This is a genomic window from Ruminococcus sp. (assembly GCF_016287535.1).
Lineage (GTDB): Bacteria > Bacillota > Clostridia > Oscillospirales > Ruminococcaceae > Ruminococcus.
Map to the genome: position 1 here is coordinate 1 of NZ_JAEFAJ010000022.1, position 51,637 is coordinate 51,637.

The following is a 51,637-nucleotide window of genomic DNA, read 5'->3' on the forward strand; positions in this document are numbered from 1 at the left end:
GAGAAGCTGGAGAGCTAATCAGAACGGCGGTTCACCGCTTCCGTTCAGCAACTACCAGCCTAAGTCGTTCTACAACAATATTCTTGCTCTTGCTAACAAGATCGATCCTCCTGCAGCTGCGACAACAACAACTACTACAACTACTACCACTACAACAACTACTACAACTACAACCACAACCACTACTACAACACAGCCTACAACTACAACAACTACGACCACAGCTCCTCCGGCTGGTCCTTCAATGCAGCTCTGGGGCGACGCTAACGGTGACGGTTCACTTGATATGGGCGACGCAGTTCTCATCATGCAGGCACTTGCTAACCCCAACAAGTACGGCGTAGGCGGTACTGATTCACGTGCTCTCACAGAACAGGGCAAGGCAAATGCAGATGTTGACGGCGACGGTCTTACAACAAACGATGCAGTTGCAATTCAGGAGAAGCTTCTTGGTCTCAGGAAGTAATTGAAATATAAGTTATTTATTTCGCATTTATAATATAAAAAAACCGGCAGAGGAGAGGGACACTCTCCTTCGCCGGGATTTTTTCAAAAAAATCCCGATACCGAAGAACACTGAAAACTCCGGTACCGGTTCAATGAGGATGATTTTCAAAAGCCTTCGCAGGCTAAGCGGAAAGCACTAAAAAGCTTTCAACTACTTGAAGAATGGAACCTATATTACCATTCTCTGTGATATATGATATCACTTTCAGCAGCTGTTATCAACTCACTTTTTGCAGATTAAGTGGATAAATTGCAGATGTTATAGCATTTCGATGAAAAAGGCGGACTTTAGTCCGCCTTTTGTTATGCTCTTTTGGCTGAAATTTCTTTTTCCAGCGCTTCAGCTCTGAGAAGTGCCGTATCAATGTGGTCACAGAAATTCTCCCTGCCTACCTTTTCGATGAAGCCGGCTTTGGTCATGACCTTCATAGGCTGCTCGTTTACGTGAGAGAATACCACCTTTACGTTGTGGCGCTCACAGCGCTTGACTATGCGCATGAGGGCTTCGACGCCAGTAGCGTCCATAGCAGGTACGTTTCTCATTCTTATGCAGAGGACGTCGATGTTCCTGTCGCTGAGGACGTATTTGTACTTATCGGACGCTGCGAAGAACATAGGACCGTTTATCTCGAAAACCCTTGTATTCTTCGGTATCTTCTTGAGGAGGATATTATCGGGGTCAGTGTCTTCGTCGTCAACGTCCACCCATGCGTGAGCCTCTGTAACGTCAGCCATACGCTTCATGAAGAGGAGAGCAGCCATTACCATGCCTACGCCGATAGCAACAACGAGGTCGAATACTACTGTAAGTATGAGAGTTACGAAAAGTACGGCGATATCGCTCTTCGGAGCGGTCTTTACTGTGTTTCTTATATTTCTCCAGCCGCACATATTATAAGCTACTATAAAGAGTATAGCCGCGATAGTAGGCATAGGGATAAATGCAGCATAAGCCATGAGACGTACCAGTATGATAACGAGTACCACAGAGTGTACCATGCCGGCGATAGGAGTACGTCCGCCGTTCTTTACGTTTGCGGCAGTACGTGCGATAGCTCCTGTAGCGGGGATACCGCCGAAGAAGGCGGAGCCGATATTAGCTGTACCCTGAGCGATGAGCTCCATATTGGAGCGGTGCTTTGAACCTACCATACCGTCTGCGACAACGCATGAGAGAAGAGACTCAACAGCTGCGAGGACCGCGATAGTGAAAGCATTGGGGATAAGAGCCCTTACTCTTGCGAAGGTGACCTCCGGCACGGTCAGCTTTGGGAGAGAATTTGATATGGTATAGAGGTCTCCGATAGTGTTTACCTTGATACCGCTGAGCTTTACTATAGCCGAACAGACTATGACGGCAATGAGGGAAGCGGGGATCTTCTCCAGCTTTTTCGGCCAGAGTACAAGAATCGCAAGTGAGATAACACCGATAAGGAGGGCCTGCCAGTTGATAGTGCCGATACAGGTGAATATCTCCTTTACCTTGTCAACGGTCTCGATAGGCTTGTTTCTGAAGGTGAGCCCCAGGAAGTCCTTGACCTGTCCGATGAGAATGGTCACGGCGATACCGAAGGTAAAGCCGGTGGTTATAGTGCCGGGTATGTATTTTATGAGAGCGCCGAAGCGGCAGAAGCCCATTACAATAAGTATGATACCTGCCATAATTGCCGATATTGCAAGACCGTCCATGCCCTCGACCGCAACTATGCCTGCAACTGTAGTTGCAAAGGCAGCCGTAGGACCTGCTATCTGCACACGGCTTCCGCCAAGGAATGAAACGATAAAGCCTGCGATTATAGCTGTGTAAAGACCCTGCTCAGGACCCACTCCCGAAGCGAGAGCAAGCGCGATAGAAAGGGGCAGAGCGATGATAGCGACGATTATACCGGAGATAATGTCCTTGATGAACTGCTCCTTGGTATAGGTCTTCATAACCGAGAAAAGCTTTGGTTTGAGCTTTTCCTCCGTTGGTTTCAATGCTTTTTCAGCCATTTTACTAACCTCTTTTACATTATATTTCCAAAAAAAGACACGCAACGCTACTATTATACTACTTATAATAGCGGTTTTCAAGAGATTTTTGACAGGGAGCAAAATTTTGTCGGATTATATATATTCATGTCGGCTGAGGAGAAAAGGATTGAGCAGAATGAGAAATTAGTAATATATTCACAAAAATCAAAGTACCATTTTGTGCATTGCTACAAAGCTGAAAATTGATATTTCACTCTCAACTCTCCACTCTGAACTAAAAAACAAGGCGGCTTCCCTTTACGGAAAGCCGCCTGAACTATATCATGAAAAGCTTACTTTTGTTCTCTTGTTATCGCCTTGCTTCCGAGGAAGGTGAGCAGGAAGTATCCGCCGTATATCGCTATGAGTACGATCGCGGTGAAGATAACGGGTTTTACATAATTCTCCGTTACGAGCAGATCAAGTCCAATCTTGGCAAATCTCATGCCCGCATAGGAGTGGAGACAAGCCAGCAGCAGCGGCAGCAGGAAGAATATTCCCGACTGACGGAATATGGACTTGGATATCTCCTTTTCCTCTACGCCAAGCTTGCGGAGCATGGTATATCTCGCCATACTGTCGGCGCTTTCAGAGAGCTCCTTCAGTGCCAGTATAGCGCCGCAGGATACAAGGAATATGAAGCCGATATAAAGTCCGAGGAAGGTAACCACAGCGCCTATGCCTATGGCATTATTGGCAGCTTCGATCTTTGTTTCTAATCCCTGCATCGAGCCGTAATTTGTGTTGCTCTGAAACCAGTGCATAACATAAGTCCAGTGGTCCCTTGCTGTTTGTTCTGCGGCTTCTCTGCCTTTTTTGTCTGTGGCATTGTAGTTTCCGACGAAATAATCAATTCCGCGGTATTTCTCGGATACAGCATCGTCGGGAACTATTATCGTACCTGTATTTGAAGCCTGCATATCGGGATAGAACGAGCTCAGTATACATTTTTTTGAGCCCGGCTTGAAAGTATTTCCGAAAACGGTTATTTCGGTGCCGTCCTCAAGGAGCTTATCGTACATCTCCGGCATTCCCGCGGCATTTGCGCTTACAGCGTATTCGCCGTCGCCGAGCTCTATCTGCTTTTGTCCGTAGAGCTCCATAATTGCGTTGTAATCACTGAGCTTCAGGAATGAGATATCAAAATTCATCATTGAATATATGCTCACTGAACCGCTTGTCAGTTCGTCTTTTCTGTCACCGGCAAAGGTGTCAAAGGTGAAGTTGCTTTCTATGTAGTCATGGAAGTGGTGATACTCTCCGAAATCGTCGTAAATGCTCATATTCTGCTGAGCATATACATCGTCGATATCGCCTGTTCTGTATGAGGAATCATCTGAGGAATCATGAATATGAAGAGAAAAGCGTCCGTAAAAATCAACAGGGAAATTGTCCTCAACGCCCTTGTTCAGTGAGTTCCTGATAGTGAACGCGGTTGATAGCGTGCATATTGTCACAAAGAGCATAAGGCAGATGACCGTCATGGAAGCGATAGTGGTATTTATCTTGCTGCTTATCTGACGGAAGGTGAAGCTGTTCAGACCGCGGTGATATACCCCCTTTGCGGACATGATAACTCTCAGGAGCATTCCCGATACCGACCAGAAGATAAAGAATGTGGAAACGATTCCTGCAAGTATTGCAAGACCTATCCTTTTTTCATTGAGGTGTTCAAAGTCCCAGCCCACTGTATGATATGCCCATACGAGAACTGCTGCGGAGATAAGGAATACAACAACGCAGAGCCACGGGTTCTTCATGGTTATCTTTTCCGAGCGCTTGCCGGAGTTCATAAGTGTGATGAGTCTGCACTTGCTGATAACGAAGCCGCTCCTGAGCATTACGACCAGGTACATAATGCCGAAGTAAAGGATAGTTTTGGTTATCGCGGAAGCCGAAACAGTGAACCTGTAGTTGTTCATGTCGGCTTCAAAGAGGTTAGCCACGACTGCGCTCATTACCTGCGAAAGTCCCACTCCAATGAGCAGTCCCACAATGAGGGAGCCTATGCCGATGATAACGGTTTCGCAGAGCAGGAGAGCGGATATCTTCCACTTGCTCATGCCCATCATCATATACAGGGCGAACTCCTTGTTGCGGCGCTTCATCAGGAAGCGGCTGGCATACACGATAAGAAGTCCGAGGACTACGGCAACGAATACGCTTACGCCGGAAATAGCCGTTGTGAGTATCTTTATTATCTCACGCTGTGTTTCGTTGACTCTGATGAAAGCGGTCTGTGTCTCTATGGCGTTGAAAACGTAGAATACCGCGACACCGAGGACAAGGGTGAAGAAGTATACTGCGTAATCCTTTATGCTTTTGCGGATATTGCTGAGAGATATCTTAAAGAGCATCGCTCATGTCACCTCCCAGCAGGGTAACTACATTTATTATCTTGTCGAAGAACTGCCTGCGGCTGTCGCTGCCGCGGATTATCTCGTTGAAGAGCTTGCCGTCCTTGATGAAGAGAACTCTTGAAGCATAGCTTGCGGTGAATGAATCGTGAGTTACCATTATTATAGTGGCGTTATGCTCCCTGTTGAGATAATTGAAGCGCTCAAGCAGCATTTTTGCGGACTTTGAGTCGAGAGCGCCTGTGGGCTCGTCTGCGAGTACGAGCTTAGGCTCGGTAACTATGGCTCTTGCCGAGGCAACTCTCTGCTTCTGACCGCCCGACATCTGGTAGGGATACTTGCTGAGAACGTCTGTGATACCGAGCTGTTCTGCCACATTCTTTACAGCCTTGTCGATATCCTTTGCGGAGCGTTTCTGTATTGAAAGGGCAAGGGCGATATTCTCGTAGGCAGTAAGGGTATCCATAAGGTTGAAGTCCTGAAAGATAAAGCCGAGCTTATCACGGCGGAACTTATTCAGTTCCTTTCCCTTGATGGCGGTTATATCCGCGTCCTCAAGGAAGATATGACCGGCGGTGACCCTGTCGATAGTTGATATGCAGTTCAGGAGAGTGGTCTTTCCGCTTCCTGAAGCGCCCATAATGGCGGTAAATTCACCCTTTTCGACGCTGAAGGAGATATCGTCCACAGCCTTTGTGAGACTTGATCTGCTTCCGTAGTATTTTTCTACATTTTCCAATCTGAGTAATGACATGGCTGTATCTCCTTTTATGCTTCGAGTCTGTTTTCGTGTTTTCTGATGCACCAGCTGCAAAGGAAGTTGACTGTAAATAAGCTCCAGAAAATTCCGTCCATAAGGTTTCTGAGGTGAGGATCAACAGCTGCTCTGCCGCTTATTATTTCGTAGATCTCTATACACGAAACCGGTATAACGAAGATGCTGCTGACGATGCAGAGGATCCTGATAATGTTTGATGTAAGCTTTTTCATAAGATCAATTCCTTTCGGTATCTTTATTTCCGGGAGCTGTTCTCCCTTTCCATGATCTTATTATACATCATGCAGTACCTTTGGTCGTGTTTTTAATATTACGCAACATTACAGTTCTGTAATGTAGATCATAATTTTGCGGAGCCAAATTATGATCTGAGCCGTTAGCCAATTGTAAGGGCGCACACTGTGCGCCCGACAGTAAAGCGGCGAAGCCGCTTCATAATGGCTAAAAGCTAAAGGCTAACGGCTGTTTATAAGGTAATGCTCATTCTTTGCAAAAGCAATGGTGAATTCCGTAAAGCTGCCGCGCTCCGAGGTCACGGAGATACTGTGTCCGAGACGGTCGCAGAGGCTTTTCACTATAAAAAGTCCCATACCAGTGGACTTTGCGTAGGTGTGACCGTTTTCGCCGGTAAAGCTCTTGTCGAATATGCGCGGAAGGTCGCTTTCGGGAATTCCCGCGCCGTTGTCGCGGAAATGCAGCAGCACTCTGTCCTGAAGCTCTTCTGCGGAAATATGTATCACGGGCTCGCGGTCCTTTACCGTATATTTAAGGCTGTTTGCCATGAACTGTCCGAGTATGAACTCCAGCCATTTCCCGTCAGTCATGACAGATATGTCCAGTCCCCCGGTCTCTATAGATGCATCTGCAAGCTGTACTGATTCGCGGTTTTTCAGAGCAACATTGGCTACAGTGCGCTTCAGGGGCGTTTCTTTAATAATGTAGTCTTTTTCGGCATTTTCCGAGCGGGCGTAGTAGAGCACCTGATCGGTGTATGCGTCTATCCTGCGGAGCTGTTCGAGTGATTTTTCGCCGAATTCTCCGTTGTGATTGTGAGCCATCAGCTGTAGACTTGCCACAGGCAGCTTTACCTCATGCACCCACATTTCTATGAATTCACGGAAATCAGCGGAGCTTCGCTTGTATTCCGCCACGTATTCGCACATAGCCTTGTTTGCTTCATAAAGAGCGTCGTAAGTTATACCGCCCTCAAGGAAGGTGGGTCTGCTTATCATTTCATGTATCAGGTATTTCTTGTCCAGTCCGTCGAGCTTTGAGCGCAGGTTGTCGTAGAATCGGTGTTTGCGCATATAGCCTGTGATCTCGGCGGATATGATGAAAAGCAGGAACAGCGATTCAATAAAGGCAGCGAGCTGTCCGCTGACCCTGTAGGCAGTCAGAAAGAGCAGTATCATTCCCGCGAATAATGCGGCTATGATGTAGAACCAAAACCGGTCCTTTAAATAACTTCTCAGTTTCATTTCAGTATATACCCCTGCTTCTTTCTTGTTTCGATAGCGTCTTCGCAGCCAAGCTCCGCAAGCTTTGAGCGCAGACGGCTGATATTGACGGTGAGGGCGTTGTCGTTGACGAATTCCTCGTTGTCCCACAGAGCGGTCATGAGGTCGTCACGGGTGACGATAGAGCCCTGTCTGTCAAGCATGAAACGGAAAATTATCATTTCGTTCTTTGTCAGAGTCATTTCGCGGCTGCCGTCTGTAAGGCTGCCCTTTGCGTCGTTGACCTGAAGACCGTTATAGGTCTGCACTGCCGCAGTACCTGCCGCGCGTTTAAGTACGGCAGATATGCGCAGGAGAAGTATGGTCGGGTTATACGGCTTTGTTATGTAGTCGTCCGCGCCGTAGCTCATAGAAAGAACCTCGTCCGTTTCGGAGGTCCTGCTCGTGACCATTATCACGGGGGTATCGCATTCTCTGCGTATCTCCTTCAGGAGCTCCTCACCGTTGAGGTTAGGGATATTTATATCCATAAGAATAAGGTCCGCGCGGGCGGAAAGAATCTCAGCCTTTGAGTTTGAGAAGTCCGTCAGGTATTCGGCTTCGTAGCCGGAATTGCGGAGGAGCTCCGCAAGCTCCTCACGGATAGACCTGTCGTCTTCAACAATATATATCCTGCTCATAAGTCACCTCATAATAAATGCTCTATAATGAATGCTTTGCATTCATTATAGCATAATATGGAGAATAAAACAAGGGAAGCTTTCGAAGCTCCGGCTGAGAAGTGCAATGTTTTTCTTTACAATCCGTGTAGGATGTGGTATAATGGAACTTGTTGTGCGGCAAATCATAATTTAACGCCGCAGGCGTTAAATTCAATTCGGAAGGAGTAAATATGATAACAGTAAGTAATGTGAGCGTGCAGTTCGGCGGCTCGACACTTTTCAAAAATGTAGACCTTAAATTCACAAACGGTAACTGCTATGGCGTTATCGGCGCAAACGGAGCAGGAAAATCCACATTTCTCCGTGTTCTCTGCGGTGAGCTGGAGCCTGCCTCCGGTGAGGTCATCATGCCGAAGGAAGAGCGTCTCAGCGTTCTCAAACAGGATCACTTCGCTTATGATGAGTACACTGTGCTGGATACCGTAATAATGGGAAATGCCAGGCTTTATGAGATAATGCAGGAAAAGGATGCCCTTTATGCAAAGGAGGACTTCTCCGAGGAGGACGGTGTAAAGGCTTCCGAGCTTGAAGGCGAGTTTGCAGAGCTCAACGGCTGGGAGGCTGAGTCCGACGCTTCAAAGCTCATACAGGGTCTTGGGCTTTCAGAGGATATACTTTACTCTCAGATGTCCTCCCTTTCGGGTAACGAAAAGGTAAAGGTCCTGCTTGCTCAGGCGCTTTTCGGCAATCCGGACATAATACTCCTCGACGAGCCCACCAACCACCTTGATATCGACGCAGTGCGCTGGCTGGAGGAGTTCCTCTCCGAATACTTCGGTACGGTCATCGTCGTATCCCATGACCGTCATTTCCTTAATAACGTATGCACTCATATCGTTGATATCGACTACAACAAGATAAAGATGTACGTTGGCAACTATGAGTTCTGGTATGAGTCCAGCCAGCTTATACAGCGCATGATAAAGCAGCAGAACAAGAAGAACGAGGAGAAGATAAAGGAACTCAAGGACTTTATCGCCCGTTTCTCGGCTAATAAGTCGAAGTCCAACCAGGCGACCTCCCGCCGTAAGCTTATTGAGAAGCTCACTGTTGAGGAGCTGCCGGCTTCAAGCAGAAGATATCCGTTCATAGGCTTCGATATGGACAGGGAGCTGGGCAAGGATATACTTCAGGTGGACGGACTTACCAAGACAGTTGACGGTGTAAAGCTCCTTGATAATGTCAGCTTTACTCTCGGCAGGACTGACAAGGTAGCTTTTGTCGGCGAGAGCGAGCAGGCGATAACTATGCTGTTCAAGATACTCATGGAGGAGGAGCAGCCGGATTCAGGCAGCTTCAAGTGGGGCGTTTCGGTGACTACTTCGTATATGCCTGTGGACAACTCTGAATACTTCAACGGCTGTGAACTCTCTATACTCGACTGGATACGCCAGTACTCCGTAAAGGACGAAACGGAGACTTACCTCCGCGGATTCCTCGGACGTATGCTCTTCTCCGGTGACGATGTATACAAGCCTGTAAATGTACTTTCCGGAGGCGAAAAGGTGAGATGTATGTTTTCGCGCATGATGCTTTTCGGCTCCAATGTACTGGTGCTTGACCGTCCTACGAACCACCTTGACCTTGAGAGCATAACCGCTGTAAACAACAGCCTTATAAATTTCAAGGGAGTTGTGCTCCTTGCGTCACACGACCATGAGATAATGCAGACTACCGCGAACCGCATAATCGAGATACTGCCTCAGGGCTGTCTTGACAGACAGGGTACGTATGAAGAATTCATCGACTTCAAAAAGGAAAACGGACTAATGTAAGAAAAGCCTTACAGCGCTGTATGCGCTGTAAGGCTTTTAAGTTTTTTCAGATACGTGAGAATACTTCTCCTATCCTGTCGCACACGAGAAGGTCGGCATTTTTGTCCATCTGTGTGGGAGACATATTGATTATGACGAGATTATTCCCCTTGAAATAGCGGATAAGACCTGCGGCGGGGTATACGTTCAGCGAAGTTCCGCCGATTATGAGAGTGTCCGCGGACGCGATAGCCTGTACTGCGCCGTTGACAGTGTCATTGTTGAGAGCCTCTTCATAAAGGACCACATCGGGCTTTATAATGCCGCCGCAATCGCATTTCGGCACACCCTCTGAGTTGATTATATATTGAACATCGTGGAATTTTCCGCATTTTGTGCAGTAATTGCGCAGAACGCTGCCGTGGAGCTCATACACTGTTTTACTTCCGGCTGCCTGATGGAGTCCGTCTATATTCTGAGTAACTACAGCTGACAGCTTTCCCTGCTTTTCAAGCTCTGCAAGCTTCAGATGAGCCGCATTGGGCTTTGCGTCGAGGCAGAGCATTTTCGCACGGTAAAAGCGGTAAAACTCTTCTGTCTTATTTACAAAGAAAGTATGGCTCAGGATAGTTTCGGGGGGATAGTCCCACTGCTGACTGTAAAGACCGTCAACGCTGCGGAAGTCGGGTATGCCGCTTTCCGTGGAAACACCTGCGCCGCCGAAAAAAACGATACTGTGAGAATCCTGTACTATTTCCGAAAGCTTTTCGATATTATCCATAATTATTCTCCCATTACCTTAACGTAGAATTTTCTTGTTCTCGGTCCGTCGAACTCGCAGAAGTAAATGTCCTGCCATGTTCCGAGGAGCAGCTTGCCGCCTGTGATAATAATAGTTTCGCTTGCGCCTATTGCCGAGGACTTGATATGAGCGTCGGAGTTCCCCTCAGCGTGGCGGAATGACTGGAGTTCCGGAAAGAATTTGTCAAGCCCCTTTATAACGTCGGTCTGTACGTCGGGGTCAGCGTTTTCGTTTATGGTGATCGCTGCGGTGGTATGCGGACAGAATACGATACATATACCCTCAAGGACACCGCTTTCCTTTACTGCTTCGGTTACTTCATGTGTGATATCGACGAGTCCCTCTGAGGGAGTGCTGAGTTTAAAGTTGAATAGCATGATGATCTCCTTTCGTAAATCAAAATTTAACGCAATAACTTACTGAGCGTATTAACGGGATTCCAAAGGGACTGTGTTCCTTTGGCGGAGTCCAGAGGCAGCGCCTCTGGTCGCTGTTCACAGCTTTTAAAGAACAGCGAAATAATACGAAGGCGCTCCGCAAGGGTGAATTCCGAAAACAATCCAGTGAATTGTTTTCGGAAGAGGGACGCCCTGCAAGAGAGGGCGTCCCTTAATAGGACGTCGAGTGACTCCCTGCTGTGCAGGGAGATGTCCGTAGGACAGAGGGTACGTGCATCTGTTGGCTGCGCCGTCCCCTGCATTTCTGGCAGATAATATCCACCCCTACACTAAAGGCTAAGGGCTTCAAAATATTTGCAGAAATAACTGAGCGGACATTTTTCGCATTTAGGCTTTCTTGCATTGCATATATCACGTCCGAATTCCACCGTCCTGTGGCAGAAATCGGAAGAAATATCAGGAGGTATGAGCTTTACGAGGTCCTTTTCCACCTTTGCCGGCTCCTTGTTTTTGGTAAGTCCGAGACGCCCCGTGATACGTATACAGTGGGTATCAGTTACCATTGCGGGTTTGCCGAAGACGTCGCCGAGCATCAGGTTTGCGGTCTTTCTGCCTATCCCCGAAAGCGTTAGCAGCTCCTCCATAGTATCGGGGACCTCTCCGCCAAAGTCGTTTATAAGCTGTGACGCCATTTCCTTCAGGCTCTTTGCCTTGTTGTGATAGAAGCCGCAGGGCTTCACGTCCTGTTCGAGCTCTGCTATATCAGCATTTGCAAATGCTTCGAGGGTAGGGTACTTCTTGAACAGGGTTTCCGTTACCACATTCACCCGCGCGTCAGTACACTGTGCGGCGAGCCTTGCCGCAAACATCAGTTCATAGGGCTTTGTATAATTCAGCGTGCAGGAGGCGTCCGGATAGAGCTTTTCAAGCTCCTGCACGGCAAGCCTTGCGATCTCTTTTTTTGTCATCAGGAGTTCTCCTTGGATTTTCTCTGTTTTTCGAGGATACTGTCATATACCCTGTACATTTTCTGCACTGTATTTTCGAGAAAGTAATAATGCTTTATGTAGAATATCAGCAGTACGAGTATCATTGTAACGAGTATCAGCACGGGGATATTAGGCGTAAAAACAAGCACTGCAATGAATACAGCAAGGATGATCGAGAAGAGCATAGTCACAAGAAAATGGACTATTCTTTCATGCTGCATAAAGGCTATTTTGTCGAGATGCTCGGACATTATATCATCGAGCTCTGAATCGCTGCAATTATCAAGCTTTTTCTGAATGTATTTCATGTAACTGGTAAGATATTCAGTCATTCTTTTCACTCTCCCATGCACAAAGTAAACGAATCTTATATAAAATTATACACCTTTTTAGCGATAATGTCAACGCTTTTCGGCTTAAAGATAGTATATTAACTGCTATATTTAACAAGAAGTAATTTAAGTATGATTTAATCCGGCGGTTGGAGCTTGTGCTTAAAAAAACGGCTCCCGATTGTGCGTGTATACGAATTTTTTTAAAGATATGAAAACAATCTTCACCTGTTCTTGATTTTTAGTGAAATATTAAGTATAATTAAATCAATAGATCTTTCAAACTGATTTTTCCACTACTTTCAGGAGGATATTAAAATATGGGAACAATAGTGTTCAGAAAAGCAGGAGCTGCTGCAATGGCAGCAGCTGTCATGCTGAACTGTGCCGTTTACAGTACAGCGGCTGTAACGGCGGCAGGCGAACCGCTGAAGTTCGAGTTCGAGGACGCTGAGATAACCGGTGACGTTACAGTGGAGAAGGACTCGAATGCAAGCGGCGGTTCCGCGCTGAAAATGACAGACAGCGGAACCATAACGCTGAATGTGACTGTAGAGGAGGGCGGTCCTTACAAGCTGACCTTCTATGCTTTCGGAATAGGTACCGACAAACAGCAGAACCTGACCGTGAACGGCTCCTCACAGGGAGCTGTAGGAATACCTCAGGGTGACGATTATCAGGCTGTGGAGCTCACTGCCATACCTCTCAAGGCAGGCAGCAATTCTATAGTTATCGAAAAGTCATGGGGCTGGTCACAGTTTGACTATCTCACGGCTGAGCCTATGTCGGGAGCCAAGATCGAAGCAAAGCAGACAACGCTCTGCGATCAGCTCGCTACAGTCGAGACCCAGAGCCTTATGGCTTATCTTGCCGAGAATTACGGCAAGCACATAATCTCCGGTCAGCAGGAGATCTACAGCGGCGGCCCTCACGGACTTGAAACGGAATTTGAGTACCTGAAGGACACCACAGGTCACTATCCCGCTATACGCGGCTTTGATTACGGCAATTTCTGCTGTCCTCTCTATGGCAGTGACGACGGTTCCACCGACCGTATCATCGACTGGGTAAAGAACAAGGGTGGTATCGCTACCGCTTCCTATCATATCAACGTGCCGAAGGATTTCGCAAACTATACCATAGGCACGAAAATGGACTGGTCTTTATCGACCTATACCGCAAAGGACACAGATTTTTCACCCTCAAAGGCTGCAACGGCAGGTACAAAGGAAAACGAGTATTACCTCTCTACCCTTAAAACTCTCGCAAAGGAGTTCAACAAGCTGGAGGCTGAGGGTATTCCCGTTATATGGAGACCTCTCCACGAAGCCGAAGGCGGCGGCGGTGAGAACGGTTCATGGTTCTGGTGGGGCAGGGAAGGCTCCGCAGCTTACAAAAAGCTTTGGATATACACCTACGAAACTCTCACCAGCGAGCTGAACTGCCACAACCTTATCTGGGAGTGGAACAGCTATAACTTCGCGACCTCAAAGGACTGGTATCCCGGCGACGCTTATGTTGATATCATAGGCTACGACAAGTACAGCTGCACGGACTGGTCAACAGGAAGCGCAAGGTACTACCACAATGACAGTCCCTTCTCCTCAGTATTCTATGGTATAATGGAGAAGTACGACAGTGCAAAGATGATATCCCTCGCCGAGAACGACTGCTTCTCGACGCCGGATAAAATGCAGGAGGAAAAAGCAGGCTGGCTCTACTTCTGTACATGGTACGACGGCGGAAGTGACAATAACAACTTCCTGTCCGATCCTACCTTCAATACAAAGGAAGACACTATCGCTATGTATCAGAGCGATTACTGCATAACACTTGACGAGCTCCCGAAGGATCTCTACAAGAAGGACGGCGTTACTCCCCCCGACCCGTCCAAAACCACGACCAGCACCACAACGACTACGGTCACTACTACTTCCGATCCGAACGCAACTACGACTACAACAGCGTACAAGTTTAAGATACAGAAGAAGTCGGTGACTATTCCGGACAAGCCGCAGCTTGCTGTCGGCAAGGAAATGCAGATAGAAATCACAGGCGCTCCGGACGCTTCTATCGGCGGTGCTGTCGGCTTCGGAACGACTGCTGACGACTGGAAGAACATCGAGTGGAAGGGAAATGCAGACAAGGACGGCAAGCTCACCGTTCATGTTTCTCTCAATGAAATGTCCGATACCTTCAAGACCTGCGAGGTGCAGGTATGGTGGTCGAACGTATGGAACGCCGCAACTGAAAAGGCAGTGGATCAGCCCTATACCATCGACAGCTGTGAAGTGCATTACCTCATGGGCGGAGCTCTTGAGCCTCCGAAGTACGGCGACGCGAACTGCGACGATACAATAGATATGAGTGACGCGGTGCTTATAATGCAGGCGCTTGCAAATCCGAACAAGTACGGCATCAACGGCACGGACGAGCGCCATATCACAGAGGATGGCGTGGAACTTGCAGACGTTGACAGGACAACCGAGGGACTGACCGTCAATGACGCTCTCATGATACAGGAGTTTCTGCTCAATAAGATAACAACACTTAATCCTAATGTATAAAAGGAAAGCTGCACTTTTTAAGTGCAGCTTTTTATTTGCAATGACGTTTATTCTCCGGATATCCTTGCCTTTACATAGCTTTCGAGCATATCCACAGTCCTGTTTATACCGAGACGGGAGCTGTTGATACTGAGGTCGTACAGTCTGGAATCGCCCCAGTGTCCCTCACAGTGATAGTTGTGGTAGCGCTTTCTCTTGCGGTCCTTCTTGTCTATGAGTGCCTTAGCCTTGTCTTCAGTGAGGTCATAGACGTTCATGACACGCTTTACCTTTTCACTCATGTCGCCCAGTATGAACAGCGAAACAAGGCACTTGAAATCGCGGAGCTTTGTTTCCGAGCAGCGTCCCACAACGACGAAGGACTCGCCGCTTGCAGCCTTTTCTCTCAGAAAATTGAACTGCATCTCAGCGATATTGTCTTCGATTGAGTTGCTGAAGCCGTTGACTCTGCGCGAGAGAAGGTGGTTCTTGGGTTTTTCGTTGTACTTTTCAATCTCTTCCGGAGTAAGACCGGTCTTTGCGGCGATCTCCGTAATGAGGTGACGGTCGTATAACGGGATGTTGAACCGCTTGGCGAGCTCCTCGGCGATAAATCTTCCGCCGCTTCCGAATTCACGGCCTACTGAAATGATGAACTGTGACATGAGTATTCCTCCTTTTTATAATATCCTGTTGATTATTTGGGTAAATAACTTTTTTGGCGGTCGGGAATTGCGGGGCGTTTGCGTAATTGTCCGGAACCACAAATACAAATTCTGTCAAGACCGCCATATATGGCGCTTGTCTTGGTCTTGACCGGATTTGGATTTGTGGTATAATAAGCAATTGCGAACGCTTCATGCACAATAAACCATCAAAAAATTATATATCCGTTTATTTTATCAAAGATATCTTACGAAAAGATATACCGTTGATATACCGAGAACTATAACTGTTGCGGGAGCAAGGCGTCTGCAGTATCTGCCCCAGCCGATAGGATAGCCGTTTTTCTGAGCTACAGATGTACCTACGACATTAGCGGAAGCTCCTATAGGAGTAGCGCTGCCGCCGATATCCGTACCCATAGCCAGCGCCCATGCGAGAGTTGAGATAGGAACTCCCGAAGTCTCCGCAAGGCTCTGTATGATAGGCACCATTGTCGCGGCAAATGGGATATTGTCCACGAAAGCGCTGGCGATAGCTGATACCCAGAGTATGATAGCAATCATGAGCATTACGTTTCCGCCGCTGATATTGCCGATGAAGTCTGCGATCTTTTTAAGTATGCCTGTTTCTTCAAGTCCGCTGACAACGATGAAAAGACCGATGAAGAACAGGAGGGTCTTGTAGTCGACCTTTTTAATTAGCTCCTTTGCGTGCTTTCCAAAGGCGATAAGGGTTATCGCAGCTATGAAAAGACCGATAGAAGCTACAGTCAGATGAGTTGTGGAATGAGTTACAAGGAGAATTACAGCAAGTCCGAAAATAATACAGCTTATAATGAAGTCTCTCTTGTTTGTGATAGCCTCTGAAGGCTCCGGGAACTTGCTCATATCCACCGGCTCGTTCTTTCCGTTTGTTATTTCCTTGCGGAATGCGAAATACAGGAAGATAACTGACACAAGCAGTGATATTCCCGCACATAGACCTGTGTTTGAGAGGAAATCGAAGAATGAGAAGCCCAGTGACGTACCGATTATGATGTTCGGGGGGTCTCCGCACATTGTTGCCGAACCGCCTAAGTTCGCGCAGAATATCTCAGAGAGTATCATAGGTACGGGATTGAATTTGAGAAGAGATGCGAGCTCGATCGTAACGGCTGCAAGGAACATGATAACGGTGATACTGTCAATGAACATTGAGAGTACAGCCGCCATTATCATGAAAGTGATGAATATGGGAACTGTCTTACACTTTACAAGGTAAGCGATCTTCATGCAGAGCCAGCGGAAAAAGCCTGCCTTAGCCATTCCCTCTACCATGACCATCATGCCTGCGATGAATAATATCGTCGCCCAGTTTATGCCCTTGCTCTCGCTTTCCGTGACCTGATACCAGAACTCTTTGGTAGCAAAGCCCTTCAGTGCGAGGGTATCCATTATTGCGGTACCGCTGTGCATACAAATACCGAATACGACAACGAGAGTGAGCAGTCCGCTGCCGAGTGTGACGTAGTGCCGTTCGATCTTGTCGAGAACTATCATAATGAACATTCCGACAAAGATGACAACGGCAAAGATCTGTGCTGCTGACATATTTACCTCCGGAAAAACGGCGGTGCCTGCCGCCGTGATAAGATCCCTGCATATGCAGGAAGATAAGCACGCATCAGCGTGCGGTTGAACGTGTCCTGCGTTAAATCAATCAACAGGAATTATAGCATAATTGAAACGCTAATTCAAGACAATTTTTGTTTTTTTTGGTATAAAGTTGAATTTTGGGAAAAACAGCTCTCATTTGTCAAATATGCCGGGTATTTTTGGTGAGAGTGTCGAGAGGTCTTGCAAAGCGTCATAATATGTGGTATAATAATATAAGCGGTTGCGGAGCAGAAGAGCCTGTTTCACGTTCTTTTGAACCGCACATTTGAGACCGCTGTTAGGAGAAGGATAATGCTGAAATATATACTGCTTGTGGGCGGATTTGTACTGCTCATAAAGGGAGCCGACTTCTTTGTTGACGGAAGCTCGGCTGTCGCAAAGAGACTTAAAGTCCCTTCACTTATTATAGGCATGACGATAGTTGCCATGGGGACAAGCCTTCCTGAGACATCAGTCAGCGTAAGTGCTTCGGTGCTCGGAAAGAACGACCTTGCAATAAGCAATGCCGTGGGGTCGAATATATTCAACCTCATGGTGGTCTGCGGAGTCTGTGCGGTGCTGTGTCCTATGGTGATAGGAAAGGAAACTCTTAAAAAGGATCTGCCTTTTTCGGTGATAGTTGCAGGAGTTCTTCTCGCTCTCGGTTCGTTCACGGGAGTTGTGGAAAGGTGGGGCGGTATCGTACTGCTGATGCTTTTTGCTTTTTTCCTGTACATGATGATAAGCTCGGCAAAAAAAGCCCGTGACGCCGGAAACAGTACCGACGAGGACGAGTATAAGATAATGCCGGTATGGCAGTGCTTGCTCTTTATAACCGGCGGCGGAGCTGCGATAGCAGCCGGCGGAAAAATGGTAGTCGAGGGAGCTTCGGATATTGCCCGTGCATTCGGAATGTCCGACAACCTTATCGGAATGACGATAGTCGCTCTCGGAACAAGTCTCCCGGAGCTCGTGACATCGATTGTTGCAGCACGTAAGGGAGAGGTGGATATGGCGCTGGGAAATGTCGTCGGCTCGAATATATTCAATATACTTTTCGTGCTCGGTATCGCAGCTACTATATCGCCTGTCGCTTTCACCATGAAGAATACTGTGGATACGCTGGCCCTTATAGCCATGAGTCTTCTCGTCCTTATGCTCTGCGCTCCGAAAAAGAAGCTGGTGCGCTGGCACGGAGCTCTCATGCTGGCGATATATGCGGGGTATACGACTTACTTGTTCATGAGATAAAGGAGGAAGAGCTATGCAGTGTACACAATGCGGTTCACAGGTAGGAGAAGGGGAGCGCTTCTGTCCTATCTGCCACGCTCCTGTTCCTAAGCTGTACAGGAATTCCCAGTTCCACGGACTTGTACCTCCGCAGAGCGGCGGTCAGGGCGAGCCCCCCGCAGATAACAGACCTGCCGAGGACGGCCTTGTCATACTCTCGGTGCTGATACCGTTTTTAGGACTTATAATCGGCGCAATCTGTCTCGGCGGCACTGAAAAAAGAGCCGGCAGGACCTATATACTGCTTTCAGTGGTAAATCTCGCTTTGTGCGCAGGACTCATTATTCTGTTCGTTGTTCTTCCGCTGATCGTATTCAGCGGAGGCGTAAAGTAAGACGTCAGGACAGCGGCTGAAATGTTAAATCAATACCGGCAGTTTGTTGATTGATCTGCCGGTATTTCTATGAATATTAACGTATAATCGGCTGTAATATTGAATGTAAAAATTACCCGTTGTACACATCGACGGTAAACTGTGTGTAAAAACATTGGTAAATTATACTAAGCTACAAGAATTATGAATATTTTGTGAACTATGTCATTTACACAATGACTTTTTTTTTATAATGTGGTATAATAACATCAATTTTGAATTACATTACAGTATTGATCTTATATTAAAATGGGTAAAGTTTTTTGACATAATTGTATAACTTTTTTAAGTTGCAATATACAAGCATGGCTGGAATTTGACCCATTTTTGTGTTTATATAAAAAATATGGCTGCTTCTGTCCGTTTTCCCTTGACGGACAAGAACCATATGCGCAGTACGTTACTTTCTCAGAATAAACAGGATAAAGCTGGGTTTGGACAGATTATTTCCTTATGGAAAAACGTATCAATATTACTATGGGAGGATTTTTAATGAAAAACATGAGAAAAAATGCTGCAAAGAGAATAATTGCAAGCGCTCTTTCAGTGATCTCTGCAGCTGCCTGCTCTGTTCCTGCAGGTACAGTTTTTTTTGCTGCAAATACAGCACTTGTCGCAAACGCTTCCTGCGACGTTGAAAATGCGATCAACTGCAGAGGAATAGTAAGAAATAATACGGCCGGTCTGATCAACTTCTATTACGACGGCGAAGTTGATCCCTTTGTGCTGTATCCCGGAGAAGAGAGCAAGCTCAACGGCGAGATCGTAAAAATAGCCGGCGATGATGAGCTCGTTTTCCCTGAGGAGTGGGGCGATGTTTCCGAAGTTACCTCGATGGTATTCAGAAACAACAGATATGTGTATACCTTCAGCAACGAAAAGTACAACGACAATGAATACTTTTACCACACCGTCGGAACATTCAGGAGCAGAAACGAAGCCGTGGACAATGGCGACGGCACACATTCGGAGGAATCTGTTCAGAGCACGGCTCATACCATCACAAAGGTTTCCGACTGTGATATAAGCGTAAAGGAAAACGGTGCGTACAAGTTCGTTTATAACGAGAACAGCGGCTTATGGATAAACGACAACCGTCAGTGCGACAACACAGAGGCTTCAACTACATGGAACGTCACTGTTCCTTCAGGAAAGAATACCTATCTCCAGTTTATTTTATCGTCAGAGGGCCGCTGCGACAATCTCACCATCATGGTGGACGGAAGAGTGAAATATACCACCAGCGCAAAGGGTACAGGCGGTTTCGTAAGGATACCCGCCGGAAAGCATACAGTTACCGCTGTCTATGCAAAGGATGAGAGCGTGGCTGAGGGCTATGACTCAGCGTACCTCAGATTCGCAGACAGCTGTGATAAGTGCGGCTTTGCGGATTCAAAGAACATCATCTTCTTTGACAACAGCATTTATGACTACGCTGTGGAAGGCGGAGAGAGAAACACCGACAAGCTCCTTGGCGGAGAATCCAAGACGGGCTACTGGACAGGCAGAAAGTTCACCATATATTCAAATACGCTCATGACTGTCGTTGATGCTGCCACATACAGAAACAGACCTGACGGTCTGACAGTAAAAAGGGAATTCGATAAGGATTCAAAGTTTACATACAATAACAGGGGCTACAAGTATAAGATGGAAATAGATATCGCTCCCGAAGTGTGCGGAATCTATGATATTGAGGTCGACGATACAAGAATGGAGCTCGTACCCAAAAAGGATTTCTATTACGACAGTAAGATAGAGCTCAGTGATTTCGATGTAAAACTGTCCGACTGCTATGACGATTACTATCAGTCACAGTTTAAGGAAGCTTATGAAAATCAGAATCCCAAGACCTTTTTCTGGATCGAAAACGGCGACACGAACCCCCGTACAGTTGATCTCAGACTTCAGATATACAGATTCCTCGGTGACAAGCAGAGTATGTTACGTACGATCGGTGTTACATGGGTCGGAGATAAAGAGGAAGTCTACGGAATTGCTGATATAATCATAAAGGAACGTGAGGTCGATGTAACTCCTCAGGTACACGATATAGAGTACGGACAGGCTTCATACCCGATCACCTATACCCTCGAAGCCATGAACGGCGACAGAGGTGTTGTTGAGAAGGATATGCCTATCTATGCGACAGCTTTTGAGGAATGCAACCTCATATATGTGAACGAGAACGGAACTGAGTTTACAGGCAGCAAGCCTGAGCCGGGCGTTTATATTCCCCGCTGGAGAGGCTCCTCATACATGGGAACATACCACTTCAATATTGCTGAGGACGCTGCTGCAATAAATGTCACAAAGCCGCTTTCAGGCTGCAAGCTTACTGTGGCTAAGGACAGCGCCGACTATGACGGCGAACGCTGGTACAGACCTTCTGTTTCACTGTATGACAGCGAACTGAAGAAGGAGCTCGTTGAGGGCAGGGATTTCGAGACAGTCCTTGAGGGCGAGGATAACCCTGAGGGCGGTATGACCCTTCACATAAACGGTATCGGCGCATACAGGGGCTCGCTGGAGCAGAAGTGGGATTTCAGCAAGAAGCCCGGTTACATGAATGTACTGAATTCAACAAAGACATATGACGGAAAAGATATTTCCGATATGTTTGAGGTATACGAGCCTGACAAGTGCGTGATAAAGTATTACTCCGGAGATAAGCTCCTCAGCGGCGCTCCTTCCGCAGCAGGCGTTTATGACGTAAAGGTATCGCTGAAGTCTGACAGCGAAGGCAAGCAGATCTCAGGCTGCACTCTCACTGTTGAAAAGACAGAGGAAGAGACTGCAAAGGCAGTTATTGAAACAGTATCCGTTACATTCGGCGGCAGCCTCGGACTGAATTATTATATCACACTCAGTGACGATATAAAGAACGACGAAGGCGCTTATGCTGAATATACCATAAACGGCAATACAAAGAGACAGCTCGTTTCTGATACAGCTGTTGTAAACGGAAAGAACAAGTTTACCTGCCCTGTTTACGCTACCCAGACAGACGACAATATCAACTTCCGTATTTACAGCGGAAACGGCGAGCTTTATACTCTCCTTTCAAACAAGGGCGCTGACCTCACCGCAGACGGTTTCGATTACAGTGTCGGCAGATACATGAACGTAACAAAGAACAGCACAGACGCAAAGATGGCTGCTCTTGCCTCTGCTTCCATCGACTACGGCGCAGCTGCAAAGAATTATTTTGACAGCTCCGCAAACAAGACAGTAAGCAGCGACGTTACCTCACTGAGCGCAGACGTGTTTGCTCCGTACATGGCATCACAGTCAGGCACGAAGCCTTCCGGCATTGAGGGTATTACACTTTCAGTAGTATTCGACGCTGACAATTCGCTCAGATTATACTACAAATACGCAGACGGAGCAGACCCTTCAAAGTATACATACTTCATTGACAGCGAGAAGGCTGAGCTCCGGAAGAATGAAAAGGGATATTATCTTGAAGTTAAGAATATAGCAGCTGATAAGCTTGGTAAAGCTCATACATTCACGGTTCAGGATAGTACCGATACATATACTGTATCAGCAAGCGTTCTTTCGTACGCAGGTTCAATAGTTAAGATCAACGATACAAAAACACAGAATCTTGCAAAGGCATTATATCTTTATAATGAGAAAGCTATCGCTTACGCTGCCAAGTAATATTTGAAAGAAGGTGTAACGAATGGAAAAGTATATCGAGCCGGTTCTTGATGTTGTAGAATTCGACGCGGAAGATGTTATCACTGACAGCCCTCCTGAGGGAAAGCAGGTTGATCCTTTCGCTGGTTAATATTACAGATTAATTGTACAAAGAGGCACCATTCCTGAGGGAGCGGTGCTTCTTTAGTAAAAGAGGTCATTCAGTAATGAAAAGATCATTGATCGCCGCAGCTGTTCTGACATTGCTTCTGACCGGCTGCGATACGGGAAAGAATAATCCTGCGGATAACGGCAGCGAAGCTGTTACGGAAAGCGTGACCGCTGCGCAGACCACTGAAACGTCTGCGGCAGCTGTGAGCAGCACCGCTGTTTCAGCGACAGTAGCAGGCACGACGGTCACGACTACGGCTGCAAAGGAAGAGGTCACTGAGACCACATCAGTAACACTTCCTGAAAACACCTCTGTCGTATATCAGGAGACTGAGGAGGCAGTATCAGCTCCTGAGACCGACGCAAGCGCTGAAAACAGCAGCGACGGCTCTCCGGAGGGAGAACTGCTGGATCCGTTTGAATAATGATAGATGCTTATGGAGCGAAAAAATGTTTAGAGGGATATATAAGATCGCAGACAAGGTCATCGAGGTCAATTCGTTATATGAAGACGTCCATGACTACTGCAAAGATTATGCGTCCGCTGAAACGCCTGATTTTTCGGTCAGCATAACGCAGGCGGATATTGATTTTGAATATCAGCGCGAGCTGAGATGTGCGAAAGCCGAGGGAAGGGAACCTCTGAACTCGTCTGACGGATACCGTGAGGAGCTTGCGGTATACCGTAAGATAGCGGAAAAGATGCCGGATTATGATACAGTGCTGTTTCACGGCTCTGCTGTTGCGGTGGAGGGACAGTGCTTCCTGTTCACGGCAAAGTCAGGTACCGGCAAGTCAACTCATACAAGGCTTTGGCGCGAGTATTTCGGCGGCAGGGCTGTGATGGTGAACGACGACAAGCCGCTGATAAGGATAACAGAGAGCGGAGCGGTCGTATACGGTACGCCCTATGACGGAAAGCACAGGCTCAGCTGCAATATATCAGTGCCGCTGAAGGCGCTGTGCATACTTATCCGGGGCGAAAAGAACAGGATAGTCAGGATAACAAAATCAGAGGCTTATGCAATGCTGCTGCAGCAGGTGTACCGCCCGCAGAGCACTGTACAGATGGCAAAGACTCTGAGACTTATTGACCTGCTTGCCGAAAAGACAGGTCTTTACAGGTTGGAATGCAATATGGATATAGAAGCGGCTGAGGTCGCATATAATGGAATGAAAGGGTGAACTCAATGAAGCTCAACAAAGGATTTATAGCACATGACGACGGAAACGAGAAGCTTCTCGTCTCCACCGGCGCGTCAAAGTTTTCGGGACTTGTGAGAAGCAACGAAACAGCAGGCTTCATAATCAGCTGCCTTGAAAGTGAAACAACGGAAGCTGAAATAGTTGAAAAAATGCAGAAAAAGTATGACGGTCCTAAAGATGAGATGGAGCGCGATGTGAAGAATATAATCGCTCAGCTCAGAAAAATAGGGGCAATTGACGACTGATGGGCAAGGCACAGCTTGAGCAGCTTGAACAGCACGGCAGCTACCTGAGCGTACCGAGCGGGATAAGTATGCGCCCGATGATACGCGGCGGACGTGACGCTGTACTGATAAAAAAGCTGACGAAAAAGCCGGAGAGATATGACCTTGTGATGTATGTCCGTCCGGGGCTGCAGGGCGTTATCCACCGTGTTGTGGGTTTCAGGGACGGAAAATACATCATTGTGGGCGACAACTGCTGGCAGTATGAACGTGTTGAGCCCGAACATATAAAGGGTATCGTTACCGAGTTCTGCCGCAAGGGAAAGTGGCACAGTACCGATGAAAAGCTGTACCTGTTATATGTTCATATGTGGGTAGACTTTCTGTTCATCAAGCGGCCGCTGTTCTATGTCCGCGACAAACTTAAAAGGTTAATGAGACGATGAAAAAGAATGCGGTTAAATGGCTTTATACAGTGACCGGACGAAAAAAATGGGATATATTCTGGCTCATGGCGATAAATGCAGTCCACGGAGCAAGCGGCGTACTGTACGCACTGTTTCTGCGCAATATCGTTGACTGCGCAACTGCGGGGAACAGAAGCGGTTTCTGGTCAAATGTGGCTCTGCTGCTTCTGCTGGTTCTTGCGCAGGTGGCGATGAGGGCAGTGATACGCTGGCTTGAGGAGTACCTGCGCTCGTCGCTGGAAAATCTCTTCAAAAAGCGTCTCCTTGACAATATACTGAGAAAGGACTTCGGCACTGTCAGCGCGGTACATTCCGGTGAATGGCTGAACCGCCTCACCAATGACGCTGTTGTCGTATCCCAGAACTGCGTTGAGATACTTCCGGGACTTGCAGGTATGATAGTCAAGCTGGTCAGTGCCATCGCCATGATGGTATTCCTTGATTACCGCATAACGCTTGTGCTTCTGCCTGTGGGTATCGTACTTGTTTTTGCCACCTACGGCTTCCGAAAAATGCTTAAAAGGCTCCACAAGAACATACAGGAGAAGGACGGAAAGCTCCGTGTGTTCCTGCAGGAACGCCTCGGCAGCATGATGATGATACGCTCCTTCGCGGCGGAGGAACAGACCATGCGTGAAGCGGACGAAAAAATGTCTGATCACAAGAAAGCCCGCATGAAGCGCATACGTTTCTCGAATCTCTGCAATATAGGCTTTCAGGCGGGAATGCAGGGAATGTATGCCGGCGGCATAATATACTGCGGATACGGTATACTTACGGGAGCCATAAGCTATGGTACTCTTACCGCCATAACACAGCTCATCTCACAGATACAGTCTCCTTTTGCGAATATCACGGGCTATCTTCCGAGATTCTATGCCATGACCGCAAGTGCGGAGAGACTTATGGAGATAGAGGAGTTTGAAAACGATTCCGAAGATGTACCGATGGATACCGAAGAGATCCTCGGTTACTACCGCAGCAGCTTTTCGGCTTTCGGACTTGATGATGCGGAGTTCGCGTATTATCCTTCCGGCGACAGTGTCAGAAGAATAAGCAAGGACGCTATGCCGGTAGTGCTGAAGAACATAAGCCTGGAAATAAAAAAGGGACAGTATGTTGCGTTTACAGGTCACAGCGGCTGCGGAAAATCCACGGTACTGAAGCTGCTGATGTGTATATACAGGCTGGACGGCGGAATGAGGTATATTACCGATAATACAGGGAATACAGAGGAGCTTTCGGCAAGGTTCCACCGTCTGTTCGCATATGTGCCGCAGGGCAATCAGCTTATGAGCGGTACGATACGGGAGGTCGTATGCTTTGCGGACAGGTCAGGGCTGCATGATGATGAGCGTATAAACAATGCGCTTGAAATAGCCTGCGCTCTGGATTTCGTCAGGGAGCTCGACGATGGCGCCGATACACTTCTCGGTGAGCGCGGAACTGGTCTCTCCGAGGGTCAGATGCAGAGGATAGCCATTGCAAGGGCGGTTTACTCAAAGTGTCCGGTGCTGCTTCTTGACGAAGCCACCAGCGCCCTTGATGAAGCGACTGAGCGCAATGTGCTGGAAAATCTGAAGAATATGACGGATAAGACGGTAGTTATAGTGACTCACCGTCCTGCCGCGCTGGAAATATGCGACAGGATACTGCAATTTACGGAAAACGGCGTTAAAGAGCGGTAGAGCGTGTTTTCAGAAGCAGAATGCAAAATATAAAAGCTGCGGTATTTTGCTGCAGCTTTTATAATGGTCAGCTGCCGGAAAACAGCAGCCGGAGCAGGCCTTTTCCTGTAAAAAAGCACGAAAAATGCAAATATGATAAGATTAATGAAGAAAAGGCAATTTTTACCTTGACATCGTATACGCCTTGAATGTATAATTAAAAGGTATGGTGTGCTGAGATAAGGACGTTTTACCGTATTATCCGGCGTTCAGACATACCGTGTCCGGCAGGTCGGGAAATGACGGACGAAAGAGTTTTTTCATGCATAACAAATGAGGTCGGCTGATATGAGTATCTTCCGGGAGGAGACTTATATGAGCTTACCGACCGTGCAGGGAAGCACGGTGAATAAGCGTAACAAAGGGGAGATAGGTATGTGCAGGCTTTTGATCCTGGGTGCAGGGCAGTACGGTATGGTAGCGGGAGAAATAGCTGGATCAATGGGAATATTTGAGAGCATAGCTTTTCTTGACGATAATAATCCCGCAGCTGTGGGAAAGCTGTTTGAATATGAGAAGTTCAGGCGGGAATACGGCTGTGCGGTGGCAGCTATAGGCAGCTTTGAACTTCGTATGCAGCTTATCGGAAAACTCGCAGAGGCAGGCTTTGAAGTCCCTGTGCTTATACATAAAACCGCGTATGTTTCACCTTCTGCCGTTATAGGCATGGGTTCATTCATAGAGCCAATGACGGTGGTGCATACAGACGCGAAGGTCGGAAATGGCTGTATAATATCATCAGGTACGGTCATAAATCACAATGCCGTTGTAGGTGACGGCTGCCACCTGAACTGCTGTACTGTTGTAAAATCGTCAGCGGAAGTCCCGGCAGGCACGGTCTCTGATTACGGTCAGATATTAGGCATATAACTGAAAAGACATATATACGATAATATTCATTTGGGGGTCAAGGAGTTGGAAATGGATAGGAAAAAGAAACTGAAAACGGCGGCGAAGATCACGGGAGCTGCGTTAGGCACAGCTTTTCTTGTAATGCGTCATATTGCGAAAAAACAGTATCCGCATTCGGTGTATGACGATCAGCCGGACGAGAAGAATCCTATGAAGGGAAAGAAGGTCGTTTTTGTCGAGGACGTGAACGATAAGGTCAATGCGGACGGAATGAGGGGACACCTTGAAGCGGTCGGTCTCACGGAACACGTTCCCACGTTCTATGAGCAGTATGTAAAACGCGGAATGGACATGGCACTCTCTTTCTGCGGTCTTGCGGTGCTGGCGCCGGTATATGCGGCAACAGCGCTGGCGATAAAGTCTGACGATCCCGGTCCTGTTATATTCAGGCAGAAGCGTGTGGCTCAGGACAAGGGATATTTCCAGCTGATGAAGTTCCGTTCGATGTCGGTGAATACGCCTAAGGACGTCCCGACTCATATGCTGAAGGACGGCGGTATCACAAAGGTCGGAGCGTTTATAAGAAAGACCTCAATAGACGAACTGCCGCAGCTCTGGAACATCTTCCTCGGAAATATGAGCGTGATAGGTCCGCGCCCCGCACTATGGAATCAGGACTATCTTACCGCTGAACGCGACAAGTACGGAGCAAACGACATCAAGCCCGGACTTACCGGACTTGCTCAGATAAGCGGCAGAGATGAGCTTGAGATACCCGACAAGGCAAAGCTTGACGGCGATTATGCCGCAGCTCTCAGCAAAAGCAGCATGAGCGGCTTCATTATGGACGCGAAGGTGTTCTTTGGCTCGGTTTCTTCTGTACTCAGGAGAAAGGGCATTGTTGAAGGAGGTACGGGAGCAATGACTGAGAAAAAAGCGGTCGCCGTTAATACTGACAGCACTGAGGAATTTGACATTTCTCAAAGAAAGCATACCTATTCCGTGCTCATGTCGGTCTATAAGAACGATGATCCCGGCTTTCTTGATACAGCCTTGAAGAGCATATATGACGATCAGACCGTCAAACCCGATGAGATAGTCGTCGTATTTGACGGACCTCTGACCGATGAGCTGTACAGCGTTCTCGACAGCTTCAGAAAGGGCAGGGAAAATGTGGTCAGGTATTATCCTCAGGAGCAGAACCACGGTCTCGGAGAGGCTCTCAGGATAGGATCTGAAAAGTGTACCTGCGATTATATATTCCGTATGGATTCTGATGATATCAGCGATCCCGAAAGATTTGAAAAGCAGATCAGATATGTGGAGACGCACCCTGATACAGATGTTCTCGGAACGGATATCGCCGAGTTTGATAAATCAACGGACGAGGATATGAGAGTGCGCTCGTGTCCGGAAAAGCATGAGGATATCGTGCGTATGGCGAAAAAGCGCAATCCCATGAACCATGTTTCCGTTTGTATGAAGCGTTCCGCCCTTGAAAAGAGCGGCGGCTACAGGACGCTGCTTCTTCTTGAGGACTATTATCTGTGGCTGAATATGATTGTTGCAGGCTGCAAACTTGCGAATATGCATGAATCTCTCGTATATGTCCGCGTCGGTAACGGCTTTGACTCAAAGCGCGGCTCAAAGGAGAGGATAAAGGGTTGGAAGGTCCTTCAGGACTTTATGCTCGAACACGGAATGATAACGAAAAGAGAGGCTTGTCTTAATATGCTCTGTATTAGAGCGTTCGTGTACACATCCCCCAACCTGAAGCGCTTCATCTATAAGGCATTTCTGAGAAAATAGGAGACATAAAGTGGTAATTTTACATATAGCGTCTGTAAGCAACAATCCGTTCAGCGGCGTCTGCACCGTTGTTCCGAAGCACGTTTTCTATCAGTCGAAGTATGCCGAGTGCGCTCTTCTGAATGTGAGCGGAGAAAGCATAAACGCTGATATAAAACAGCTGGAATATAAAAAAGGTATCAGGCTGAATGAGCTTCCCAAGCCCTTTTCCTCACCTGACCTCATAGTATTCCATGAGGTTTACTATCCGGCGATGCTTCCGCTGGCAAAGCAGGCGAAAAGCGCCGGCATACCATATATAATCATTCCTCACGGCTGCCTGACAGCAAATGCGCAGCGGCAGAAAAGGCTGAAAAAGCTGATAGGGAATATGCTGCTGTTCAACCGCTTTATAAACGGTGCTGCGGCATTGCAGTTCCTCTCGAAGCCGGAAATGAAAAGGACAAAGTTCGGAAGCCGTTCATTTATCGGTACCAACGGTATCGGGGAGCTTGAATATGAGAAGGTATGGAAAGAAAGCAGCGGGTCAGGGATAGTTTATATCGGCAGGCTCGATATTATAAGCAAGGGCGTTGATATCCTGCTGGAAGCTGTTTCAAAGGCAAAGGACGTCATGGAGAAGAACAGCTGCCGCCTCGATATTTACGGACCTGACCAGAATGATATGCATGACTATATAAGGAAAACCGTAAATGAACGCTCGCTCGGTTCAGTGGTATCACTGCACAGGGAGGCGTTCGGGGAGGAAAAGGAGAAGCTCCTGAAGGAGAGCGACCTTTTCATACAGACCTCCCGTTCCGAAGGTATGCCTATGGGCATACTCGAAGCTCTGAATTACGGATTGCCGTGTATAGTCACAAAAGGTACTACATTGGGAGAAGTTATCCGTTCTTATGACGCCGGATGGCCGGCTGAAACAGATCCGGATTCTGTTGCGGAAGCCATCGTAAAAGCATTGAATGAAAAAGACAAATGGAAGGCGATGTCGAAGAACGCCCGCAGATTAACAGAGGAGAATTACCTGTGGGATAAGGTCGTGAAAAAGACCATCCTTGAGTATGAGAAATATGTCAAAGGCTCTCAATAAAATGTATTCTTAGGTATTAAAGCGAGGAGAATGTGGAATGTCTGAAGCTCTGTTATGGATGGAGAATACATTTTTTATAGAACGATTATGCGGTGTTATCGTATATACACTTATCACTCTGTACTATTATAACCGCCTTAAAAATCCGCAGCCGTGGGAAACTCCCGAAAAAACGCTGAACAAGGTGATGATCTTCCTGTGTGTGCTGGCGTTTTTCTATATACCTGCCGAATCGGCGGATCTTTCAAGGTGGCGGACTATTTCGGAGGGCTGGATAGGCGTCCCTTTCGGTCAGTGGGCTGATACCTTTTTGAAACAGCCTAACTCTCCGCTGGCATACCTCTTGTTCTATGTTACCGCAAACCTGAAAATAAAAGGGCTTCTGCCTTTGACAGCCTGCTTTGTTTTCTACCTGAATATCTTCCATATACTCAAATCAGAGGCAGGGAAAAAGCATATTACCACTCAGAGTATCGCGGTATGCTTTTTCTTTTTCATGTCGCAGGGACTTTTCCTCGGCGTAATAAGCGGTCTGAGAAATGCTATGGCATTTTCCATCGTTGCAAGGTGTATGTATGACGAGCTGGTACTGAAGAAGCACAGCTTCTGGTATGTGATACTGTGTTTCGCGGCTGCGATGATACACGTTGCGGTAATACCTCTGATCGGAATGTATTTTGTAATTACCATATATGACACTTGGTCAGATAAGAAAAAATGGAGAACAGCTTTAAAGGTCCTGGAGGTGCTCGTACTGGGCGCTGTTTCATACAGGCTCGGAAGAGAGCTGCTCGACTCTATAACCAAAAAGGCTGAGTATTATACGTCAGGTACGTCCTACAGCTATATGTGGGAATACATCATAGGTATCGCAAGCTACCTCATACTGGTGTATACCATGCTCCACTACAGGAAGCTGCCTGACAAATCAAATATAAAGGGAATATATGTATGTGCTGTTGCCCTCCTTGTTATGGAGGCAGTGCTGGTGCGCTCATATTCTATCTTCCACCGGTACGGAAATTTCAGTATGTACATAATGCTCCCGATGATGGCTGTTGTGCTTGAAGAAGAAAAGAAAAAGGATCCGCTGAGCAAAAGCAGCAGGTATGAATCGGTAGTTATGTTCACTTCAAGCTTTATGCTGCTGCTTGCCTGCTTCAGAGGCGACCTGTGCGGATTCAAGTTCTTTTTGCTGCCGTAAGGAGATTGATCGGATGAATAAGAATGAATTGAAAATGATGCATGATCTTTTGCTGGAGGACCTGAAATGGTTCGACGGCAAATGCAGAAAACTGGGGATAGAGTATTTCCTTTCATCAGGCTCGCTGCTCGGAACTATCCGTCATAACGGATTTATTCCGTGGGATGATGACCTTGATATAATGCTCACAAGAGAGAATTATGAAAAGCTCCTCGCTCACAGAAAGGACTTCAATGAGGGCAACTATGAGCTGATGAACTACAGGACAGACAAGTCCATGCCTATAATATACTCTCATCTCATGGACAGGAGAGCCGAGCTCAATCCCAAGGGTTCACCGGAGGACAGGCACTTCCTGCATCTCGATATATATGCCTGCGATTACATAAAGACAGGCACTTTTGCAAGAAGCAGATTCGCTGACAGATATGTGCTCCTGCTTGCGCGTCTGTACTCTTACCGCAAGGGCTTCAAGGTGACGGGCGGCTCAGGTGCCGGACTGAAACAGGCGCTGCTGAAGTTCGGTACTTTTCTGACCGGAAGATACAGCGACGAAAAATTCGTGAAGAAGATACTCAAAACAGTTGCGACGAAGAAGAAAACGGATATGATGGCTCCGGTGGCTTCACCCTACGGTTTCCTGAAGGAAGCCTTCCCGTCAGAGTATTATACCGAGCTGGTGCGCCACGTATTTGAGGATACAGAGGTTCCCATAACCGCTCACAGCGATGCTGTCCTTTCTCAGCTTTACGGCAATTATATGGAGCTCCCTCCTGAGGACAGCAGATTTTCTTCAATTGAAAAAACGGAAATAAGGTTTTTGGATATATGAGTAGTTCAAAGGGAAAATATCAGAATCTTGTAAAAAATACCATAATATTCGCCATCGGCAATATAGGCTCAAAGCTTATACTCTTTCTTCTGGTGCCGTTATATACCAACTATATGACGACGGACGAGTACGGTATCGCCGACCTTGTATTCAATATAGGTCAGATACTTGTACCCTTCTGTTCAGCGGGTGTTTACGCAACAGTCATACGCTTCGGCATCTCGAAGGATACACGTCATCAGGACGTGCTGAGGAATGCGCTGCTGATAATAACCTGCGGCTCCGCGGCTATGCTGCTAATATCGCCGCTGGTGGGACTGTACCATCAGCTGACGGAATGGAAATGGTATCTGTGCGCGTTCGTTATTACCGATCTGTATTCATGGGTTGAGATGAATTATCTCAAAGCCAAGGAACAGAATAAGATGTATACCGCACTGAGCGTCATAAGGACTCTTTCGCTGGCGCTCTGCAATGTGCTCCTGATAGCGGTACTGCATCTCGGAGCCCGCGGATATCTGCTCTCCACTATTATCTCGGCTGTCATCACTATAGTGCTTGCAGCCGTATTCGGCGGACTTTATTGCGACCTGAGAGAATCGCGCAGGGATAATGCGCTCCTGAAGGAAATGCTTATCTATTCCGCACCGCTGATACTGAACGGTATCTCATGGTGGATCATACATTCATCAGACAAGCTCATGGTCGGATTCATGATAAGCGCTTCAGCACTTGGAATATACGGCGTTGCCGGAAAGATACCGTCCGTTATCAACGTGATCGTATCCATATTCTCACAGGCGTGGGATATATCTTCCATCAAGGAAGTTGAGGGAAACAGCGATACAAGATTCTTCAATAATATCTTCAGCGTATACAGCTTTATGGTGTTCAGCGTTTCGCTTCTGACCGTTGCTTTTACAAAGCTGTTTATGAGCGTGTATGTGGGACCTGACTTCGCGTCGGCATGGCAGTACGTTCCGCTTCTGCTGGTAAGCGCAGCATACGGTGCGATAAGTACATATTTCGCTTCGTTCTTCATCGCTCTGAAAAAGAGCAGGCTATCAATGTACTCCACGCTGATCGGAGCAGTTGTGAATATACTGCTGAACCTTATACTGATACCCTTCATCGGCGTATGGGGAGCTGTCATCGGAACAGTTGTCGCTTATGCGGCTATCGCGGTGTTCAATACATTCGCGGTGCTGCGCCGTATCAAGCTCAACATTGACCTGACGAGGTACTTTATCAATTTTACGATAGTTCTTCTGCAGGCTGTACTGGTGTCGGTCGATTTCTACGGAGCTGTTGTTTCGGCTGCAGCTATCATTGTATTTGTCGTTCTGAATTTCGGAAGCGCAAGGGAATTCTGTACAAAGGGCATGAATATAGTTAAACACCGCCTGAAAAAACAGTAACGGGCTGTGACAGCAAGAAAAAATTATAATACGGGGGAAGTATTATGGCAAATATCGGATTGTTGATCGCCGGAGGTACCGGCAACAGAATGCATCAGGACATACCCAAGCAGTTCCTGACTGTATATGAGCGTCCGGTTATCGTGTACACTCTGGAGGCCTTTCAGAACCATCCGGAGATAGACGCTATAGCTGTTGTATGCATAGAAGGCTGGGAGCAGGTGCTTTGGGCTTACGCAAAGCAGTTCAATATCACAAAGCTGAAGTATGTTATGCCCGGAGGAAAGAACGGACAGGATTCAATACGCAACGGCGTTTATGAGCTTGAAAAATACTACGGACCGGAGGATATCGTTCTTATACATGACGCTATACGTCCTATGGTATCGGCGGAGATAATCTCCGACTGTATCAGTAAGACAAAAAAGTACGGCAACGCAATTACCGTGATACCCTGCGCCGAAGCTATGCTGCAGACAGAGGACGGCACAGTGTCAAATGGAAGCTATCCGAGAGACCGCCTGAAAAGAACTCAGACTCCGCAGGGCTTCGCTCTCGGAAAGATATGCGACCTTCACAGACGCGCTCTTGAGGCAGGTATCACAAATTCTGTCGCTTCATGCACGCTTATGATAGAAATGGGGGAGCAGGTACACTTCTCGTCAGGCTCGGAAAAGAACATCAAGCTCACTACCATTGAGGATATCGACATATTCAAGGCTCTTCTGAAAGCGAAGAGATCTGACTGGTTAAAGGACTGATCTGTATGAATTTCTATGATAGCGAAAACTATAAAAAAGATGTCGGAATAGCTGTCAGAGCTGTAGCCGGATTTGAGAAGCTGTTCGGCTCGTCAGTGCTTATTGCCGGAGCTTCGGGACTTATCGGCTCGTTTATGGCTGATATGTTCCTTTACGCGAACAAGCATATGAATGCGGATATTACCGTATATGCAATGGATCTCAGCGCTGAAAGGCTTGCGGCGAGATTTGAAGGCGCCGACAGGGAAAAGCTCCGTCCGGTGGAGCACAACGTAAACGAGCTGCCGGATTTCGATTTTACAGCCGATTATATCATACACGCGGCAAGTCCCGCGTTTCCTGCCGCGTTCAGCAGCGATCCCGTGGGAACGATAATGAGCAATATCCTCGGCACAAAGTACCTCCTCGATTACGGAAGGGATCACGGTACAAAGCGTATGCTTTATATATCATCGGGTGAGGTATACGGTCAGGGCGACCTCAGCCTTGAGTCCTTTGAGGAATCCTATGCGGGATATGTTGATCCCACCTCGCCGCGTTCATGCTACCCCAACGGAAAGAGAACGGCAGAAACGCTGTGTGCTTCATATACAAAACAGTTCGGACTGGATACTGTTATCGTAAGACCCAGCCATACCTACGGCCCGACAGTTACAAGGGCTGACAACCGTGCTAACGCGCAGTTCGTGAACAAGGGACTTGCAGGTGAGGATATCGTCCTCAACAGTGCCGGAAACCAGATGCGATCATATACCTACCTTGCAGATTCAGCCTCAGCTATAATTACCGTCCTTGCCTGCGGCGAGAGCGGCAATGCGTACAATATAGCAAATTCACAGTCAAGGACTACTATCGCAGGCTTTGCTGAGGAAGTCGCCGCACAGACAGGTACAAAGGTGATATTTGCCGATCCCGACGAGGTAGCAAAGGCTGAGATGACCCCTATAGCAAAGCAGGTGCTAAGCAGCAGAAAGCTTGAGGGACTTGGCTGGAAGGGGCAGTTCACCGTTGAAGAGGGTATCCGTCATACACTGAATATAATGCGTGAGCTCTGATGAACAGAGCTGTATGAGCTGCGGCTTTTGCCGCAGCTTTTTCTTTATCCCGGCTGTTATGACTATAGGTCAATCTGCACAATTGAGGGAAGAAAGAATGGATATATAGACGATAATTTAAGTGGACTCTACGAAAAACATTGACTTTTTTACAGCATTATGTTACTATCTAATCAGCAAGGGTACTTCCTGAATACGACCTTTTCAGGACGGTTACGGGGAGATTTCCTTACTTAAAATATTGTATTAATTTTTTTATTTTTGGGTATCTTTACGGATACGTGGGAGGAATTTTTATGAGGAAACACACAAAGGGCTTTTTATCTGCTGTTGCTTCGGCGGCATTGTGTATCGCAAGCGTACCGCTTCAGACAGTCAATGCCGATATCATTATCGATCATAACAGCAGCGGTATCGACAAGGGTTATTACTTTGAAATAGTAAATAACGACAAGGACAGTCAGCCGGAATTCCATGTGAATCTCGGCGGCAACTACATCTGCAGATGGGATAACGATGAGGACTTTTCCGCTGCAAGAGGTTTGAAGTTCGCTTCACCGGTCAGGTATTCGGAGCTGGGAGAGATAAGCTATAAATACTGGAAAAGAATAGATATAGAGAGTATCAGCGATAAAGATAAGGCATATGTAAGATTCGGTGTAAGACTTCATAATGCAAAGGGCGATGTATTTGACATACTTGAAATAGACACCATGTCTGAGGGAAGCAGTATAACTGAAAAGGATAAAAAGATAGGCAGCCTTGATTCATATGAAGTATTAAATGACTACAGCATTGCCGGACCGTCCGGAGAAAGGGTCGATGTTGCGTACAGTATCTATGCGCGTGAGAATGCTGACGGCAGCAGGACCTTCATCTGCCGCAGGAATGAACCGATGTCCGTGAATAATGAGGTCGAGGATGACAGAAGGATAAACGTGTCCGAAAAGCTTGCTGCGATAGTTGCTGCAGGATATGACCCCGGAGAGATAACAGATGTGGGACTGTTCCTGGAGAGCGCATATTCAAAGGGCGAGGCTGTTGTCTATACTTATGACTTGTCCATCGAGAATATGCCCGAAATAGCTCCCGATGAATATGAGGACGCAGAGGCTCCGCTGATATTAAAGGATTATGACTACGGAGTTCGTACAGGTTATTATTACGCTGTCAACAGCAGATTTGCGAGTGACCATATGGAGGTCATAGCTCCGTCATCGTTCAAGGCTGAATGGGACGCAAGTGAGAATAAATACAATAACGATCCGGAATTCGAGCGCGGAAAGCAGTACGAGCGCGGGCAGTCATACAAGGCTGTTGCAGGTTCGTCCATAGACTATACAATGAACTTTGACGTCGAGGGCACCTTTGCGGTAAGTACACTGGCAAAGCTCGCCGTTATGGAAATGCCCGATTATTATCTTGATACCGAAATATATATCGTAGATGCGTGCAGCAGCGGCTGGAAGCCGTCGGAATATGCAAAAAAGATAGGAAGTATCAATGCCGACGGAACGGAGTATGATATATATGACAGCTCTATGAGCATGATAGGAACCGGCAAGAAACGGGTGACACAAAAGTATTACTTCATAGACAGGAATGCCGAGGAAAACGGTCTGAAGGGAAAGATAACGGCAAAGCATGACCTTGGACCGTATATGGATTATGTACACGATCTGGGCGTTGTGCTTGGCAATGCCGATGTTCTTGTCGCTCAGATGAACGGCGGTATCTCAAAGGGCAGCGCTGAGCTTGTTAAGGTCGATGTGACTGTGCCTGATTATATCGCAGATGACGGCGAATACGAAAGAGAAACAAGATGGATAGATGTCGATCAGTGGAACAGGTCCGTTTATCTGAACGGTCTGACCTATGCCTATGACGGCTCTAATCTTACCATGAAGGGCTATGCAGGCGAGAAAATAAACTGTGAATGGGGAGCGTTTGAACCGTCGGCGTTCTCATCGAATAATACCGAGTATTCACGCCGTTTTGAGATCGGAATGTCAGATATATGGAAAGATGACGGATCATTCGGCTTTGAAAGCAACGAAAGTCTGATGTTCGACTATAATATCGATATCGGTGAGGTCACTTCGGATAAGAAAGATCCCAAATGGGTGATCGGCGGATATATTTCCTGCCTGAATATGGATGGGCTTGAAGATCAGGGCGCCGAGGAGTATTACGGCTGCAATATCCTTATCGCGGATAAATGGGACGGAGACCTCACATCTGAGTTTGCATACGGCACGTTCCATGATCCTCAGGAGCTTGGGACCATTGTTTCAAACGGCGTAAAATATGATGTCATTGCTTATATACCTAAGGTGAAACAGGACCGTTCACCGTTTGTTATCGTTAAGCGTCAGGAACAGCTCAAGGCTGTTGAAGCTGAAGATGTTGAGAAGGGCTGCACACGTTATGAGGGAAGCTTTGACGCAGCGGATATAGTCAGAAAGGTAAGCGGACTCGGTATTGACACATACTGCGTCCGGAGCGCTTATTTTGCGCTGAATGTTCTGCGCAACACAGGCTCGGCAGCTGTAAATTCAGTAAGTGTAAAGAGGGAAAAGAATGAAAGCGCTGTTTATACTGCTGATGATATCAGAAAGCTGACGGATTTCCTTCTCGGCAAAGAAACGGATATCCCTGCCGGTACAGATTATGACCTCAACGGCGACAGAGTCTGGGATACTTTCGATCTTTGCAGTATGAGAAAAATAGCTGCAAAGCAGTAAACTTAATAGAAAAGGCGGCTCTGCCGCCTTTTGTTTTGCAGAGCGATATTAACTCCTCCGCTGCAATTATGTACAGAATAAGGAGTTTTATCCGGGATTTTGCGGACTGTGTCTGCCGGTCAGTATAATTTTTGCTGCTGTTCACTGTTTGAAAATTGACAAAGGAAAAATATGGTGATATAATTTAATATATACTAAATAAAATGATCTTTTTGGACGGAGGTGAGATGATATGATCAATTCTCTGAAAAACATTGCTTTTTTCGGTTGTTCCCTGACAAGCAGGTACAGACAGGGACTTTGCGGCAGCTATAACAGAATTGCGAAAAAACTCGGCGTAAACATTGTATATTTCAATTTTCTCGGACAGATAGGTCAGAAGAGTTCTGAATACGGTGTTCGTGAATTCGACCTTATCGAATATATAGATCTTGAACAGTTTGACGGTATAATCTATGACGGAGAAGGCTATAACGTGGAAGGTATAGCCGCCAGAGTAATAGAAAAGCTTCGTGAGGCAAAATGCCCTGTTGTATCTATAAGCAGCCATGTTGAGGGCTTCTGCAATATCGACTTTGACGACGCCGCGGGTATGCGAAGAATGGTCGAGCATTTTACCGACGTACACAAGCATACGAGAATTGGTTTCATGTCAGGTCCGTTTTCTCACCCCGACGCTCAGCTGAGACTGAAGGAATTCAGGGACGTCATGAAGGAAAAAGGTCTGCCTGAGGACGGTGCAGGCGTATTTGAGGGGGATTTCTGGTTCCATAAGGGCGAGGAGGCTGCGGATTTCTTCCTGTCACGTCCGGAACGTCCGGAGTCGGTCATCTGTGCCAATGACTATATGGCTATTGCCCTGATGTCAGCATTCAAGCTGAGAGGAATAAATATTCCGGGGGATATTGCTGTATCAGGCTTCGACGGCTCTGAGGAGGGAAGAAGCTATATCCCGCATATCACGACAGTCACCCGTGAAAGGGAAGATATCGCGGAAAAGGCTCTGAAATACCTTACAGAATACAGCAGCGGAAACGGTAATGACGATCAGAGCGTTTCGCCGAGAAATATCTTTACCCAGTCCTGCGGCTGTGAGAGCCTCGACCATAATACAGAGCTTCAGAATATAAATAACATATTCAATGATGTCCGGCTTTTCGGCTACTGCCTCAATGACGCGGAGGCTGCTCTGCTGAGACTGAATAAGCTGGAAAAGCTTGAAGAGCTTACTTCAGCATTCATAGACTGCGCTACCAATTTCGGAGATTATTCGGCTTTCTTCCTGTATATGCAGACAGACAGCAGCGGAAGGCTTTCATGTACAAGTGAATGCAAGGAGCCGACAGGCAATTTCAAGCCTGTGATATGGATAGATACCAAAAACGAGTATGTCAGGAATGATAAGCTTGTCGATGCCTCTTCACTCATACCTGAGGTCAATTCTGATGTACCGCACTTCTATTATATTATGAGCGTCCACTGTGCGGAGAAGATGTTCGGATACGCTCTCATCGAAATGAAAGATGACGATATCTTCAACGACTTCTATAATATCTTCCTTCTTAATCTTGCGGTCACCATCGAGCGCCTGTGGACAAATGACAAGATCCGCAAGCTCTATGACAAGCAGAAGGCTCTTTATGAAAAACAGAAGCAGCTCAGTATCAGCGATGTGCTCACCGGTATGCTTAACCGCCGCGGATTCGATGAGCAGTCCAGAAAAGCCATAAGCGAGCTGAAGGGTAAATCGGTAGTATGTACTATGGTGATAGATATGGACGGTCTGAAGCATATCAATGATGTTTACGGACACAGCGAGGGCGACAGCGCTATCAAAGCGGCTGCCGGCATCATCATGGAATGCTGTACCTCAGGTGAGATCGCCGGACGTGCCGGCGGTGATGAGTTCTATATCTATGCCTCAGACTATTCAAAGGAAAAGCTGAACAGGTTCAATGAAGGACTTGTGCGCTTGTGCGGGGAATACAATTCAAAAAGCGGCAAACCTTACAGGATCGAGCTGAGCTACGGTTCCTGCCTTGCAGAGACAGACAGTGACGGTCAGATCGAGAGCTTCCTGAGAATAAGCGATACAAGAATGTACAAGCATAAGATGTCAAAGCCTGACAGAAAGAAGAGAAAATAAAAACGCCTTCCATAAGAGGGGCAAAAATGACTGAAATTCAACGTAAAACAGTTGAATATTGAAAAAATTTTTTCAGATTCTATGTTTTATACAAAAAAACAAAGTCTGTATTGTAAGTATCTTACAATACAGACTTTTTGTTTTCAGTCAGTGGTCATGCGCTTTCCAGAACAAGTCTTTCAGCGTCTTCCACGGCAAGAGGGTGTCCCCATATGAAGCCCTGTATGAAATCACAGCCGATGTCATGGAGAGAATCAAGCTGATCGTTCTCTTCCACACCTTCGGATATAACTTCAAATCCCATGATGTGACCTATGGAGATTATCGCGGCGACATACTGCTTCGAGGAATCGCTGGTGTTCATTTTATCTATGAAGGATTTGTCTATTTTCAGAAGATCGGCAGGGAGCCTGTTAAGATAGCTGAGTGAGGAATAACCTGTTCCGAAATCGTCGATAGCTATCTTTATGCCCATTTTTTTGATCTCTTCTATGCAGTGAAGGGATTTTTCGGCTGAATCTATCATTACTGATTCGGTTATCTCTAACTCCAGCTGGTCGGCAGGTATGCCGCTGATTTCAAGTATATCCTTCAGCTCGTCAATGAATCCGTTTTTCATCAGATGCTTTACCGAAACATTGACGCTGAGTATTATGTCGGCGCCGGTCTTTTTGATGAGGTCTCCGAAGAAAACAGCTGATTTTTTCAGTATCTCGCCCTCTACCTTGTCTATCATGCCGACTCTTTCAGCAACAGGGATGAACTCGTCCGGACGGAGGATATTGCTGTTTTCGTCCTTGACGCGGGCAAGCGCTTCAAAGCCGCGGAGCTTGTGGCTGATATCGAACTGCGGCTGAAGGCAGAAGAAAATATTGTCGCTGTCAAGCGCTGTCCTCAGTGTCCGTTCTATCTCAAGAGTACGCTCTGGCTTCAGAAGGTCGGGAGTGAAGTGAAGTATATGATTTCCGCTTCCGAGACGTTTCATTTCTGACACCGCCGCGTCAGAGTAGGAAAGCAGACGGTCGAAGTTCTTGGCGTCAGCCGGGAATTCTGCGTAGCCGAAGCTGGCTGATATGTAAAGGTCGCAGCCGTCTATGGTCATGCGCTGACCAAGAACATTCTCGTATTTGTTTATGGTATTAAGGATATTGTCGCTTGAATCATAGCTGCGTATCACAAGTGAGAACTCGTCGCCGCCGAGACGGTTTATGAAATCGACAGTGCCCGAAAGTCCGGAATCCGCGATATTCTTCCAGCGTGAAGCTATCTCTGAAAGCACCTTGTTTCCTGCGTCAAAGCCTAAGGTATCATTTATGCTCTTGAAGTTGTTAAGGTCGATAAGTACCACGGCAAATCTTTCATCACGCTTTATAAGGTTGTCTATGAGCTCAGAGCAGGCAAACCTGTTCGGCAGCCCCGTGAGCATATCCGTGACCGCCTGATCGCGTATCCTCAGCTGATAATTATGAAGCCTTTCGTTTTTCTTGTGAAGAGTCGTGACTGCTATAATAGTACACAGATCCGTAAAGAGTCCGGGGAGAGCGGAAAAGTTCTTGTGATGCGGGATATCTATAAGTATCATTGGCAGCTGAAGGATAAGAGCTGCAATTGCGGTATAATATCCAAGCTTTCTGTAATAAATGACTATAAGCACTATGAAGATATTTGCAAGCGCCGAGAATACTCCGGCGAAGGAGCTGATCGCGACAGTGCTGCCGCCTATCTCGATAGTCGCGCGGGAACCGGAAGTCAGCTTTATTATTATTGTTGCGGCTATGTAAAGCGCGAGCATTATAAAATAACCGACTATTGAATAGTTCTCTTTTTCCGAGATACTGTCGATAGTTTTTTCAAGTATATTCTTGTTTACTGCCCCGGAATTGTTTTTTTCCATATTCTCTCTCCTCTTATCAGACTGTACGGAAATAATCTTTATCTGTATTTCCCGTATTTTTTTCTGAATCCCGCTTTATCTTCGTACATATCCTTTTCTGTGCGCTTGAAAACAAGGGCTGCAGATGTGTCAAAGGAAGCGTTTTCTGACATTCCCACAGCAGCGGAATATCTGAACCACTGATCCAGTTCAGTCTGATTGTATTTTTTGTCAAATTCATTCCTGAGATGTTCCACGATGGTCTGCCTGTCTTTAAAGTCCTGACCCTGCAGAACAACTATAAATTCGTCTCCGCCTATCCTGTAGACGGGAGAGTGCTTGAAGGCGTCGCATACCATACGGCAGCAGCCTCTGATGTACTGGTCTCCTGCTCGGTGTCCGTACTTGTCGTTTATTTCCTTCAGGTTGTTCATATCGACCATGACCAGTGCAAATGAGATATCTCCCTGGGAGATAGCATAGTTGAGTTCATTTATCTTTTTTTCATAAGCTGACTTGCTGCTTACGCCAGTCAGCGTATCTTTCTGATTTTCCTGACTCAGCCTTCCTATCTGCTGTTCTTTTGCTTTGATGTCACGCTCTGCCCTGAGCTTGTCAGCCTGCAACTCGGAAAGGTCATTAAGGTGGTCTATGATATTAGTCTGTATTGCGCGTATTCCATGATAGAGTTCGCCTATACCGTCACGGCTCTTTATATCAAGCTCCATGACGCCCGCGTCCTTGTAGCTTGTATTCTCTGATGGCCTGAATTTTTTCATTTCAGCGGTGATCGCGTTTATCGGGCCGATGTATACCTTTTTTATTATCATTGCTGTCAGTGTCTGCATAAGCAGGGCGAACAGCAGTGAGCCTATTAAAAGATACACAAGGAAATGACGCCTTGTCTCCATGGCGTCGTCCATGCTGAACTCGCAGCCTGTTACGCATACGCATCTGCCGTCGGAAGCGTATACGGGACTGAATGCGGAACAGACCCAGCCATGACTGCTGCGGAAGATCACAGGCTCATCGGTATCAGATCCGCTGAGTTCATTTTCACGCGGTTCATAGCAGCCTGTCCGGAAAAGCGGCTCTTCCGGAGCATTCACAAGGTACATATCATTCTGAGCGCCGCTGCTTTCCTGAGCCATAATACAGAGTGACTTTATATCTCCCATGTTTCCGAGGCAGAGCGCTATGGATTCCTGAGTCCGTATGAAGCCGTCCCACAGATCCTTTTCTTTAAGGAAGCCGCTGATGAGCTCTTCGTTGTTTTCTTCCTCGGCTCTGCTGCGGAGCGCCTGATACTCCTCTGAAACGGCAGCTTCCTGCAGCTTCTCAAGATAGTCGCCGTCTGCCAGTGATGATAAGTTGCCGGCGGTATCCGACGCGCACCGTTTGTAATACTTATCGGCCTGACTGTTGCTCGCGTAAAAGGCTAATGCTGATACGCCGGCAGCCATAAGGAGAGCAGAAAGGAAAACGAAGCTATATATTTTGAATCTTATGGAGAAAAAGCTCTTTTTCCGTTTCATTATATCCTCCTTTCCCGAATCAGCACATACAACCCCAATTTAATACTATCCCTATTATACATTATTAAATTATAAATAGCAATAGGTAAAATGTAAAAAAGAATCAACATGCTGCGCTGTCCAGTAGGCAGACTTAGCTGATTTTCTGCTGATTTTCTCAAAACAGTTATAGGTTCAACCTATAACTGGTAATGGGAATTATGGATTTGACAAATATACTAAGCCGATATATAATATAGACATACCAAACGGAAGGAGATGCTGTTATGATAAAACCGAATATACTATACTGTCTCCGCTGCATTTCTGAAGGCACAGAACGAATGTGCAGACAGGGCTGATAAACAAATGATATTAACGAGTATTTGAATATAAAGATTTTTTCAGGAGGAATTTACAATGGCAAACAATAGATTACATTTTGAGACTTTACAGCTTCATGTCGGACAGGAGCAGGCAGACCCCACCACTGACGCAAGAGCAGTACCCATTTATGCGACTACATCCTACGTCTTTCATGACTCACAGCACGCGGCAGACCGTTTCGGTCTGAAGGACGCTGGCAATATCTACGGCAGACTTACAAATACCACACAGGACGTTTTTGAAAAGCGCATAGCCGCTCTCGAAGGCGGTGTAGCTGCTCTCGCAACAGCTTCAGGCGCGGCTGCGATAACATATACCATACAGGCTCTTGCCAAGGCAGGAGAGAATATAGTTGCCTCAAAGACTATATACGGCGGTACATATAATCTTCTCGCGCATACTCTCCCGCTTTACGGCATTACTACAAAATTTGCGGACCCAGATGAAGAGGGAAGCTTTGAAGCGGCTATAGACGAGAATACAAAGGCTCTCTACATCGAAACTCTCGGAAATCCCAATTCCAACGCAATCGACATTGAAAAGATAGCAAAGATCGCACACGCACACAATATCCCGCTCGTAGTTGACAATACTTTTGCAACTCCTTTCCTTGTGCGCCCTGTTGAGTACGGTGCGGATATCGTAGTTCATTCCGCGACCAAGTTCATAGGCGGCCACGGTACGGCTATCGGAGGCGTTATCGTTGACAGCGGCAATTATGACTGGGCGAAGTCGGGACGCTATCCGTGGATATCCGAGCCTAATCCCAGCTACCACGGTGTGAGCTTTACCGCTGCGGCAGGCGCTGCTGCTTTCGTTACATATATCCGCGCCATACTTCTCCGTGATACCGGCGCTACTCTCTCTCCCTTCCATGCTTTTATATTCCTGCAGGGACTTGAGACACTTTCGCTCCGCGTTGAGCGCCATACCTCAAACGCAAAGAGTATAGTTGAATACCTCTCAAAGCATCCGCAGGTGGAAGCTGTGCATCACCCCTCACTCAGCAGCGAGCCGAGCCATGAGGTGTACAAAAAGTATTTTCCCAACGGCGGCGGCAGCATTTTCACGTTCGATATAAAGGGTACTGAGGACGACGCAAAGAAGTTCATAGACAACCTTGCGATCTTCTCACTCCTCGCAAATGTCGCTGACGTAAAGTCACTGGTAATTCATCCTGCTTCAACGACTCATTCTCAGCTTACCGAAGCCGAACTCGCAGAGCAGGGCATCAAGCCAACGACTATACGTCTGTCAATAGGCACAGAGCATATCGATGACCTTATCAAAGCCCTCGACGACGCATTTGCGGCAATAAAATAACATTATAAGGCGGCTGGATAAAGCCGCCTTTTTCATCTGTATCAGCAGCGTATAAGCTGCTGTTCTTTTTTTCATTGACATAAACCGAAAAAAGTTGTAAAATGATATTGTTTTCTGAAATCAGGATCAGGCAGAGTCGTTGGTTGTCTTTTGGCGGCAGATATGGAACGGCTTTTTACAAAACAGTTTTTAGGAGGATTATTTATGCTTAAAATATCTGGATGCGGTGATATCCTTATCGCCGGTCACCTTCCGGAAGGAAAATACAAGGGCTTTGAAGAAATGAGGGATTTCCTCATGTCTCACGATGTGAGATTCGGAAATCTTGAGACCACAGTACACAGAAACGAGGGATATCCTTCACTGTTTCCCGGCGGCGGATACGCAATGGCAGATCCGGACGTTCTTGATGATGTGAGGGAGTATGGTTTCAATCTTCTGAGCATAGCCAATAATCATTCTCTTGATTATTCCCATAAGGGTCTCGAAGCAACGATAGGTTATCTTAAAGAAAAAAGATTCGCTTTCGCAGGCGCAGGCATGAATCTTGCGGAGGCATCGGCGCCGTGCTATATCGAGACGAGAAACGGAAGAGCCGCGCTGATAGCTGTTACGAGCAGCTTTCATGATTCTGACGCCGCAGGAAGTCAGAGCGTGGATATGAACGGCAGACCGGGCGTCAATCCGCTCAGGCATACGGAGGTGCTTCAGGTAACTCCGGAGCTTATGGCCGCTGTTCAGCAGATCGCGGCGGGTACGGGTATAAACGAATACAGAGACCTTGGCGCAAAAAACGGTTATGTCATGCAGAACAGGAATGTCAAGCTGAGAGATGTTCAGTTCACTGAGGGCGATGAGATAAAAAAGATATCAACCGCGGCAAAGCGCGATCTGGACAGAGTGGTATCACAGATAAATGAAGCACGCGCTCAGGCAGACTGCGTTATAGTTTCTGTTCACGGACATCAGTTCAAGGGAACAGACAATTACCCTGATGATTTTATAGTTGAGTTCTGCCATGCTGTTGCTGACGCAGGCGCGGATATAGTGTTCTGTCACGGCGCTCACGTTATCAGGGGAATAGAAAAACGCGGCAGCGGTATTATCTTCTGGGGCCTCGGAGACTTTATCATGAAAAATGAACTCCAGACAAAGCTGCCGGCTGATTTTTACGAAAAGTATTCGATACCTTATGAGTATTACGACAATGTTGGCATGGCAATGAATATCAGGAGCAAGGACGGCACAGTTGGAATGTGCGCGAACAGCAAGGTGTGGGAGAGCTTTATCCCAAGTATAGAATTTGATATCGAAGAAAAGAAGGTAGTGTCCGTTAAGCTCTATCCGATATCACTGCATTTTGAACTGCCGAGAAGCAGAAGAGGCTGGCCGGAATTAGTTGACAATAAGGAGATATTCACTGAGCTTGAAGCTATCTCCGGCAATTTTGAAACACCTGTAAAAATAAGCGCTGAGAACGGCTACGGTCTGGTGCTCTGATAATTGTTAATGTGTTAAATACATGAACTAAAAATTACGGGATTGTAAATTTTCACACAGAAATATTGTGGGATTTTTCAGTTTGTGATATAATTGCTTTTAAGTCGAAAGACTAATGATATAAAAAGGAGAATAAACTATGAAAATCAAAAGAATCATCGCAGCTGTCACTGCTATTGTGCTCGTTGGGGGAGCGTATCCGGCGGCAGCAGGAACTGTCGTTACCTCCGCTGCGGAAACCGCAGCGATTACTGATGACGGGACTATCGAAAAGGACGGTATCCTGTATGAGATCAGCGACGGAAAAGCTACTATGAAAAGGATCAGTGACAGGACGCTTACGGATATCGTTATTCCTGACGATATCGACGGTATCCCAGTTGTTGGCTTCAACAGGACACAGTTCACAATGATGAGACAGATGAAGTCTGTCAAATTAGGTGATAATATCACAGAGATACCGGCATATGGGTTTGAGGGCTTAACAGAGCTTGAGACCATTGAGCTCGGAAAGGGCATTGAGACTATCGGCGAATATGCTTTCCGCAACTGCAGCAGCCTGAAAAATATCATCTTTAATGACGGACTTAAATTAATAAAACACTATGCTTTCGACGGATGCAGTTCACTTGTGTCTGTGGAACTCCCGGACAGTCTCGAAAAAATTGAGTATAATGCTTTTGAATACTGCGATAACCTTGAAAGCATAAAGCTCGGAAACGGTCTGGAATACCTTGATGAGAACGTCTTTTACGGCTCCACAAAGCTGTCGGATATAAGCTTCGGCGAGAATCTCAAACACATCGGCTACGGAACATTCCATGACTACAGTATCTCATCTCTGGTACTGCCGGAAAGCGTAGAGGAGCTTGAGGGCTGCCCGCTGGTTGGAAGACGTATGACTCCTGACGGCAAACCGATAACAGTGGTTATAACCAATCCTGATTGTGTGCTCCTGAAGCCTGAGTGGTGGAAGGGATATACTATCGTCTGCGCTAAGGATTCTGCTGTGGAGAAGTTCGCGATTGAAAACGAACTGACATACATGAACATCGAAGAAACAGATACGGACGAAAATGATTACGTCTCGGAAGGGGACGGAGTATTGAAGTACGCGGAGACCGAAGGCGGTCTTATGGTCATCGGTGTGGAAAAGCTGGGCAAGGACGGCTCCATAGACATACCTGATGAGGTGGACGGAGTGCCGGTCGTAAGCATTTACAACAGCATAATGGGCGAACTCCTCGTTAACGAAATGAAGTCGCTGAGGATTGGCAATAATATAAAGACTGTTCCGGCAGGTCTTTTCTCGAACTGCCGTGCCCTTGAAAGCGTTGAGTTAGGATATTCTGTTGAAACTGTCGAAAGCGGTGCGTTTTACAACTGCTCAGCCCTTGAAAAAGTTACATTCAATGATGGACTGAAAACCATCGGAAACGCTGCGTTCTCACAGTGTGGTATCAAAAATGATCTGATTTTCCCTGATTCGCTTGAAGTGATAGAAGCAGGTGCTTTTATGCACGGCGGAGATTTTAGCCGTGTAGTTACGGGAGACAACCTGATATCTATCGGAAATGCCGCTTTTTCAGGCAATACTTCGCTTATCAGTGCGGAACTGAACGAAGGACTGACAGAGCTCGGAGAGTCGGCTTTTGAAAACTGCTATCTTCTCGGAAGAGTAAATATTCCTTCAACTCTTACAAGCATTGAGAAAAAAACATTTTATAATACTGTTATTGAAAAACTTGACCTGGGCAAAAACATAAAGTCAGTGGGCGAAAATGCATATCATTCGCTTTACAGTGAGGACGGCGAGGAAAGAGTAATAGAGGCTGCAAACGGTCTTCCTGAGGTAACTATACCAGCAAAACCTGAGAGCGTTGTTATCTATGTTCGTAATGCGGAATGTGAGATCGGCAAGGACGCTTTTACCGGAGGCTTTGACGCGATCTACGGATACAGGTATTCAAATTCCGAGGAATACTGCAACAGCCTTGAAGACAAGGAATTCCTCTGCTTCGGGTACGTTATTGACGGAAATAGCAATGGCTACTCGGAAATAATGACTTTATTTGAAAATGACGACAACATTTGCATACGTGATATATATGCTGATAGAGTTAAAGGCGATACTCTTATTATCCCTGCTGAGATAGTTGGAAAAACGGTCACAATAGAAGAGGGATTCCGTGTTTACGCTGATAAAGGCACACCAAATATAAAGAATCTTATAGTTGAAGCGGATATCAAGGACTTTATGTGGGGATCTTTTCAAGAATTATCTGCACTTGAAAATGTTGAGATCGGCGAAGGACTTGTGACATTGGATTACCATCAATTTTCAGGTTGCAAGAGCCTGAAGTCAGTCAAGTTGCCTGACAGCCTTGAAACAATAGGATATGGGGCGTTTGGAGGATGCATTAATCTTAGCGACATACAATTCGGAAATGGACTTAAAACCATAGGAGAAGATGCTTTTGCAAGGTGTAACTCTTTGACTGAGTTGACATTTCCGGACAGCCTTGAAATAATAGATAAATCAGCGTTTAGTGAATGTGTAAATCTTAAAGAGGTAAAATGCGGAGCAAGCTTAAAGACTATCGGAAAGTATGCCTTTATGGAGTGCTATAATCTTAAAAAAGTGACATTGAACGAAGGGCTTGAAAGTATCAGAGAAATAGTATTTATGGATTGCTATTTACTTGAAGAGATAAATATACCCAATACTGTTAAAAAGATAGAAACAGGTACTTTTGCCGATACAAGCATAAGAAAACTTGTGCTGCCTGAAAGTGTTGAGTATGTTGCAGACAATGCATTTTATTATATTCCGAATAAACAAACCGATAAAGAAGAAAAAATTTATGTTTACAATGGTAAAACGTGGCCATGGGAAGATGAACAGACTATTATTATCCCTAAATATGAAGGAGAAGTAAGCATAACTATCCTCAATCCCGAATGTGAATTCAGTACATCATCATTTTTGGGTGATATTGATAAAGTATATGGCTATTGGAACTCAACTGCCTCAGAGATGTACGGGGAGAGATATGACAGATTTGTATTTGAATCTATCGGAGAATATAATAAAAAGAAAAAGGAATATCTTGCGGGAGACGCAAACTGTGACGGTACTGTAGACCTTGCGGACGCTGTTATCATAATGCAGTCACTGGCAAATCCTGACAAATACGGTCTCAACGGCACCGACGAGAGACATATCACCGAGCAGGGCATTGAAAACGGTGATGTTGATAAGAGCATTGCCGGTCTGACTTCCAACGACGCGCTGAGGATACAGGAATTCCTGCTCGGCAAGGACGTCAGCCTTGGCTGATATGACGCTGATCGGCGAAATACAGGATTTTACTTAACAAATAAGCTGATAACCGAACACGGGAAAGACGTGTTCGGTTATTTTTTGCGCTGAAAAAACCTGAATCATTTTATGCTGTACCGCTTCTTGCTGTTAAAGCGGTCGGAATATTTATACATTTTGTGTAAAATGCACAAAAAAGTTATCCAAAAAGTAATCAGTAAAAAAACTTATTCATTCTGTATTTTAAAGGTAAAGCAATAAATGATTATATTTTCCGCAGCCTTTAAAGTGAAATTGCAAAAAGATGATTTTTACAGTTTTTGCCCGAAATATCGTAGCACAATTGTGCTATAATGTTCATAATGTTATATTTTAAATTAAACTGGAAAAATAGCGGATAAAATTAATATATGGCATAATGCGCAAAAAATACGAGCTGAAATGTGCAAAAAATGTGAACTGCGAATATGGTAAATGATTGTTAGCAAGAATTGACTTGAATAGTTCACAGAAATGTAATAAAATGAAATCAAGTACCAAGGAAGAGGAGGGACACAAAGGCATACCTTGCTTTTGCGCTTTTTCTTGGTCGAGAAGGATCTTAAAACAATAAACTTTTTAGAAAGTGAGGAATGATCAAAATGAAAAAGGTCACATTCCAAAAGCTTGTCAGCGCAGGAATAGCTGCGATGACACTCGCTTCAAGTGTACCTTCGATTTCCGCAACTGTTGTTCAGGCTGCTGACCAGCAGGTAAGGGGAAACATCGGCGGATACGACTACGAAATGTGGAACCAGAACTATACCGGTCAGGCTTCAATGAATCCGAGTGCAGGCTCTTTCACCTGCTCATGGAGCGGCATTGAGAACTTCCTGGCTCGTATGGGCAAGAATTTCGACAGCCAGAAGAAGAATTACAAGGCTTTCGGCAATATAGTTCTTACCTATGATGTTGAGTACACACCAAGAGGAAACTCTTATATGTGCGTTTACGGCTGGACAAGAAACCCTCTTATGGAATATTATATCGTTGAAGGCTGGGGCGACTGGCGTCCACCCGGAGACGGTGCTGAGAGAAAGGGTAACGTAACACTGAACGGTAATACTTATGATATCGCCAAGACAATGCGTTACAATCAGCCTTCTCTTGACGGTACAGCTACTTTCCCGCAGTACTGGAGCATTCGTCAGACCAGCGGTTCAAGAAACAATACACAGAACAACATGAAGGGCACTATCAATGTATCAGATCACTTTGACGCTTGGTCAAAGGCTGGTCTCGATATGTCAGGTACTCTTTATGAGGTATCTCTCAACATCGAGGGCTACAGATCAAACGGTTCGGCTAACGTAAAGAGCGTTACTGTTACCACAAACGCATCCGGCGGCGGTGGCGGCGGCGGTGGAAGCACAGCTACAAAGACAGTAGAGCCAGATGCAAACGGCGACTACTTCACAAACGACTTCGAGAGCGGTGCAGGCGACTGGACAGGAAGAGGAAGCGCTTCTGTTGATACAAACAGCAAGAACTTTTATGACGGTTCAAAGTCACTCTACGTTTCTGACAGAGCAAGCGAGTGGAACGGCTGTGCTATCCCGCTCGATTCCAATGCGTTCGTTCCCGGCGAGACATACAGCTTCAGCGCTGCAGTTCTCCAGAACAGCGGTTCAAATGTAACTCTTCAGATGTCACTCCAGCAGGGCGACGGCAACGGCGCTTCTTATACTCAGATCGCTGATTGTACAGCAAAGA

Annotated in this window: 38 protein-coding genes and 2 pseudogenes; 26 read left to right on the plus strand and 14 right to left on the minus strand. The window is 46.5% G+C overall.

Going from position 1 to position 51,637, the window contains the following annotated elements:
- Positions 1-466, plus strand: a 466-nt coding sequence (locus QZZ36_RS08890) for a dockerin type I repeat-containing protein (RefSeq protein WP_295080206.1), incomplete at its 5' end; no start/stop codon positions are given.
- A gap of 344 nt (positions 467-810) precedes the next feature.
- Here QZZ36_RS08890 and QZZ36_RS08895 read toward each other — a convergent pair.
- From QZZ36_RS08895 to QZZ36_RS08920, 6 genes are all read right to left on the minus strand, one after another.
- Positions 811-2,499, minus strand: coding sequence for a SulP family inorganic anion transporter (locus QZZ36_RS08895; RefSeq protein WP_295080210.1), 1,689 nt, complete (start codon positions 2,497-2,499; stop codon positions 811-813).
- A 314-nt stretch (positions 2,500-2,813) separates the two neighbouring features.
- A complete protein-coding gene (locus QZZ36_RS08900; RefSeq protein ID WP_295080214.1) occupies positions 2,814-4,877 on the minus strand; it encodes an ABC transporter permease in 2,064 nt (687 codons plus the stop codon).
- Positions 4,867-5,631 (minus strand): ABC transporter ATP-binding protein, encoded by a 765-nt coding sequence (locus tag QZZ36_RS08905; RefSeq protein ID WP_295080218.1) that lies wholly within the window; start codon positions 5,629-5,631, stop codon positions 4,867-4,869. The genes QZZ36_RS08900 and QZZ36_RS08905 overlap by 11 nt, the downstream gene beginning before the upstream one ends.
- Before the next feature lie 14 nt (positions 5,632-5,645).
- Complete coding sequence (locus QZZ36_RS08910) at positions 5,646-5,867, minus strand: hypothetical protein (RefSeq protein ID WP_295080222.1); 222 nt, start codon at positions 5,865-5,867, stop codon at positions 5,646-5,648.
- Between the two features lie 243 nt (positions 5,868-6,110).
- The gene (locus tag QZZ36_RS08915) at positions 6,111-7,133 is read right to left on the minus strand and encodes a sensor histidine kinase (protein WP_295080225.1); all 1,023 of its coding nucleotides are present in this window, start codon (positions 7,131-7,133) and stop codon (positions 6,111-6,113) included.
- Positions 7,130-7,792: a response regulator transcription factor gene (locus QZZ36_RS08920; RefSeq protein ID WP_295080228.1), complete on the minus strand. Its 663-nt coding sequence runs from the start codon at positions 7,790-7,792 to the stop codon at positions 7,130-7,132. Before QZZ36_RS08920 ends, QZZ36_RS08915 begins: the two co-directional genes overlap by 4 nt.
- 212 nt (positions 7,793-8,004) lie before the next feature.
- Between QZZ36_RS08920 and QZZ36_RS08925 the strand changes: the two genes are divergently transcribed.
- The gene (locus QZZ36_RS08925) at positions 8,005-9,609 is read left to right on the plus strand and encodes an ATP-binding cassette domain-containing protein (protein WP_295080231.1); all 1,605 of its coding nucleotides are present in this window, start codon (positions 8,005-8,007) and stop codon (positions 9,607-9,609) included.
- A 46-nt stretch (positions 9,610-9,655) separates the two neighbouring features.
- Here QZZ36_RS08925 and QZZ36_RS08930 read toward each other — a convergent pair whose 3' ends face one another.
- The 4 genes from QZZ36_RS08930 to QZZ36_RS08945 form a co-directional block, all read right to left on the minus strand.
- The gene (locus tag QZZ36_RS08930; RefSeq protein WP_295080234.1) at positions 9,656-10,369 is read right to left on the minus strand and encodes an NAD-dependent protein deacylase; all 714 of its coding nucleotides are present in this window, start codon (positions 10,367-10,369) and stop codon (positions 9,656-9,658) included.
- Between the two features lie 2 nt (positions 10,370-10,371).
- Positions 10,372-10,767, minus strand: a complete 396-nt coding sequence (locus tag QZZ36_RS08935) for a secondary thiamine-phosphate synthase enzyme YjbQ (RefSeq protein ID WP_295080237.1) — start codon at positions 10,765-10,767, stop codon at positions 10,372-10,374.
- A gap of 350 nt (positions 10,768-11,117) precedes the next feature.
- The gene (nth, locus tag QZZ36_RS08940; RefSeq protein WP_295080240.1) at positions 11,118-11,756 is read right to left on the minus strand and encodes an endonuclease III; all 639 of its coding nucleotides are present in this window, start codon (positions 11,754-11,756) and stop codon (positions 11,118-11,120) included.
- Positions 11,756-12,109 (minus strand): hypothetical protein, encoded by a 354-nt coding sequence (locus QZZ36_RS08945; RefSeq protein WP_295080243.1) that lies wholly within the window; start codon positions 12,107-12,109, stop codon positions 11,756-11,758. Before QZZ36_RS08945 ends, nth begins: the two co-directional genes overlap by 1 nt.
- 320 nt (positions 12,110-12,429) lie before the next feature.
- Here QZZ36_RS08945 and QZZ36_RS08950 point away from each other — a divergent pair, with 320 nt between their 5' ends.
- The gene (locus QZZ36_RS08950; protein ID WP_295080246.1) at positions 12,430-14,676 is read left to right on the plus strand and encodes a glycosyl hydrolase; all 2,247 of its coding nucleotides are present in this window, start codon (positions 12,430-12,432) and stop codon (positions 14,674-14,676) included.
- 47 nt (positions 14,677-14,723) lie between these two features.
- Here QZZ36_RS08950 and QZZ36_RS08955 read toward each other — a convergent pair whose 3' ends face one another.
- Entirely contained in the window at positions 14,724-15,320 is a 597-nt protein-coding gene (locus QZZ36_RS08955; RefSeq protein ID WP_295080249.1) for a cytidylate kinase-like family protein, read from the minus strand.
- Between the two features lie 237 nt (positions 15,321-15,557).
- Positions 15,558-16,910 carry an SLC13 family permease gene (locus tag QZZ36_RS08960; RefSeq protein ID WP_295080252.1) on the minus strand — a complete coding sequence of 451 codons (1,353 nt, stop codon included), beginning with the start codon at positions 16,908-16,910 and terminating at the stop codon, positions 15,558-15,560.
- 357 nt (positions 16,911-17,267) lie between these two features.
- On the opposite strand from QZZ36_RS08960, the gene QZZ36_RS08965 reads away from it, so the two are divergent.
- The 19 genes and pseudogenes from QZZ36_RS08965 (at position 17,268) to QZZ36_RS09050 (ending at position 39,966) form a co-directional block, all read left to right on the plus strand.
- Positions 17,268-18,206 carry a calcium/sodium antiporter gene (locus QZZ36_RS08965; protein WP_295080256.1) on the plus strand — a complete coding sequence of 313 codons (939 nt, stop codon included), beginning with the start codon at positions 17,268-17,270 and terminating at the stop codon, positions 18,204-18,206.
- Between the two features lie 13 nt (positions 18,207-18,219).
- Complete coding sequence (locus QZZ36_RS08970; RefSeq protein ID WP_295080259.1) at positions 18,220-18,579, plus strand: zinc ribbon domain-containing protein; 360 nt, start codon at positions 18,220-18,222, stop codon at positions 18,577-18,579.
- Positions 18,580-19,110: 531 nt separating this feature from the next.
- Entirely contained in the window at positions 19,111-22,284 is a 3,174-nt protein-coding gene (locus QZZ36_RS08975; RefSeq protein WP_295080263.1) for a hypothetical protein, read from the plus strand.
- 206 nt (positions 22,285-22,490) lie between these two features.
- Positions 22,491-22,859, plus strand: a complete 369-nt coding sequence (locus QZZ36_RS08980; RefSeq protein ID WP_295080266.1) for a hypothetical protein — start codon at positions 22,491-22,493, stop codon at positions 22,857-22,859.
- Positions 22,860-22,884: 25 nt separating this feature from the next.
- Positions 22,885-23,619, plus strand: coding sequence for a hypothetical protein (locus QZZ36_RS08985; RefSeq protein ID WP_295080269.1), 735 nt, complete (start codon positions 22,885-22,887; stop codon positions 23,617-23,619).
- A 5-nt stretch (positions 23,620-23,624) separates the two neighbouring features.
- A complete protein-coding gene (locus tag QZZ36_RS08990; RefSeq protein WP_295080272.1) occupies positions 23,625-23,885 on the plus strand; it encodes a PqqD family protein in 261 nt (86 codons plus the stop codon).
- Positions 23,885-24,310, plus strand: coding sequence for a S24/S26 family peptidase (locus QZZ36_RS08995; RefSeq protein WP_295080274.1), 426 nt, complete (start codon positions 23,885-23,887; stop codon positions 24,308-24,310). Before QZZ36_RS08990 ends, QZZ36_RS08995 begins: the two co-directional genes overlap by 1 nt.
- Positions 24,307-26,019: an ABC transporter ATP-binding protein gene (locus QZZ36_RS09000; RefSeq protein WP_295080276.1), complete on the plus strand. Its 1,713-nt coding sequence runs from the start codon at positions 24,307-24,309 to the stop codon at positions 26,017-26,019. The genes QZZ36_RS08995 and QZZ36_RS09000 overlap by 4 nt, the downstream gene beginning before the upstream one ends.
- A gap of 354 nt (positions 26,020-26,373) precedes the next feature.
- The gene (locus tag QZZ36_RS09005; RefSeq protein ID WP_295080278.1) at positions 26,374-26,928 is read left to right on the plus strand and encodes a PglB; all 555 of its coding nucleotides are present in this window, start codon (positions 26,374-26,376) and stop codon (positions 26,926-26,928) included.
- Between the two features lie 327 nt (positions 26,929-27,255).
- A pseudogene (locus tag QZZ36_RS12955) lies at positions 27,256-27,849 on the plus strand (sugar transferase); the annotation flags it as partial.
- Positions 27,850-27,918: 69 nt separating this feature from the next.
- Positions 27,919-28,719, plus strand: a pseudogene (locus QZZ36_RS12960) (glycosyltransferase); the annotation flags it as partial.
- Between the two features lie 10 nt (positions 28,720-28,729).
- Complete coding sequence (locus tag QZZ36_RS09015) at positions 28,730-29,806, plus strand: glycosyltransferase (RefSeq protein WP_295080284.1); 1,077 nt, start codon at positions 28,730-28,732, stop codon at positions 29,804-29,806.
- A 37-nt stretch (positions 29,807-29,843) separates the two neighbouring features.
- Positions 29,844-31,010, plus strand: a complete 1,167-nt coding sequence (locus tag QZZ36_RS09020) for an EpsG family protein (protein ID WP_295080286.1) — start codon at positions 29,844-29,846, stop codon at positions 31,008-31,010.
- 13 nt (positions 31,011-31,023) lie between these two features.
- Positions 31,024-31,842 carry a LicD family protein gene (locus tag QZZ36_RS09025; protein WP_295080289.1) on the plus strand — a complete coding sequence of 273 codons (819 nt, stop codon included), beginning with the start codon at positions 31,024-31,026 and terminating at the stop codon, positions 31,840-31,842.
- Positions 31,839-33,260: an oligosaccharide flippase family protein gene (locus QZZ36_RS09030; RefSeq protein WP_295080291.1), complete on the plus strand. Its 1,422-nt coding sequence runs from the start codon at positions 31,839-31,841 to the stop codon at positions 33,258-33,260. The genes QZZ36_RS09025 and QZZ36_RS09030 overlap by 4 nt, the downstream gene beginning before the upstream one ends.
- A gap of 44 nt (positions 33,261-33,304) precedes the next feature.
- On the plus strand, positions 33,305-34,021 hold the full coding sequence (locus QZZ36_RS09035; protein ID WP_295080294.1) for an IspD/TarI family cytidylyltransferase: 717 nt from the start codon (positions 33,305-33,307) through the stop codon (positions 34,019-34,021).
- A 5-nt stretch (positions 34,022-34,026) separates the two neighbouring features.
- Positions 34,027-35,076, plus strand: coding sequence for an NAD-dependent epimerase/dehydratase family protein (locus QZZ36_RS09040; RefSeq protein ID WP_295080297.1), 1,050 nt, complete (start codon positions 34,027-34,029; stop codon positions 35,074-35,076).
- Positions 35,077-35,372: 296 nt separating this feature from the next.
- Entirely contained in the window at positions 35,373-37,820 is a 2,448-nt protein-coding gene (locus QZZ36_RS09045; RefSeq protein ID WP_295080300.1) for a glycoside hydrolase family 11 protein, read from the plus strand.
- A 232-nt stretch (positions 37,821-38,052) separates the two neighbouring features.
- The gene (locus QZZ36_RS09050; protein ID WP_295080303.1) at positions 38,053-39,966 is read left to right on the plus strand and encodes a GGDEF domain-containing protein; all 1,914 of its coding nucleotides are present in this window, start codon (positions 38,053-38,055) and stop codon (positions 39,964-39,966) included.
- 154 nt (positions 39,967-40,120) lie between these two features.
- Here QZZ36_RS09050 and QZZ36_RS09055 read toward each other — a convergent pair whose 3' ends face one another.
- Together QZZ36_RS09055 and QZZ36_RS09060 are read right to left on the minus strand one after the other, a co-directional pair.
- Entirely contained in the window at positions 40,121-41,860 is a 1,740-nt protein-coding gene (locus QZZ36_RS09055; protein ID WP_295080306.1) for a bifunctional diguanylate cyclase/phosphodiesterase, read from the minus strand.
- A 38-nt stretch (positions 41,861-41,898) separates the two neighbouring features.
- Entirely contained in the window at positions 41,899-43,374 is a 1,476-nt protein-coding gene (locus QZZ36_RS09060; RefSeq protein WP_295080309.1) for a GGDEF domain-containing protein, read from the minus strand.
- Between the two features lie 399 nt (positions 43,375-43,773).
- On the opposite strand from QZZ36_RS09060, the gene QZZ36_RS09065 reads away from it, so the two are divergent.
- The 4 genes from QZZ36_RS09065 to QZZ36_RS09080 form a co-directional block, all read left to right on the plus strand.
- Positions 43,774-45,063 carry an O-acetylhomoserine aminocarboxypropyltransferase/cysteine synthase family protein gene (locus QZZ36_RS09065; RefSeq protein ID WP_295080312.1) on the plus strand — a complete coding sequence of 430 codons (1,290 nt, stop codon included), beginning with the start codon at positions 43,774-43,776 and terminating at the stop codon, positions 45,061-45,063.
- Positions 45,064-45,267: 204 nt separating this feature from the next.
- The gene (locus tag QZZ36_RS09070; protein ID WP_295080315.1) at positions 45,268-46,563 is read left to right on the plus strand and encodes a CapA family protein; all 1,296 of its coding nucleotides are present in this window, start codon (positions 45,268-45,270) and stop codon (positions 46,561-46,563) included.
- 139 nt (positions 46,564-46,702) lie between these two features.
- Entirely contained in the window at positions 46,703-49,903 is a 3,201-nt protein-coding gene (locus tag QZZ36_RS09075) for a leucine-rich repeat protein (protein WP_295080318.1), read from the plus strand.
- Positions 49,904-50,526: 623 nt separating this feature from the next.
- On the plus strand, positions 50,527-51,637 hold a 1,111-nt coding region (locus QZZ36_RS09080; RefSeq protein ID WP_295080321.1), incomplete at its 3' end, for a glycoside hydrolase family 11 protein.

Bases quoted from the DNA above. Each gene is read 5' to 3' on its own strand.
- QZZ36_RS08895 (WP_295080210.1), bottom strand. From the start codon at position 2,499: ATGGCTGAAAAAGCATTGAAACCAACGGAGGAAAAGCTCAAACCAAAG.
- QZZ36_RS08900 (WP_295080214.1), bottom strand. From the start codon at position 4,877: ATGCTCTTTAAGATATCTCTCAGCAATATCCGCAAAAGCATAAAGGAT.
- QZZ36_RS08905 (WP_295080218.1), bottom strand. From the start codon at position 5,631: ATGTCATTACTCAGATTGGAAAATGTAGAAAAATACTACGGAAGCAGA.
- QZZ36_RS08910 (WP_295080222.1), bottom strand. From the start codon at position 5,867: ATGAAAAAGCTTACATCAAACATTATCAGGATCCTCTGCATCGTCAGC.
- QZZ36_RS08915 (WP_295080225.1), bottom strand. From the start codon at position 7,133: ATGAAACTGAGAAGTTATTTAAAGGACCGGTTTTGGTTCTACATCATA.
- QZZ36_RS08920 (WP_295080228.1), bottom strand. From the start codon at position 7,792: ATGAGCAGGATATATATTGTTGAAGACGACAGGTCTATCCGTGAGGAG.
- QZZ36_RS08925 (WP_295080231.1), top strand. From the start codon at position 8,005: ATGATAACAGTAAGTAATGTGAGCGTGCAGTTCGGCGGCTCGACACTT.
- QZZ36_RS08930 (WP_295080234.1), bottom strand. From the start codon at position 10,369: ATGGATAATATCGAAAAGCTTTCGGAAATAGTACAGGATTCTCACAGT.
- QZZ36_RS08935 (WP_295080237.1), bottom strand. From the start codon at position 10,767: ATGCTATTCAACTTTAAACTCAGCACTCCCTCAGAGGGACTCGTCGAT.
- nth (WP_295080240.1), bottom strand. From the start codon at position 11,756: ATGACAAAAAAAGAGATCGCAAGGCTTGCCGTGCAGGAGCTTGAAAAG.
- QZZ36_RS08945 (WP_295080243.1), bottom strand. From the start codon at position 12,109: ATGACTGAATATCTTACCAGTTACATGAAATACATTCAGAAAAAGCTT.
- QZZ36_RS08950 (WP_295080246.1), top strand. From the start codon at position 12,430: ATGGGAACAATAGTGTTCAGAAAAGCAGGAGCTGCTGCAATGGCAGCA.
- QZZ36_RS08955 (WP_295080249.1), bottom strand. From the start codon at position 15,320: ATGTCACAGTTCATCATTTCAGTAGGCCGTGAATTCGGAAGCGGCGGA.
- QZZ36_RS08960 (WP_295080252.1), bottom strand. From the start codon at position 16,910: ATGTCAGCAGCACAGATCTTTGCCGTTGTCATCTTTGTCGGAATGTTC.
- QZZ36_RS08965 (WP_295080256.1), top strand. From the start codon at position 17,268: ATGCTGAAATATATACTGCTTGTGGGCGGATTTGTACTGCTCATAAAG.
- QZZ36_RS08970 (WP_295080259.1), top strand. From the start codon at position 18,220: ATGCAGTGTACACAATGCGGTTCACAGGTAGGAGAAGGGGAGCGCTTC.
- QZZ36_RS08975 (WP_295080263.1), top strand. From the start codon at position 19,111: ATGAAAAACATGAGAAAAAATGCTGCAAAGAGAATAATTGCAAGCGCT.
- QZZ36_RS08980 (WP_295080266.1), top strand. From the start codon at position 22,491: ATGAAAAGATCATTGATCGCCGCAGCTGTTCTGACATTGCTTCTGACC.
- QZZ36_RS08985 (WP_295080269.1), top strand. From the start codon at position 22,885: ATGTTTAGAGGGATATATAAGATCGCAGACAAGGTCATCGAGGTCAAT.
- QZZ36_RS08990 (WP_295080272.1), top strand. From the start codon at position 23,625: ATGAAGCTCAACAAAGGATTTATAGCACATGACGACGGAAACGAGAAG.
- QZZ36_RS08995 (WP_295080274.1), top strand. From the start codon at position 23,885: ATGGGCAAGGCACAGCTTGAGCAGCTTGAACAGCACGGCAGCTACCTG.
- QZZ36_RS09000 (WP_295080276.1), top strand. From the start codon at position 24,307: ATGAAAAAGAATGCGGTTAAATGGCTTTATACAGTGACCGGACGAAAA.
- QZZ36_RS09005 (WP_295080278.1), top strand. From the start codon at position 26,374: ATGAGCTTACCGACCGTGCAGGGAAGCACGGTGAATAAGCGTAACAAA.
- QZZ36_RS09020 (WP_295080286.1), top strand. From the start codon at position 29,844: ATGTCTGAAGCTCTGTTATGGATGGAGAATACATTTTTTATAGAACGA.
- QZZ36_RS09025 (WP_295080289.1), top strand. From the start codon at position 31,024: ATGAATAAGAATGAATTGAAAATGATGCATGATCTTTTGCTGGAGGAC.
- QZZ36_RS09030 (WP_295080291.1), top strand. From the start codon at position 31,839: ATGAGTAGTTCAAAGGGAAAATATCAGAATCTTGTAAAAAATACCATA.
- QZZ36_RS09035 (WP_295080294.1), top strand. From the start codon at position 33,305: ATGGCAAATATCGGATTGTTGATCGCCGGAGGTACCGGCAACAGAATG.
- QZZ36_RS09040 (WP_295080297.1), top strand. From the start codon at position 34,027: ATGAATTTCTATGATAGCGAAAACTATAAAAAAGATGTCGGAATAGCT.
- QZZ36_RS09045 (WP_295080300.1), top strand. From the start codon at position 35,373: ATGAGGAAACACACAAAGGGCTTTTTATCTGCTGTTGCTTCGGCGGCA.
- QZZ36_RS09050 (WP_295080303.1), top strand. From the start codon at position 38,053: ATGATCAATTCTCTGAAAAACATTGCTTTTTTCGGTTGTTCCCTGACA.
- QZZ36_RS09055 (WP_295080306.1), bottom strand. From the start codon at position 41,860: ATGGAAAAAAACAATTCCGGGGCAGTAAACAAGAATATACTTGAAAAA.
- QZZ36_RS09060 (WP_295080309.1), bottom strand. From the start codon at position 43,374: ATGAAACGGAAAAAGAGCTTTTTCTCCATAAGATTCAAAATATATAGC.
- QZZ36_RS09065 (WP_295080312.1), top strand. From the start codon at position 43,774: ATGGCAAACAATAGATTACATTTTGAGACTTTACAGCTTCATGTCGGA.
- QZZ36_RS09070 (WP_295080315.1), top strand. From the start codon at position 45,268: ATGCTTAAAATATCTGGATGCGGTGATATCCTTATCGCCGGTCACCTT.
- QZZ36_RS09075 (WP_295080318.1), top strand. From the start codon at position 46,703: ATGAAAATCAAAAGAATCATCGCAGCTGTCACTGCTATTGTGCTCGTT.